The organism is Streptomyces justiciae (assembly GCF_015163075.1).
Classification (GTDB): Bacteria; Actinomycetota; Actinomycetes; order Streptomycetales; family Streptomycetaceae; genus Streptomyces; species Streptomyces justiciae.
The window spans coordinates 111,537-153,875 of record NZ_JADDXU010000020.1; the positions used below are offsets into that span (position 1 = coordinate 111,537).

The following is a 42,339-nucleotide window of genomic DNA, read 5'->3' on the forward strand; positions in this document are numbered from 1 at the left end:
GACTTGAACCAGGTGAGCTGCTCGCCGTTCATAGCTCCTCCAGCTTCTGCTCGATCAACTTCCGGGTCTCCGCAGGGGAGAGTGCCATCGCTCGCATGATCCCATAGCGGTCTGCGATCGTCCGCACCCCTTCCGGGTCGGTGACCAGTCGGGGGTGCCCGTGGGCCTCCATGTACGCCACCTGCCCATGCCCCTTGGGGGTCAGTAGGTTGAACGCGCTGTCCAGGTTGGGGTGTTCCTCCACCCGCGTCGGCATCACCTGGATCTCGACGTTCTGCATCCGCCCGACCTGCAGAATGCGCCGAAGCTGGTCCTTGTGCACGCGTTGCCCAGCGATCGGCCGGTCCAGCACGACCTCTTCGAGTACGTAACTCACGATGGGCGACGGCCTACGCTCGAAGAGCTGCTGTCGGGAGAGCCGGTCCGCCACCCGCCGCTCGATGGTCTCTTCGTCAAGGAACGGCCGTCGCTTGGCGAACACGGCCCGTGCATGGTCCTCGGTCTGGAGCAGCCCAGGCACCGCATGGTTGGCGTAAAAATGCAGCTCAACCGCCTCCGCCTCCAACCCCGCATAATCCCGATACCACTCCGGATGCCGAGTCCGTGCCTTCGTCATCGCCGCCTCGACCTCCGGGACCACCTCCAGCAACAACCCACCGGCGTCGAGTACTTCATTCGCCTTGATGAGCACCTCGGGCCGAAGTGTCCGCACCCCGCGCTCCATCGCCGAGATCGCGTCCGGCCCGTACCCCACCAGTTCCCCGAACTCCTTCTGCGTCAGCCCTTTCCGATCCCGCAGGAACTTCAGCATCTTGCCCAGCGCGACGAAGAGCCCAGCCGTCCCTTCCGCCTCCGCAGGCGTCTCAGGTCGCCGCTCGCTCACCTACCTCACCCCTCCCACCCGACAACCCGTACGCACGACCCACCGCACCCGTACAACTACCCAGCGTCGCCGAGCCGCACCTGGCCAGCGTAAAGACAACCCACCACGCTCAGTCACGTGAACACCGAAATCTCCACCCGCCTCAGCGCAACGCCCCGCGGTGCCCGCCTCGCCCGGCGGCTCACCGCACATCAGCTGGACACCTGGGGCCACCCCTACGACAGCGAGGTCAACCACACCGCCCAGCAGGTCGTCGCCGAGCTCGCCGCCAATGCCGTCACCCACGGCAGAGTCCCCGGCCGCGACTTCGAACTCCGGCTCAGACTGACCTCGGAGGACACGGTCCGTATCGAGGTGAGCGACGCCCGTCACGACCGTCGACTCCGTTACGTCACCGACCCGGACGCCGCCAACGGCCGTGGGCTCATCCTCGTATCGCTGCTCGCACAGGCATGGGGCGTCACCGAGCGGACCGTCGGCAAGACCGTGTGGGCCGAAATCCCCCTCAAGGAACCCAGGCCCTCAGCCGTCAACGCCCGGGGGTTCGGCGGAACCTCTCCACCGTGTCCGCGAACGCCCGCGCCGGCGGACTGAGCGCCTCCCACCGCCGTACCGCCCACCCCACCGGCAACGGCCGCAACTCCGGCACCGGGATCAGCCGAAGATCGCCCCCCGTCGCCGCCAGCCCGGACAGCTCCGGTACGACCGCCCGCCCCACCCCCAACTCGGCGAGCAGCAAAGCCGTGTCCCAGTCGGCCACGTTGGTGTCGTGCGTCAGCTCCACACCCAACTCGACGCAAGAAGACTCCAGTTGCGCGGCCGACGCCGAGTTGGGCGGCAGTCGGATCAGCCGTACGTCCGCCAACTCGGCGGCCCCGATTCGGTCCCGCTCCGCCAGCGGATCGTCCGCCCGTACCGCCAGCACCCACGGCAGCTCCGCCACCGCCCGCTGCTCGATCCCCCGCACCGGGCGGCCGAGTGTGATCCACGCCAGGTCCAGCGAACCGTCCGCGAGTGCCTCGAAGCTGCCCCGCCCCGAACTCACCGTCCGGAACTCCAGGTTCACGCGCGGATGGCGGCGCCGGAACTCCACCACCGCGTCCCCCATGAAGTGCCGTACCGTCGTCGCGCCGGTCGCGACGCGCACGTACCCGCTCGACCCGTCGATCAACTCCCGCAACTGCCGTACGGCCAGGTCGAGTCCGGCGATTCCCTCGGACGCCGCCGCTTCCAGTAGCCGGCCCGCCTGCGTCGGCACTACACCCCGCGGCTGCCGCTCCACCAGTGCGACGCCCGTCTCCCGCTCCAGCCGCTTCACGTGCTGGCTCACCGCGGACTGCGTGCACCCGAGCTCCCGCGCCACCGCACTCAGGCTCCCGGCCCGGCACACCGCCACGAACACCCGCAGGTCATCGAGGGTCATACACCCAAGCTAACACTTGGGTTCCTCCCATAAATCCCAAGGATTGACTGTGCTGTTCGTCCGTACGACGATCTCCTCAGGGCCCCACGGGCGGCAACCCGCTCCACCCGGGAACGAGCGGGTGCCGACCCACCCCGTACCCGGAAGGGAATCCCCATGGCGTACGACCCCTTCGGTCAAGCGGACTCCCTACTAAGGGAGTTGGGCGCCGAGCACATCCCCCACCCCGGCGGCACCCTCCTCACCCACCTCCACCGCGTACGCGACCGCCTCGCCACCTGGAACGCCCGGCCCGCCCTCCAACTCGCCGGCCTCTGCCACGCCTTCTACGGGACTGACGGGTTCCCTCAGCCCCTGCTTCCGCTCGACCGTCGCGCCGAACTCAGGGCAGCGATAGGCGTAGAGGCGGAGGCGATCGTCCACCTCTACGCGAGCTGCGACCGCGCGGCGACCTATCCGGCCCTCACCACCCCCACCGGCCCGTTCCACGACCGCTTCACCGGCCGCACCCACACCCCAGCCCCGGCCCTCCGCCAGGACTTCGCCGAGCTCACCGCCGCCAACGAGCTCGACCTCGCTGCCGAGGACCCTGCCTTTCGCGACCGCCACGGTCCCGCCCTCCTCGCGCTCTTCACCCGCTTCCGTCCGCTGCTGAGCCGACCGGCATGGGAGGACTGCACGGCCCTCCTCCCCGGCCCTTGACTTCACAAGGTCCCCGCGTCACATTCCCCTTTCCGGCACAGAATCTGACGCTGTATCAGACAGGGGGGCGGACCCATGACGGGCAGCCCGGACGCCGCAAGACCGACCCGTAGACAGGTACTCGGCACCTCCGTGGCCGCCGGGCTCGCCGTCGCCACCGTCGCTCCACAGACCGCCCGGGCCGCCGACCTCCCCCTCCTCGGCACCTACGACGTCGTCGTCATCGGCTCCGGTGCGGCCGGGATGACCGCCGCGCTCACCGCCGCCAAGCAGGGGCTGACTGTTGTTGTGCTGGAGAAGGCGCCCACCTTCGGTGGGTCCGCCGCCCGTTCCGGTGCCGGGATCTGGATTCCCAACAACCCGGTGATTCTTGCCGCCGGGGTGCCGGACACGCCCGCCAAGGCCGCCGCCTACCTCGCCGCCGTCGTCGGGGCCGATGTCCCGGTCGCGCGGCAGCAGGCCTTCCTCGCCCACGGCCCCGCCATGCTCTCCTTCGTCATGGCCAACAGCCCGCTGCGATTCCGGTGGATGGAGGGGTACAGCGACTACTACCCCGAGCTGCCGGGCGGCCTCCCCAACGGACGTTCCATCGAGCCCGACTACCTCGACGGCCACATCCTCGGCGCCGAACTCGCCCATCTGAACCCGTCGTACATGGAAGTCCCGGACGGAATGGTGGTGTTCTCCGCCGACTACAAGTGGCTCACCCTCGCCGCCGTGAGCGCCAAGGGGCTCGCCGTCGCCACCGAGTGTCTGGCGCGGGGCACGAAGGCCCTCACCCTCGGGCAGGCCCCGCTCACCATGGGGCAGTCCCTCGCGGGCGGGCTCCGGAAGGGGCTGATGGACGCCGGGGTGCCCGTCCGGCTCAACACCCCCCTCACCGACCTCCTCGTCGAGAGCGGAACCGTCACCGGCGCCGTCACCCCCGCCGGTCTCTACCGCGCCCGGCGCGCCGTCGTCGTCGGCTCCGGCGGCTTCGAGCACAACCTCGCCATGCGGACGCAGTACCAGCGGCAGCCCATCGGGACCGACTGGACCGTGGGCGCGAAGGAGAACACCGGGGACGGCATCCGCGCCGGGCAGCGGGTCGGGGCCGCGCTCGGGCTGATGGACGACGCCTGGTGGGGGCCCGCGATCCCGCTCCCCGACCAGCCCTACTTCTGCCTCGCCGAACGCACCCTCCCGGGCGGGCTCATGGTCAACGCGGCCGGCGGACGGTTCGTGAACGAGGCCGCCCCCTACAGCGACGTCGTCCACGTCATGTACGACCGGAATCCGACCGACCCGGACATCCCGGCCTGGCTGATCGTCGACCAGAACTACCGCAACCGGTACCTCTTCAAGGACGTCAGCCCGACGTTCACCTTCCCCGACGACTGGTACAGCTCGGGGGCCGCCCACAAGGCCTGGACCGTCGACGCCCTCGCCACCGCCATCGGCGTCGCGCCGGCCGCTCTCCGCGCCACCGTCTCGCGCTTCAACTCCCTTGCCCTGCAAGGCAAGGACCCCGACTTCCACCGCGGCGACAGCGCCTACGACCACTACTACACGGACCCCTCGGTCCTCCCCAACTCCTGCCTCGCTCCCCTCTGGCTGCCCCCGTACTACGCCTTCCGTATCGTCCCCGGCGACCTCGGCACCAAGGGCGGCCTCGTCACCGACGCCCGTGCGCGCGTCCTGCGCGACGACGGCACGGTCATCCCCGGTCTGTACGCGGCCGGGAACGCCAGCGCCGCCGTCATGGGGCACAGTTACGCGGGCGCGGGCTCGACGATCGGGCCGGCGATGACGTTCGGGTACATCGCCGCCAAGGACATCGCGGGCACCCTCTGAGCCTCAGGCGCGGGCGATCAGGAACGCCTGCGGGCTCAACTCGCCTCCCTCTGCGGCCCGTACGGTCCGGGACAGCAGCTCGAAACCGGCGGCCTCCAGCAGGCCGCCGATGAACTCCGGCTGCCGGCGCTGGAAGTCGAGGATCACGTCATGCCCGAAGGGCTTGTCGTGGCGCTTCGGCTCGTCACCGACCTGGAAGCCGATGAGCAGATGACCGCCTGGGGCCAGGACCCGCCGGAACTCCCGGAACAGCGACGGCAGTTCCTCCACAGGGGTGTGGATGGAGGAGTACCAGGACACCGCCCCCGCGAGCGAGCCGTCCGCCACGTCCAGCTCCAGCATCGACCCCTGCACGAAGAGCAGGTCCGGGTTCTCCCGGCGGGCGATGGCCAGCATCCCCTCCGAGAGGTCGAGGCCGAACACGTCCAGGCCCAGCGACCGCAGGTACGCCGTAGCCCGGCCGGGCCCGCAGCCGAGATCGGCCACCGCCCCACCGGGGCCCACGAGTTCGGCGAACACCCCGAACACCGCCCGCTCCATCGGCGCCTTCGCGAACGGCTCACGGAACCGCTCGGCGTAGTCCTCGGCGACGGTGTCGTAGAACACCCGGGTACGGGTCAGGAAGTCAGCAGGGGCGGAGGCCGGGGAGTCGGCGGAGGCAGAGGCCAGGAAGTCAGCGGGGGCGTCGGGGTTCAGGAAATCGGAGTCGGTCATGGCGCGCGACCCTACAAGCCCCCACTGACACTCCCTCTCCCGTCCGTGCCCTACGCCACCCCGGCCGCCCGCAGCACCGCCGCCGTCCCCGCCGCCCCGAGCACCACGACCACGAACGGCGCCCTGCGCCACGCCAGTACCGCCCCCACCAGCACCCCCGTCGGCCGCGCCCACCCCGCGAAGCCGCCGCCCTCCGTCAGCGCCCCGGTCGCGAGCAGCGCGGTCAGCAGGACGATCGCACCCGCCGACAGCAACTCCTGGACCCGGGCGGGGAGTTCGACGCGGCCGTGCAGTGCGGGGCCGACCAGCCGGAAGGCGTACGTCCCCACCGCCAGCGCCAGGATCATGGCCACGGTCGCGCTCATGCCGTACGCCCCTTTCCGAAGGCCAGGAGACCGGCCAGCGCCAGCAGGACCGGCACGCCCGCCGGGGCGACCGGCGTGAGGGCGAGGGCCAGGCAGGCGCCGAGCAGTGCTGATCGTCGTACGGGAGCGTCCTGTCGTAGCGCCGGAAGGACCAGCGCCACCAGTACGGCCGGGAAAGCCGCGTCCAGGCCGTAGCGGGCCGTGTCGCCGATCGCGTCTCCGGCGAGGGCGCCGATCAGGACGCCGGTGTTCCAGACGGCGTACAGGCCGAGCCCGGAGACCCAGAACGCCGTACGGCGTCGTACCGGATCGGGCTGGGCCAGGGCGAAGGCGACCGTCTCGTCGGTGACGAGGTGGGCTCCCAGGAGCCGGGCCCAGCGGCCCCGGCCGAGGGTCTCGGCGACGGCGAGGCTGTACGCGGCCGTGCGGGTGTTGAGGAGCAGGCCGGTCGTCGCGGCGGCGAGCGGGCCGCCTCCGGCCAGCAGGACACCGACCGCGCTGAACTGCGCGGAGCCCGCGTAGACGACCAGGGACATCACCACCGGCACCCAGACCGGCAGGCCTCCGGCGACGGCGATCGCGCCGAAGGAGACGCCGACGACGCCGCTGGCCAGCCAGACGAGGGAGGCGTCCCGTATCAGCTCCAGATGGGGTGTTCGCTCTGCCGTACGCATGTTCTCTACAATGAACAAGAAGTGTTGTGTTCGTCAAGGCGAACAGTCGTACCGATGGAGCGAACGAACATGGCCGACAGCCGTCTTCCGTTGGAGTGGATCGCCGCTTCGCTGCGGCGCGAGCGCGCGCGTACCGGGCTGTCGCTCTCGGAGCTCGCCAAGCGGGCCGGGATCGCGAAGTCCACGCTGTCCCAGCTGGAGGCCGGTGGCGGGAATCCGAGCGTCGAGACGCTGTGGGCGCTGGGGGTGGCGCTGGGCGTGCCGTTCAGCGCGCTGGTGGAGCCGCCAATGCCGTCCGTGCAGGTGATCAGGGCGGGGCAGGGGCCCACGGTGGCGTCCGAGAAGGCCGAGTACGCGGCCACGCTGCTGTCCGCCAGCCCGCCCGGGGCGCGGCGGGACATCTACCACCTGCGGGCCGAGCCGGGGGCCGTACGGGAGTCGGAGCCGCACATTCCGGGGAGTGTGGAGCATCTGATCGTGAGCACGGGGCGGCTCAAGGCCGGCCCGGCGGGGGAGACGGTGGAGCTGGGGGCCGGGGACTACATGACGTATCGCGGGGATGTGCCGCACTCGTACGAGGCGCTCGCTCCGGGGACGACGTTCGTGCTGGTCATGCAGCACATGTAGATGCTCAAGGGCATAAAGGCAGGAGCCCCGTCGCCTTGCGGCGCGGGGCTCCTTGGGTACTGCTCTCAGGTCCGGATCAGAGACTCGAAAAGTCTCAGACGGGGGTGACGTTCTCCGCCTGCGGGCCCTTCGGGCCCTGGGTCACGTCGAAGGAGACCTGCTGGTTCTCCTCCAGCGAACGGAAGCCGCTCGCGTTGATGGCGGAGTAGTGGACGAAGACGTCCGGGCCGCCGCCCTCCTGGGCAATGAAGCCAAAGCCCTTTTCGGCGTTGAACCACTTCACGGTTCCGGTAGCCATAAGCCCTCCTTGGGCCCAAAGGGTTGCCCTGCTCCAGAACCTGCGATTGTGAAAACAGTGCTGCACAACTGCATACGTCTGAAAACGACTAGAGCCCGCGGTTACATGCTCCGCAGGCTCTGTACTGCAAGGGAAACCAAACTGCAACTTGCGGCGAGCCTAGCATGTGGGCAGCCGAAAGCAATAGAGGCCAAGATCACGTCACCCGGAAGTTTGATCTCGCTCGTGTCGGGTTGACGGCGGGGGTGGCCATCGTACGTCAGGCCCCAGGGTCTAGCCTCACGATGTGGACAATTACCGCACCCGGCCGCGCGTCGGCCACATCCAGTTCCTGAACTGTCTGCCCCTGTACTGGGGGCTGGCGAGAACAGGCACGCTCCTCGACTTCGAGCTCACGAAGGACACCCCGGAGAAGCTCAGCGAGAAGCTGGTGCAGGGTGATCTCGACATCGGTCCCATCACCCTCGTCGAGTTCCTGCGCAACGCCGACGACCTGGTCGCCTTCCCCGACATCGCGGTCGGGTGCGACGGCCCGGTGATGTCCTGCGTGATCGTCTCGCAGGTCCCCCTGGACGAGCTCGACGGCGCCCGCGTGGCCCTCGGCTCGACCTCCCGTACGTCCGTCCGTCTCGCGCAGCTCCTGCTGTCCGAGCGGTACGGCGTCCAGCCCGACTACTACACGTGCCCGCCCGACCTCAGCCTGATGATGCAGGAGGCTGAGGCCGCCGTCCTCATCGGCGACGCGGCGCTGCGGGCCAACCTGCTTGACGGGCCGAAGTTCGGCCTGGAGGTCCATGACCTCGGCTCCCTGTGGAAGGAGTGGACGGGGCTGCCGTTCGTCTTCGCCGTGTGGGCGGCCCGCCGGGACTACCTGGAGCGCGAGCCCGTCATCACCCGCCGCGTCCACGAGGCCTTTCTCGCCTCCCGGAACCTGTCCCTCGACGAGGTCGGCAAGGTCGCCGAACAGGCCGCCCGCTGGGAGGAGTTCGACGAGCGGGTCCTGGAGCAGTACTTCACCACCCTCGACTTCCGCTTCGGCGGCCCGCAGCTGGAGGCGGTCGCGGAGTTCGCCCGCCGGGTGGGGCCGACGACGGGATTCGCGGCGGACGTGAAGGTGGAACTGCTTCAGCCGTAAGAAGGGGAACTGCTTCAGTCGTAGTCTGCATCTGAGTCTTACGGGGTCTCGACGGCCCCACGGGGGAGGGTGGGCGAGATGCAGCCACTCGGAGTCGACGAGCCGACCGCCGTCGGGCCCTACCGGCTGCTCGGCCGGCTCGGCTCCGGCGGCATGGGCCGGGTCTATCTGGGGCGCAGCGCCGGGGGCCGCACGGTCGCCGTCAAGATCGTGCACCCGCACTTCGCGCTCGACGAGGAGTTCCGCGCCCGCTTCCGGCGCGAGGTCGAGGCGGCGCGGCGGGTGGGCGGCGCCTGGACCGCCCCGGTGCTGGACGCCGACCCGGACGCGGCGGTGCCGTGGGTGGCCACGGCGTACGCGGCCGGCCCGTCCCTGACGGCGGCGGTGGCCGACGACGGTCCGCTGCCCGCGCATTCGGTACGGGTGCTGGGGGCGGGGCTGGCGGAGGCGCTGGCGGCGGTGCACGAACTCGGGCTCGTCCACCGGGACGTGAAGCCGTCCAACGTGCTGCTGACCCTCGACGGCCCGCTCCTCATCGACTTCGGCATCGCGCGGGCGACGGACGGCACGGCGTCCCTGACGTCGACCGGCGTCTCGATCGGCTCACCCGGATACATGTCGCCCGAGCAGATCCTCGGCAAGGGCGTCTCGGGGGCGGCGGACGTCTTCTCGCTCGGCGCGGTGCTGGCGTACGCGGCGAACGGGGCGTCGCCGTTCCCCGGGGACTCCTCGGCCGCCCTCCTCTACAAGGTCGTCCACGAGGAGCCCGAACTCGGGGCGCTGGACGGCGAGTTGCGGGACGTGGTGGCGGCCTGTCTGGCCAAGTCGCCCGAGGAGCGCCCGGCTCCGGCGGAGCTGTCCCGCCGGCTCGCCCCGGAAGGAGCGGCACGGCTGGTCGCGGGCGGGTGGCTGCCGGGGGCGCTGGTCGAGAGGGTGAGCCGGAGTGCCGTACAGCTGCTGAACCTGGAAGCGGCGGGGGAGGTCCCTTCGGGGGTGGTGGGGTTCAGCAGTCCCTCGGTGGGGGTGCCGGCGGGGCTGCCGACCGTGGGGGAGTTCGGGCCGCCGCCGGTGATGCCGGCGAAGCCGGTGGGGGCGCCTGTCGTGCCGGTGGTGCCTGAGCCGCGGGACGCGGTGCCGGGGGTCTCCGACGCGCGTGACACGCCCGGAAAGCTGTCCGTCTCCGTGGCGGCCACCTCCGTGCCGGGGGCGGGCGGGCGCGGGCGGCGGCTCAGCTGCACGGTGGCGCTCGCGGTCGCCGGGGCGTTGGCTGCGGTGACGGTGGGCTCGGTGTTCGTGTTCGATCTGCTGCCCGACGACGACAAGGACACCAGCGCGGGGAGTTCCGGTGCGTACTCGCCGCAGCCGACGGCGAGTTCGGCGCCGACGGAGAGTGCCGGTGCGGACGGCACGGCCCCTGGCGTCGTTCCCGATCGCTACCTCGGCACCTGGGAGGGCCAGGCCACCGGCTCCGGCATCCCGATGGGGACCTTCCGGCTGACGGTCAAGGAGGTGGCCGTGGGGGAGGAGTTGGGCAAGCTCAAGCAGACCGACATCCTCGGCGGTGTCTGCAACGACGTACTGACCCTGAAGCAGGTGACGAGGACGCAGCTGGTGGCGACCTCGGTGGGCGCGAAGTCCAACCACGAGGGCTGCAACCCGGCCGCCCACACGGTCCGGTTGACGCCGACCGGCGACGACCTGACGTACGTCTCGGAGAGCGAGGCGGAGGGGAATCCCGAGGCGCGGTTGTCGAAGGTCAAGTAGCGGTAGGAGCGGGGGCCTTGGTCCGTTGGTCGGCACGGATGCCGATCGTGAAGAGCAGGGCGAGGCCTACGGCGGCGAACGCGACGAGGCCGACGAGCCAGGCGTACGGATAGTGCTCGTGCACCCAGCAGGGGTGCCCCTCAAGATGGCAACCGCCGCTTCTGTGACGTTTCTTGGGGCGCATGCCCGCGAGCGCCACAGCCGCGACCAGCCCGAACGCGACCGCGCCCGGCAGGGCGGCGGCGCCCCAGGCCGCCGAGCGCAGCTTGTTCCCCTTGCGCCTCGCGCGGGCGAGCGGGGCGATGCACGCGCCCGCGGCGAGCGCCTCCAGGACGCCGAGGGTGAGGCTGAACCCGTACCCCTGGCCAGGCCATTCGGGTGCCAGGTCACCCCAGGCGGCAGGCCCCCACGCCTTGCCGACGAGAGCCATGACGGCGACGACGCCGGTGGCCACCGGCAACACCACCAGGGCCACCAGCCAAGGGCGTTCCCGCTGTTCCCGCTGCCGTCGGGAAGCGGGCCGCTCCCTGTTGTGCTCGTACCGGAGCGAGGGCCGGGCCGCCTTGCGGCTCACCCGGGCACCACGACCGTCCGCAGCTCCCCGTCCCCGAGGTGCAGCATGCCCTTGCCCGGGGTGATCTGGCCGCCGACCAGGCCGCGGTTGAGGCGGACGCCGATGAGGTCGCCGGAGGAGGTCTCCTGGGGGGAGAGGAGGATGCCGCGGCGGGCCTTCTTGGCGTCGACCTGCCAGCCGGAGAAGCCGGAGCAGACGTCCTCCTCGTCACCGGCGATGACCATGGCGAGACCGCGCTCGGCACCGCGCGAGACGAGCTTCTTGAACTGGCTCGCGGCGTCGCAGTCCTCGAGGATCTCGCCGTCGTCGACGAGGACGACGATCGGCTCCTCCGGGCTCGCCTCGTCCATCAGCTCCTCGAACTCGTCCTCGTCGATGTCGTCACCGGTGAAGACCTTCAACACGCCGTCCGTGCCGTCCAGTTGACGGAGCGGGGACTGGCGCGGGGCGGCGATGACCAGTCGTACGCCCTGAGTCAGGTACGACTGCGCGAAGTTCATCAGGACCGTCGAGCGGCCGGACTTGGCCGGGCCCGCGACCACGAACGTCGGGACACCCTGCGACAGGTCCGGGCCGAAGCCCACGATCTCGTCGCCGCCGATGCCGACCAGACCCCACAGCCGGGCGCGGGACGCGTCCGGGTCGCGCATCTCCCAGGCCTCCGGGAAGGAGACCCGGCTCGGCAGGCTGTCCACGCGGAAGGGGCGGTGCGTGCGGGGGACGGCGGCGTCGCGCGCTGCTGCGGCCTCGCCGATCGCCGCCAGCGCGGCGGCCTGGCCCTGGCCCGTGGTGTCCTCGGAGAGCAGCGCGAACTGCGTCTCCGTACCGAACTCGTTGCGGAAACCACGGCCCGGCGGAATCTCCTCCGGCACCTTGCGGGCCGGGATGCCGAGCGCCGAGAAGTCGCTGCGGTCGGCGAGCCGCAGACCGTACTTGTCCTCGGTGAGCGTCGCGATCCGGCCGACCAGCAGGGTGCGGTCACCGGTGAGGACGAGGTGGATACCGACCGAGGCGCCCTCGCGCATCATCGTCTGCAACTCGTCCGTCAGCGAACCGTGGTCGACCTCGCCGAGCGTGGGCACCCAGCCCTCCCAGCGGTCCAGGAGCACCACGATGTGCGGCAGCCGCTCGTCCTCGGCGACCGAGGCCCGCTGCTCGCCGATGTCCGCGAACCCCTTGTCGGCCAGGAGGTTCTGCCGGCGGTCCATCTCGGCCTTGAGGCGGTTGATGAGCCGTACGACCCGCTCGGTCTGGTTACGGCCGACGACCGCGCCGACGTGCGGCAGCCGGGTCAGCGCGTTGAGCGCGCCGTTGCCGCAGTCGATGCCGTACATGTGCACGTCCGCGACGGAGTGCGTGCGGGCGATCGAGCCCGCGAGCGTGCGCAGCACCTGCGAACGACCGCTGCGCGGCGCACCGCCGATCATCAGATGCCCGAAGGACGCGAAGTCGACCGCGACCGGGCGGCGGGCCTGCTGCGCGGGCAGGTCCTCGACACCGTACGGCGCGGGCGCCAGCTTGCCGGGCCCGCCGGCGAACGCGGGCAGCTGGATGTCGTCGAGCAGCAGCTGCTCGTCGAGCGCCGGCAGCCACGGGCTGTGCTGCGGCGGGATGCCGAGCGAGCGGTTGGCGTCCCGGATGGTGTCGACGAGGACCTTGAGGTCGGTGATCTCCTCGTCCTCACGGGACTCGGCCTTCGGCTTGACCAGCGCGGCCCGCCCGAGGTCCTCCCAGGCCAGCGGCCCCACCCACGGCATGAGTACGGCGGGATCGGCGGCACCCGGCCGCCGGCCACCCACACGCCCCGACTGGAACGGCACCAGCGAGGCGTGCCCGAGCCGGACGTACGCCCGACCCGGCGTGCTCTTGCTGATGTGACCGGCCTCGGGGGAGTCGATGACGTCGGACGACTCACCGCCGTCGGTCACGCGCAGCGCGATACGGAGGTTGGTGTTGGCGCGGATCTCGGGGGACACGACACCGGAGGGCCGCTGGGTGGCGAGGAGGAGGTGAATCCCGAGGGAACGTCCTCGCTGGGCGATGTTGACGAGTCCGGTGACGAAGTCCGGCAGGTCACGCACCATCGACGCGAACTCGTCGATGACGATGAGGAGTCGGGGCACGGGCGCGTGCGACGGATCACGCCGGACGAGATCCTGGTAGTCCTCGATGTCCTTGGCGTCGGCGGCGGCGAGGATGTGCTCGCGGCGGTGCAGCTCGGCGCCGAGGGACTCCAGGGCCCGCTCGACGAGATGGGCGTCGAGGTCGGTCACCATGCCGACGGTGTGCGGGAGATGGACACAGTCCTTGAACGCCGCGCCACCCTTGTAGTCGACGAGGACGAACGTCATGTTCTCGGGCGTGTTCGCGACGGCGAGCGCGGCCACGATGGTCTGGAGCAGCTCGGACTTACCGGAACCGGTGGTACCGGCGATGAGGCCGTGCGGACCGTCCTTGCGGATGTCGATGCCGAAGGGCCCGTCGTACGACTCACCGATCACGGCCATCGTGGACTGCCCGCCCATCCGCCAACGGGCCACGATGGCATCGCTGGTCGGCGGTTCGAGCTGAAGGACGTCAAGGAGGCGGGAGGCGGAGGGCAGCGCCGAGTCCTCGGTCTCCCCGCTGATGTCCCGCAGCGGCGAGAGCGCGCGGGCGAGCCGCAGACACCACGCCGGCGACACGAAGTCGGGCCGCACGTCCTTGATCCGCTCGGCCCCGGCCTCCTCGACGCGCAGCCGCAGTTTGTCGGCGGCTTGGGTGTGGGCCGGGTCCTCGGTGGTCTGATGCCAGGCCTGGAAGGAGGGGAAACCGGGGAAACCGCCGCCGGTGGCCTGCTGCTGCGCCTGGGCCTGCTGAAGGTGGTCGTACTCCTGCGCGGGCGGCTCGGCGACGACGTACGCCTGGCACTCCCCGGGCAGGAACCGCTCCTCGGCGTCGAGGCAGAGGGCGTAGATGGAGACGGCAGGCCCCTCGCGGAGGATTCTGACGACTCCCGGGAGGGAGCGCAGCCGGCGAGACCCGTCCCATACGACGACGATGTCGGGGTCGCTGAAGTTTGTGCCCTGGCCCTTGTTCTGTTCGGCGGCCTTCTTGCGGGCGTCGAGGATCTGGGTCAGCTCACCGATGCGGGCGCCGACGGTCTCGGCGTCGGTGCCGATGAGGACGTTGACGTCCTGCCCGGAGCCGGGCTTGGCGTGCGGCAGCCACCGGGTCCAGTCCCAGGACTCCTGCGCGGTGTTCTCACTCAGCACGTAGAACTGCACGTCCATCGGACTGTGCAGGGCCGCGGTCTGCGCGACGGCCCAACGCCCCATGGAACGAGCGGAGTCACCGGGCCCGGCCATGCCGATGACGCCGAGGGACCGGAGCGAGAGGGCGACGGGAGCGTCCTCGATCTTCCAGGTGACCTGCCGCTTGTGGTCGAGCTGTTCGGGATCGTCGAGGACGACCTCCGAATCCATCTGCCCGGTCCCGACGCGGATGAGGAGATGGTCACGGTCCGTCCGCCGCCGCTCCCAGAGGCGGGTACGCGGACCCGTGCCGAGGGAGAGGACGGTGGCAGGGTCGGGAATGGCGTGCCGCCGATCCGTCCGCTCGGCGACAAGGGCGTCCTGGGCGTCCTTCTCGACCTTCTCCTTCTGCTCCTCGTACTCCTTGACCTGCTTGGCGTGGGACTTGCGGCCGTGCTTCTTGTCGTTGAAGTAGTTGGCGAAGAGGAGGAGGGGGCTGAGGGCCGCCATGATCAGGTAGTACCAGCGCTGGAAGATCAGCACGGAGACGATGGCGCCGACGAGGGGCGTGAGCGCCATCAGCCAGGGAAGCGGCCGGGCTTCGTACTCGCGGGGAGGCGACGGCAGCCGGAACTTGGTCTGCCGGTCCGGGGGCCGGAGCCGCGGGGGCCGGTTGTAGTCGAGGCCGATGCCGTCGTCGGACCACTTGAGGGCGGCGTTGGGCGGCGAGTAACGGGCCAGCTCGAGAAGGGTGTTGCCGACGGCGATCTGCCCGCCGAGGGGCCAGTCGGTCTTGTCGCCCTTTTCTTCTTTGATGGGTTCGCCGTCGAGGGTGACGGGTGCGGGGTCGTCGTCGCTCTCGGCCTTGGTGTGGACGGCGACCTGGCAGGTGCCGTCGGTGGCGACGGACAAGGTGAGGGCGCGGGCGTCGAGTTCGGGGTCATCGATGCGGATGTACGAGGCCGGCCCGCTGCCGATGTCGTACCGCCCGACACCGAGCCGGTGCACGAACCCGGCGACGGGCCCACCGACGACACGGAGCTCGACGAGACCGGTGGGCTCGCCGGGGAGACAGCCGGCGGGGTCCTGGAGGGAGACGACCGCGCCGTCTCGGAGCGGGGAGTTGACGACCGTGGACGAGGGGTCGACGCCGTATCCATCGACGTATACGAGTGGGGCATTGTTGGCGGGGACCTGATGCTGCTGGAGCCCGAGCGGAATGACCTGGGCGCCACCGGAGGCACCGACCTGCTTGGCCAGCTCTGCCGCGATGTCCCCGACGGTGGACTCGGGATCGGCATCGAGCACGACATCGGCGGTGCCGCCACCGAACGGGTCGACGACGGTCAGAGTCAGGCGCACGGTATGTCCTCCCCACGGCCACTGTGGCCCCCGTGGCTGCTTCTGCAACGCAGGCCACGGCAGGAATCGACGATATCGGGTGGGTGTGACAACTGGGGAGCGGGGAGGCGAGGGCAGGGTGCGGTGCTGTGGATAACTTCCGATAACTTCCCGATGGCAACGGCGGTGTGCACGAGTTCGTGACGCCTTCACGACGTCTTGTTCACAACCGGGGATGTGACACCTCAGGTCCCACCCGTAAGCTGCTGCACCAAGAGCGGACGATCACACCGGCTGCCCCGGGTGCCTCCGGGCCACCCAGGGCGGCCCGGCTGCCGATCGCTCTGCAAACAGGGAGCCACGGGGGTTGGCCCTGCGGCGTTTTGATGGGAGCGGCCACATGGCCAAGGACCTTGATGTCACATATCAGGACATGCGCGACGCTGCGAAGCACGTCGTCAAGGAGAAGGAAAAGCTCCAGGAGAAGCTCGACGGGCTGAAGAAGTACATCAACAACCTCGTCCAGTCCGGCTACGTGACGAAGAGCTCGTCCAAGGCCTTCGACGAGAACTTCGACGAGTTCGTCCGCGGCACGAAGGACACGCTGGACGGTCTGGACGGGATGGGGGACTACCTCACGACCGCGGCGGACAAGTTCGAGCAGATCGATGAGGAGCTGGCTAAGTCGGCTCGTAAGTGACGTCTGACTAGACGGCTACGGCTACGGTGCGGTGGGGCGCAGGGCGCTCTGCCGCACCGTGCTCATCGTCGGGGTGATCTTGCTGCTGACGGCGGCTGTGGCCGTGCTCCTTGCGTATTTCTTCGATAGCCCCACGGCCCGGAACGGTCAGAACGCCGCCGCAGAGCCCATCGCGGTGAGCACGGCACGGAAGGCGCGTGTCATGTGCGTACCGCCCGAAGGGCAGGGGCGAGAGCCGTGTGGCGGGCGTGCAGTAGGGCGTTCCCGCAGCGCCGAGGATTGGTCAATGAGCGTTTTCAGCGTTGCTTCTCCAGGGTGAGGACAGCCTTGGTGATGACGCTCATGCGGTTGGGGCTGATGCGGGATCTGCGGAAGATCTGCCAGGACTTCAGCCGTGCCATGCCTCGTTCGACAGGTGCCCGGGCCGCAGACAGGGCCCGGTTCTCGGTCCGCTCGGTGAGGGTGAGTTCACCGCCTGGCGGGCGACGTTTGGCGGTAGTGACCCAGCCGCCCGCACCGATGTAGGCCATGTCGGCGAGGATCGGGACACCTTGGCGCGCGCAGATCCGGAGGATCTGGTGGGTGCGGGCGGCCGTCAGATCGTGGGTCCGGCCAGGCAATGCCGGCGACAGCCAGAGAATCTCGCCGGCCGGGTCCGTGACGACCTGCACGTTCACCCCGTGCCGCTTATGTTTCGACGAGTAGTCGGCCCTGCCGTCGCCGACGCGGTCGCACTCGGCGAGCGTGCCGTCCAGGAGGACGAAGTCCGGGTCGTGCACGCGCAGCGTCTTGAGCAGGCCCGGCGCCTGCTCGGCGAGCAGACCGGTGACCGCGGTGACGTAGGCGTGGGCGGTACCGACGGATATCCCGAAGGCTCTGGCGATACGGGCGAGGGTGTCGTGGCGACGCAGGTACACGAGTGCGACCAGCGCACGGCGGTGCGGCGGGAGTTTGCACCGCCGGTCACCCTCGCGGGTGACGATGAGCATCGTGACCGACTCGACCAAGGCGTGAGGCAGGTCGAGTGCGGCAGGATACGGAACCAACAGGGCTCCTGTGCTGCTGAGTTGAGACGTCGAACACCTCCCTCAACGGCACGGGAGCCCTGTCCGTTGCGCGCCCCGACCTCACACCGCTCCGTCACCCGATCAGTGGCCACACTGAAAACGCTCAATGTCAGGCGCTGGCTGGCCCCTTCGCGCCAAGTGCACCGGATGGTGTTCCCGTCGTACGCCCGTGCCTGGATTAACCGCTCACACGGCTCGGTAACAGCGGAGTCGTTCGGGCCGGCCAAGACGATCGTGCTGGTGGGTGGTGGGTGGAGGGTGCGGCAGAGGCTGAGTGTGCGATCTCTTACAGATCGCCCGGATGCGGCTGTGCCGGTTCGCCTGCATCGTCCATCAGAATTCCGACCGCGTTGACGAGATCCTTGCCTGCCTTTGACGGAACGTAGGCCTCCACGAAGACGATTCCGCTGTTCAGTTTGATGTACACCGGACGTTGTGTCGCGTCGTGATGGCCCGAGATGAATTGGGTGACTCGTCGGCGCTGCCCTTCAGTAAGCATGCTTTCGGGCACGGCCTGCTCGCTGCCGGAGAGGATTCCTGTGATTCGTTCGGCGCAATTCGGGTTGCCAGTGAAGAGACGGATCCAGGATTGATCAAAGAAGGTGATACGTACGTCCGCTCCGGCCCTGCTGAATTTCATCTTCTGAGCCCCCGAGATCACCTCCCGGGAGAATGCGGCGAGTTCTTCTTCGGCGGGTTCTTCTTCGGCGAGGTTGCCGCCTCGGACGCCGAGGAACAGCAGTCGTCGAGTGGTCAGCACAAGATCAGTGCTGTAGCCGTCCGGCTGTCGCCCAGGATCCAACTGCCATGGGACGGTACGTGCGAGAGTGCTGGGAGGGGCCCACATCACCGGGAAATCGTGAACCTCGTTCTCGGGTTCTTCCGGCTTTTCACCACCGACAGCGCTGCCGAAGGGCGAACCAGCGGCACCGCCGACGTTGGCGACGAGGTTCGCGATCACCTGGACGGCGCCGAGAAGCCCGCGACCGGTGCGACGAGCGGCCTGATCACCCGTCGTATGCGGAGTGAACACTGGACCGGCGGGCCAGCCGTCCAACTCGTCCTGGATGTCGTTACGTTGCGGGTCGCGGAACCATCTGCTGCCCGCCACCGCGGGTGCCACGCCGGTGGCGAACTTGACGGTGATCCGGAAGAGGAGTTCCTCGTCGACCACGGGGCTCCATCCCATCAGCGCGTCACCCTTTCTGAGTCATCCCTCGGAAACTCCAACGAACCAACGATCCCGGCCATGGCATGTGTGAATTCCTCCCACTGCTCGACCGAGGCCGTGTCCAAGGTGATCACGGCTGTGTAGGGGCCCGTCGAGAAGGGGATGTGCACCTGCATCTGGCCCATCGACAGTTCCTCGTCCTTGCCGCTTTTCGTGTACTGGCCGTCGATCACGAGCTTACGGAAGGAGATCGCCGAAACCGCGGGACCACAAGGCAGGTCCAGCCATGTCACGTCACGCATGGGGTCGGGGCTGAGAAGGGCGAAGATGCCCTGGGCGACGATGTCCTGCTCTGCCTCACCGGACTCGAACACCGCCACAGTGAGTGAACAGTGTGCTACGCCGCCGCCGTCCTCGATGTCATACAGGCCGATGCCGAAGAAGGAGACGCCGGCCGACAGCATCTCCAGTGCACTTGCGCTGTACAAGGCGCTCATGGCTTGCCACAAGGGCACCTCGCCCCGTGGATAGATGTCCCGGACCAGTTGTTCCACGGCTGCGGTTCGTTCGACCTCGTCCAGCGAGACCTCGATCGCGTGGATGCCTCCAGGGAGACGGAGGGCCATGGGCGGCAGAGCCATGCCTTCCACACTGAGTACCTGAGGTTGTTCGGCACTGTCCATACTGTGACTCTTCTTCTTGAGACTCCGCGGCGATCACGTACGTACGGACGTGCTCAGTTCGCAGTGGCGATGGTGTTTGCTTTGTGTCCGACAAGGCCTGCCTTGATGGCGGCATCCAAGCCGCGACCCAGATTTCCCATGGGCGCGATTGCTTCGGCGCTCTTCACGAACGGCAGTTTGGAGGCGAGAAGGTTCATCCCCTGGGTGCCCATCCATTGGCCTTGGCGAAAGTTCTGCAGCCCGCTCTCGACAGCGAGCTTCATGCGACTGCCGCCTTGGGCAAGCTTGACGACCGGGACTTCCTTAGCCGGACCGAAAAGGATGAACAGCTTCTTCGATTCCATGGCTCCTTCGTAGCCTGCCCCGAGCTTTGCGGCGCGTGCTGCGGCGTTAGTACCTTTGGCGAGTTCGGCGGTGCCGAGGAGGCCTTTGACGCCGGGGAGGATGCCGAGTGCATCGAGTCCAATGTCGGCCCAACTGACGTCCGCGCCAGCCGCTTTGGCGACCACATGGGTCAGGAGGGCTGCGCCGCTTGCGATCATCGCCGCAGCAGCGAAGAAGGCGCCGATCGGTTCAAAGGGCGCGGTGATGATGGCGAGGAGCCCCAAGGCGCCACTCACCAGACTCAGCACATCACCGATCTCCTTGATCAGATCGGCGTGTTCCTTCAGCCAGTCGCCGGTGGCATCCCATGCGTCCGCGATGCCCTTGCCGAGTTTGTCCCAGAAGCCGGGCTCGTCCGGGGCGATGTCGGCGGCCTTGTCCAGCTCCTTGCCGATCTTGGCGGCTGCCAGCTTGTAGCGGTCCTCAAGGTCGTGGACCTTGTTGGTGACCTCGTTGACGTCGCCGGAAGCCTTGCCGTACTCCTCGGTGCCCTCTTTGGCTTTGCCCTTGGCTTCGAGCTTCTCTCCGGCGGACTTCTCCAGCCGGTCGGCCTCGTCCTGGAAGTCGTGGAGCTCGTTCGCCCAGCGGTGCAGGGCGCGCGAGGCCTTGTCGAAGGACTCGTGGCTCTTGCGGATGAGGGGCGTGACGTCCTCGCCGATGTACTCGGTGAAGGCGATGGCGGTCTTGCCCTTCCAGGCGCCGCACTCGATCCGCTCCAGCTCGCGCACCGCCGTGCCCAGCTCACCGGCCAACCTGCCGAGGCGCTTGGCCAGTTCGCGCGTCTCCTCCACATTCCCCGGAGTGGGGTCCCAACCTATGTGCGGGAAGGTCCGCTGGCCCGCCACGTCACTTGCCCTTCTTCTTGACCTTGAGAGACTCGGCCAGCTCCAGGTCGAGCTTGTCGAAGGTCTCGCTGATCTTGTTGATCATCTTCACCGCACCGTGGGTGTGCTTGCCGAGCTGCTTGATGCCGTAGCCCCAGTCGTCGGCGAAGTCCTGCACGTCCTCGACGAGTTTGCTCTCGCCCACGGCCGTGGCGTCCGTGCCCTTGAGATCGCGGCGGGCGTCCTCCATGCGATCGCTGATGGAGGAGAAGGTCTTCTTCAGGTGCTCGAAGATCGTGTCTTCGAGCCGCAGGTCACTCATGTCCTGTTCCGGATTCCTCGAACGGCCGATGCGCCGGAGCCAATCGGCCGCCCATGTGTGAGATCAGCGGTTGACGGCCTGGATTCCCTGGACTGTCACGGCCTGTTCGTTGTCGAGGGCGCCACCGAGTCGCTGGCACCTGGGCTCGGAGACGCCGACGTTTCCGTGTCGCCCGTATCGGCCCCAGCGGGCAAAGCGCGGCGCATCACAGTGAACTCCCCGTGTGACATCAGTTCAGTCAAGAGGTCTGACGGTATCGGTGACGTTCTCTGTTTCGCCAGAGCGAACTTTCCTGTGAACGGGGATAAGTCGGATGTATGGGGTTCTTGTGGGTGTGAGATCTGTCCTGATCGCCCTCGAACCCTGCATCTCCGGCATGAGAGGGGGATACGTCGGCATGGGGGCGGCGTTAGGAAAGCGCCCAGGATCTGCGAACGCCAGGGCCACCTCTCCTGTCGCAGCGGCGACGCCGAAAGACTTCAGTGGGCCGTCGCGGGAAGTCGGAGCGTCCGTGCGAAGTCGTCCAGTGCTTCCATCACGGCGGCGATCACTTCCGGATCGTCGTGGTGGCCGCGGAGCACGACGTCGGGGAGGCCGAGCGGGGTGTGCCAGTGGTACGTCACCGACGTCATCATGATGGTGCAGTCCGCAGGGTAGGAGCGGGTGGCCCGGACCCCGTCCGCGCCAAGGTGCGGGGAGGCGAAGGGCGCGATGCCGGTTCGCTGCTGCCACTCGGGGACTGCGGGGTTCGGCACCGTGAGCGCGGTGACTCCCTCGCAGGAGGCCACGTCAGGGCCTCGCAGTGGAAGCGGGTGGCGTGCATCACCAACGGCATGTAGGTCAGAGGAACGGGGCGGTAGATGAAGGCCTCGTCGGCCTGTAGCTTGTCCCGGAGCGTCACGATCGTCTGCTCGTAGAAACTCTTGTGGAATCGACGGAGTGCCCCAAAGGCCCTTATTGGCATCCGTGTCCATGTGAAGCGCACCGAGGTCGGCGCTCCACAGGGTGCCTTCGGACAAGGGGGTCTCTTTCTTTTCTTTTTGGGTGTATGTGCAAGTCAGCCGTCAGGAACGGTGAACTGGAGGTGCGCAGGCGGCGCGAACGGCCTTTCGTTGTTGGCATCGCCTGCGCTCGCTGAACCTTCTAGGCCGTAGTCACAGGGACACCATTGCCGACGAGGGCGTCCGTGATGGCTCGGGCTGCCGGTGACCGGAACTCGATGGCCTCTCCGGAACGAAGCAGCACGTCGACCGAGGCCGGAACCCAAGCCACGCCGCTTGAGAAGTACACCGCGCCCTGCACGTCGGTGATCGGCAGATCAAGCGTGGCGCCGTCCATCCCGCGCAGACGCAGGACTCCTGAGTCGACGGCTAGTACCCCAGTACGAGAGGGGCCGTGATCCCATGAGGATGCGGTCGAGGTGACTGCAGTCCGGCTGTCCGACTCGCCGAGTCCATAACGCACCGGGTGCGTCATCGTTCCGTTGGTGAACGCGGAAGCGAGAGAACTCGTGGCTGAGTCGAGTTCGGCTCGCTCACGGCGGCGCATGAGGAGGACCTTGGGCAGTCCGATCACCAGGATCGCCAGGGCCACCAGGCCCGCCAGGACGAGGCCGAGGGCGTTCTTCGGGCGGGCGACGACGAAGACGAGAGTGACGATGACGGCCGGGCCGAAAAGAGCCGCATAGAGCAGAATCGGGTGGATGCGAGTCCCGGCCAAGTACGTTGTCGGTGACCCGCTGGCCGTGGACTGTGCGAGGTGCGTGCGATGCAGTTCCCGCCTGCGAGCCCGGGCCCGGATTACCCGTTCGTGTTCGGACCAGCTATAGCGCTGCGCGTACTTCCTGACCGGGCCCCAGGAGAACAGCCCCGCGACAACCAGGGAGGGTAGCAATCCGAGTGCGGTGGGGTCGGACAAGTCCGAGAGGAGAGCCGCTCCGAGGATGAGAACGAGCGCCAGGACGACAGCACCGTAGAAGAAGCGGCCATGCGGGTATCCCCGGGTGCCGTAACGCGTGGGGAAATCGGAGTCGTGGCTGCGATCCACAGCTGCCCACTTCTTCAGCAGCTCGAAGCGCTTGGTGGACCGTTTGCGGAACGCCCGCAGGACGAACAACGCCGGTACGGCGAGGACGGCGAGCATCACCACGCCCAGTACCACCGCCACGGCAACGTCGGTTGAGTTGTCCGGTTCGGAATCGGCGGCGTCGATCACCATGGCGGGAACCAGACCAGCAACGAGGGTCACCAGCGCCGCGCACAGGAGGAAGACGAGCGCGCGGCCACGCGAGAGATCTTCGCGGATCAGCGTGTTCAGCGCGCTCGCCTGATCTTTCAGCCGCGAGGCTCGGTCTGGCCAACTGCTCGGTACATCAGGAGGCTCCGGTAGGGGCGCTGCCCTGAAGAGTGATGTGCGGGCGGGGGCCGGGGGGTGACCGTTGGTGGTGTTCGTCATGTCCGTTCCTGTGTCGTCCGCTTGGTCACTCGGTATTCGGGGGGATGAAAACCGAGCGGCTGGCGATGACCGCGATGAGGCCAGCCAGCTCTCGAACCTGATCCGGGTCAAGGCAGGTTCCGATGACCAGGAGACCCTTACCACCCTCGGGAGGGCAGGCGAGCACTCCGGCGAGACCGGTTCGCATATCCGTGCCAGCATTGTCGTCCCAGTCGCTGGGGACCAGGACAGGAGGCTGTGAGATGAAGCCGATACCCAGCCCCATGTCAGTGGTGAAGTGCTCGACATAGGCCGTCTTCTCAGCGAACTGCTCATCGAACACCTGGGTCAGCAGTACGCCGAGATCCATCTCCTCGGGGCGTTCAGGTACGGCGACGACGCCGCCATAGACCTGCCAGACCGCCTGCGCGCCGGTAGTCGGCAGAGGCGCTGTGATCACCCCGTACATCAGCACACCGTCGGCGAGGTACCGGTCGTAGCAGTAGAGCAGTCCGTCGGTGAACTCTTCCCTACGCTCCAACGGGGTGTCCGGGTAGGTGAGGCGGACAAGGTCAGCACACCGCGCCCGGGTGGCGGCCCTGTCTGTGCCATCAGCCATGAGATCGAACCAGTCCGGTGGAACGAAAAGCTTGACCTCGCCGGGCTCGATGTCCCTGGTACTCGTAGCGGTGCTCAATTGGTGACCTTTGGCTTCTGTGTCAGAGGACCGAAGTCCCAGGAGAAGATCTTGCCGAGTGTCTCGACGGAGTCACCGCCACCTTCGGCCGTCATGACGTTTCCGGTCCAGGTGGTGAAGTACTGCCCGGTTCGCCAGAGGAATTCGCTCTGCCCCATTGCGTAGCTACTCGACGCCAACTGGAAGTAGCCCATGGGAAGTTCCTTGGCTGAGCCGATCAACTGAGGAACCATTCGGGTGGGGGCCCCAGACGCCTTGGCCGCAGCGAGGATGCCGTCGCCGAGCATTGCGCCGGCCTTGCCCAGACCGAACCCGACGGCATCCATGATGACGTCCTTGGTCAGCAGCGCCTTGCCGAAGCTGCCGGTCGTCCCGACGGCAGACAGATAGTGGGCGCCCAGGGCGACACCTGCCAGGACGAGAGAGGCGGCACCGAGGAACTGCAGACCCGGGATGAGTGCGAGCAGGCCGGTGACTGCGCTGAGCAGTCCGGCGATGTCACCGATCAGGTCCAGGAGTGGGGCGAGCTTCCCCAGGAGTTCGATCGCCTGGTCGTGCAACCATGCCGCCGCGTCAGCGATGGCGTCGAAGGCATTGCTGATGGACTCACCAAGCTTCTCCCAGAAGCCTGGCTCGTTCGGGGCGATATCAATCGCCTTCTGCAGCCTCTTGGCGGAGTTCTTTCCCTCTTCCTCGTATTCGGCGTGGAGGGTTCGGGCACGCTTTCGTACATCCTCAACGGGATCTGAAGAATCGTCGCTCCCGCTCGTCGGCTTCTTCTTTTCTCCGTCTGATTCGGCCTGCTTGGCCTTATCTGCCGAATTCTTGGCCTCAGCGGCCTCTCGTTCGAGGCTGCGAGCCTTCTTCTGCTTGTCCTCCATATAGTCGGACCAGCCCTGGATTACTCGCTTGGCCTGATCAAATGAGTCGTATGCATCCTCGATCTTCGGACGGAAGTCGTCATCCAGGAGTTCCCGGAACGCGATAGCCGCCTTGCCTCGCCAATCGCCGTCAGCGGCTCCCTTGAGGACGCGATTGATTTCACCGAGAGCATCAGCGGTGTGACGGATAGATCCAGCCACCTTGTCCACCGCTACGTGGTCTCCGGGGCATGGAACGAACCCAAGCACCGGAAAATCATCGACAGTAGGCGCACTCACTTCTTCTTGGCCGCCTTCGAAAGCGCCGCTGCCAGGTCCAGGTCGAGCTGGTCGAACGTCTTCTCGATGGTGTCGAGAGTTTTCACAGCGCCCTTGGAGAACTTCCGCAACTGCTTGATTCCGTACGACCACTCGTCGCCGAATTCTTCCATCCGTCGTTCGAGTTGAGATGCACCCATGGCTTTGGCGTCGATTTCCGCCATTGCATGGATAGGCTTGGAGAAGAGTTCGTCGATGTGCCTCAAATTGTGGCGCACACGGTTCAGCATTTCACCATCGATGTACAAGTCGCTCATGGAGCCCCCGCTTGAGTGAGATCTTTGATGCAGTCGACGAGCTGAGCGTCAAGCTGAAGTTGAGGAGCCCGACAGTGCCGGTAACTCTTGTCGGCGATCCGCAGTGGGTTGCCGAACGCCGGAGCGACGGGTAAGGGCCGACATCTCACCGTCGTCTCCTGGTGGGATGAAGGGTCAGGCGAGAGTAAAGACAGTAGCCGTGTGCGGTCTTGTACCGCCACTGTGAACTTCGTTGCGGGATAGGCCATAGGGGAAGAAGGGGATGAATGGAAGGTGTTCCTGGCTTGATCATGCCGTGGTGCGCAACTGCCCCGAACGTGAAGTTCATGCTCGGGGCCATGAGTTGTAGCACTCCTGGGGGTATTGCTCGTTGGTCATGTGGCAGAGATGCAGATTTCGTGAAGTGGATCTCTGCTGGCTCTCGGAAATCAGTCAGGCTCACCAAGCGTTCGCCGGGGTCATCGGTTTACGGCTTGGATTTCCTGGACGGTCACCGCCTGTTCGTTGCCGAAGGTGCCGTCGGGGAGGTCGCCGCCGGCGCCGCCCGTGCCGGTCCAGGAGATTTGCCAGGTGATCGTGGCGCGGAGTTTGTACGTTCCGTCGCCCGAAGAGCGCAGGTACTTGAGGCCGCAGGGCGGGGTCTCGTCCGACTTGCCCTTGGCGTACGGTTCGCCGATCGAGCCGTCGGCGTTGATCGTGCACTCGCCCGAGGCCGGGTAGGTCTGGGCGTCGTCGGTGCCGGGCTCCAGCTTCAGGGATACCGGCTTGGCCGTTGTCGTTGCCTGGATGTTGAAGCCGGGGACGTTGATGGCTGCCGTCGCCTGGACCTCGTCGAAGACGGCCTTGTCGAGCCAGGCCCAGGTCGGGAGGTTCACCTTGGTCGTGGCCGCGGGGGCGAGGGTGACCTTGGTGTCCGGCAGGGTCATGTGCTGGTACGCCAGGGCCGCCAGCATCTCCGGCTTGATCGCCTCTTCGTGCTGGGGCGGCGGAGGCTCGCCGTTGTCGACCCAGAAGGGGATGTCGCTGCATGAGCCTCGCTTGAGTGGGTCGGGCTCGTTGGGGTTCTCGACCCCGGCCCAGAACATCCCCTCGCCGTCCTTGTCGACGTTGTAGTCCTTGTAGCCGGGGGTGTCGGTCCAGCCGTACTCGTCCTCGTAGTGGCGCTGCAATTCGCCGATCGCTGCGCCGGAAGTGCCGCCCATGCCGGGGGTGTTCTTGGCGTCCTCGATCGACTTGGACATCTTCTCCTTGAAGGCTTTGGCGCCGAGGTAGGGGGCGTACCAGCAAGGCGGGGGCGTCCAGTTGACGTCGGAGGACGTCACGTTGCCAGTGCTGCCGTCCTTGGTGACAGAGCCGGAGTACTGGATCTTTGCGGCGGCGTAGATGCCGGTGTCGTTGCTGCCGGCAGACTGTTCTGTGTCGGAGCCCTGGGTGTTGCCCGGCGCCTCTCCCGCGTAGGCCGGTTCCACGAGGGCGATCAGGCTCAAGGTCAGCGTCAGGACTGCCGCGCCGGCGCTGAGGGTCGTACGGCGTGGCCCGTTCACTGGCACTTCGCCGCCTTCGGCTCGACGTACACGTGGGATGCCTGCCACAGGTCGTCGCCGGTGGGGAGCTTCACCATGATGATCTTGAAGTAGTCGAAGTCCGAGATGCTGGGCGCGCCCTTCAGGACTTTTCCGGTCTTGACCTCTTTGGAGTAGAACTTGGTCGAGTCCACGCAGAATGCGACCTCGACGGTGTTTCCGTTCGACGCGGACCGGGTGGTGGCTTGGTAGTGACGCCGGGTACCCGTTGCCGTCCAGCCGCCGTCGAGCCTGACCTTGATCTGGGTCTGCCCGTACTTCAGCCCATTGCCCGTGGCGTAGGTGACCAGGGCGGCGTCCTTGGTCGTGCGCTTGTCGACGCCGTGGTAAATGGCGCGCATGAAGTTCGCCGCATCCGCCATCGCGGCCGCCTCGTTCTTGCCCTTCGGCTTGTCCCAGTCGAAGACGAGGTTCATGTCCTTCGGCAGCGACACGTCCACGCCGTCCGGCTTGTCCTCCGCCGGTGCTCCGGAGGCCGACGCCGACGCGCTCGGCGTCTCCGACCCCTGGTCCGCGCCGGCGATCTTGTCGTTGCCCTTCGAGCCGTCGTCCCCGCTGCCGCAGGCCGTCAACAGCAGTGAGGCCGTCGCCACCAGCGCGGCGGCAACGGGCAAAGTGCGGCGCTTCACAGTGAACTCCCCGTGAGAAATAAGTTCAGTCAAGAGGTCTGACGCTATCGGTGAGGTTCCCGCTTTCGCCAGAGCGAAGTTCCCTGCGAATAGGGGCAATCCCGTCTATATGGGGCGTCTATGGATGTGAGCTGTGTCCTGATCGTGCCCGAACGGGCGACAGCCCTGGACGCGTTGGCGAGCTGCGTCCGAGCCCTCGGCGTCAGGTCACCGGCACCTCGCCGATTCCGTCTCGACGTACACCTTGGATGCCTGCCACAGATCCGTTCCGGTGGGGAACTTGACCATGATGATCTTGTAGTCGTCGAAGTCCTTGATGCTGGGCTCGGTCTTGAGGACCTTCCCCGTCTTGGTCTCCTTGCCGTAGAACTTGGTCGAGTCCGAGCAGAACGCCACCTCCACCGACTCACCGTTCGAGCTGGATCGCGTGGTGGCGTCGTAGTGGCGCCGGGTGCCGGTGACGGTCCAGCCGCCGTCGATATAGGCGTTGATCTGCGTGGTCGCGTACTTCAGGCCGCCGCCAGTGGCGTACGTGGTGACAGCCGCGTCCTCAGGCGTTCCCTTGTCGACGCCCCGATAGATGGCTCGGAGGAAGTTCGCGGCGCCGTCCATCGCCGCCGCCTCGTTCCTGTCCTTCGGCCTGGTCCAGTCGAAGACCAGGTTGATGCCCTCAGGGAGAGAGATGTCCACGCCGTCTGGCCTGTCTTCAGAGGGTTCTACCGCACGCGTTGCCGACTTCTTAGGTGGCTCTGCTCCCTGGGCTGGTCCGGAGGTTTCGCTGTTCCCGTTGCCGCAGGCGGTGAGGAGCAGGGACGCAGCGGCCGCGAGCGCAGCGGCAATGGGCAAACGGTGGGGCTTCAAGGGTGCACTTCTCGTGAGACATGAATTCTGAGGAGAGGAGTCGGGAGCAAATGGGGCGGTGGGCGCCGGGGCCGGGCCTGCAGGTCGAGGTCAACGTGGGTCGAAGCGCCCGCCCTGGGTGCGCGTGAAGTCGCCCCGAGTCACCCTCTCCGTCAGTGAATCCCCGCCCCGCAGTAGCGACCCGTACCCCGTCGCCGCCCACACGCTTTGCTCGTGCGGCGCCTCGAAGTACGGCATCCCGTCCGCGTCCGTGAGGGTCTCCGGGGCGCGGTGATGGCGGAGGGCGGTGGTGCAGGTGGGGCATGTGGCGATCTGTGCGCGGGCTGTGCGGCCGAGAGGGCGCCAGGTTGTGCGGTTGGTTGCTCGGCCGTGTAGGGGGTTGAAGAAGCAGAGGGGGAGAGGGTGGGGGGTGTTGGTCAGGGCGTCTCTGCCCTCGGTCACCAATGCCAGTACGCCCGCCAGGTCCGGGATGTCCTGGGCCGCGTCCAGGACCTTCGCCGCGGCGGCGTAGGCGTCCAACGCCCGCCCCAGGGACGGGGTGTTAGCCGCGTTCGCTGCCTGGGCGCTTTCGCCCAGGGCGATGACCTCCTGCCCCGCCCGGCGTCGTAGCGCCGACTCGTCCGCCGTGCGGGCTGCGGCGAACACCGCCTGGGGGTACGAGAAGGGGGAGGGTGGCCGTGGGTTCGGTGTCCTGCTACTACCACTACGACTACTACGACTGCTACGCCTTCGTGCGAGGAGCAGGGCTCCCAGTGTCAGCAGCGCTAGCAGCGGGATCGTCAGCAGTGGCCATGTCCAAGTCGTGCTGTGGGCACCCTGCTTGGGGGCGGGCGAGGATGCCGGAGGTGGGTCTCCCAAGTCCTGCATCGCCTCCTCGTACACCCTCGTCCCGTTCCCCTCCGCCACCAGCGCCACCGCCTTCGACGTCAGGTCCGCCAAGCCCGCGTCCCGTGTCTCGTCCAGGAAGCCGGCCGCGGCTACGGCGTCGTGGGTCTGGTGGGTGTCGGAGGGCCATTCGTAGCCGTTGAGGGAGTTGGTGAAGTCGCCGTCCGTGGTGATGAGGATGAACTTGCGGAGGCCCAGGCGGTCGTGGACGACCGACGCCAGCGTGTTCGCCTCGCCGTCGAAGTCGTCGCCCTTCGTGAGGGGGGTCAGGACGACCTTGATGGGGAGGCCGGTTGCGGTGATCTGGTTCACCAACTGGCGTTGGCGAGTGGGGGGTACGGCGTCCTTGTAGGCGTCGGCCACGTAGACCGGTGAGTCGTGCAGGGCGTTCGCGATGTGTTCGCCGGGGGACTCGGCTGCCGCGGTGGGGGTGGTCGAGAGTAGCGCCGCCAGCAGGGCGGCTGCGGCTGCCAGGGTGCGGGCCGTGTTCCTACTGCGCATGTGCCGCCTCCCGTACCTTCCGGCCCAGCTTCGTGAAACCGTCCGGGACCGCCGACAACAACTCGTCCTCGTAGTACGGGCGTCCGTTGGGCGGCAGCTTCAGCAGGCGGGCCGGGATCTTGTGGGGGTCGTCGAGGCAGATCTCGCACACCGGGAGCATCCGCCTTCGGGTCTCCACGCTGGACGTGCGGACGTGGCGGCTGGTCTTCGCCGGGCCGTGCAACGGGTTCACGCCGCAGCACAGGGTGCTGTCGTCGCCGGCGAGGGCCGCGCGGGTCGCTCGGGCCAGGATGATCAGCGCGGTGAGGGTGGAGGGGGACAGGTCGTCGTCCACGCCTCCACTGTCCGCTGTCAGGAGCATTGTTGCTTCGTAGCGGTTTCGGGCGCGGGTGTCGGCCCCTTCGCCGGTGCCGTATTCGCGTGCCATCGCCTGGAGTTCGGTGCGGGCCGTGTCGCGCAGGTACGGCTTCGTCGGCATCGCCGGTGACGTGGTGGGGAGGGTCGAGGTCTGGAGTGGTTTCGGGTGGCGGCGCAGGAGTGGCTTGCGGGCGATGCCCAGCGCCGCCGCCACCAGCGCGAACAGCGCGCCCGCTGCGAGCGCGCCGATGGTCAGGCCCGGCCAGAAGTCGCCGTAGAAAAGGGGGTTGAGCTCGTCCTCGGTGATCGGGTCCGTGAACGGGTACGCCTCGTCGTCGTCGGACGTCGTCAGGTCCTCCGTGCGCTCCGTCTTGTCGAGGGCGGTCATGACCTTGGTGAGGCGCTCGCCCAGGAGGTGGTCGTCGGCGTCGTTCGACTTCTCGTCGCCGTAGACCACGGACTCGGGGAGGGCGTTGAGGAGGTCGTACGTGTCCAGGCCCAGGCCGTGGTCGAAGACGTTGATGTAGCCGTCCAGCGGGTCGGCGACGATGTACACGCCGTCCTTGCCCAGCTTGTCGTGGACGGCGTGCGCGAAGTACTCCTCGTCGCTGCCGGACTCGTCCTCGTACAGCTGCGGGACGAGGGCCATGAAGACCTGGCCGCCGGCCGCCGAGGACCGGAACTTCTCTATGAGGGTGTGGAGTTGGGCCAGTTGCGTCTTGTCCAGGGCTCGGGGGCTCTCCGGGTCCTGGTAGACCGGGTCCTGGGACAGGGCCTCGGCCACCCGGTCGATACGGGCGTTCAGGTCGATCGCCCGGGGGCGCGGGGACGCGCTCGACGTCGTCTGGTCGAAGACTTGGGGGGCGGTCGCTGCGATTACGGCAGCGGTGGCGACGGCTGCGGCCGGTAGCAGGTAGCGGCGCCAACGCCCTGGCTGGGACCGCTTGTTGAGGGACACGGGAGCTCCCGGCCTACGGCGCCACCAGCGTCGTACGTAGGGAATCAGGAGCAGCATCGCCAGCGGTACGCCCGTGATCGCCATGCCGGTGAGGAACGACTGGTTGTCGCGGTCGCTCGGGCCGATGTACATCTCGGCCGGTTCGCCTTCGGCGTCGTACTTGTCGCGAGCTGCCTGGGCTCGGGTGGCCGCCTTTGCCGCGCCTTCCGCGACGACGTCGACGAAGCGCTCGAAGTTGCGCAACGGGCCTGCGTCGAAGGGGAGTTCGTACTGGGCGGTCGTCAACGCGTCGTCGGCGGGGGCGGTCACGCCGTACGCCGTGGCGTCCGTGACCGACGAGTCGTCGATCAGGACGTACAGGCCGTCCTTGCCGAGGCGATCGTGGACCGTGCCGAGCAGGGCCTCGCCGTCGGCGGCCTCCACGGGGAGGACCAGGACGTAGGTCGGGACGCCGGTGCGCTTCGCGAGCTTGGTGAAGGCCGGGGTCGTGGACTTCGGGATCTCGCGGGGGAGTTGGTCGGTGACGTAGACCGGGTTCGTGCGGAGTTGCTCCGCCAGGTAGGCGGCCTGGGTGTTGGGGGAGGGGCTGGTTGCCTGTGCTGACGGCGTGCCGGTCGCGAAGAGCGTGATCAGGAAGGCGAGGATCGCCAGGAGTCTCGTTCCGGTGGTTCCGTCCGTCTTCTTCGTTGCCGCCCGCATCGCCGAGTTCCCCCGCTCCCCGCCTGTTTTCACGCGCGGCACTCTACTGGGGTGGTTCGCTAGTGCGAAACCTGCGGGGGCGGCAACGACGGTGAGGCAACGCCTGTGACTCAGCGGCAGAGTTGCTCCATGTCCTCGTCGAACGTCGGGAACTCGGCCCGAGCCGCGGCGAAGATCGCGTGGGCCGAGCGGCGCCGGGTCGTGGCGTGGCGGTGGGCGAGGGCCGTGAGATGGGTGTTCGAGCGAGGGGCGCGAGTGGGGAACAGCGTCGCCTCCAACGGGCCGAAGCCGTCGGCCAGTACCCACAGAAAGTCCGACAGGTTCCCGGCGACCACGCCGCTCTCGCCTTCCGAGCCCAGGAACACGACCGGCTGATCGGTGAGTCCATGTCCCTCGCGAACGCACCACAGCGCCGCCCTGCCGCCGGTGCCGTCCTGCCCGAAGAACCGGTACGCGGCGCAGTCGAGTTCGTGGTTGCCGGTCCACTGGCGGAGCCAGGCCGTGGTGTCGTCGGCGGTGAGGAAGGCGTCGTACGGCTCGAAGTCGATGCCGTCGCCGTCGTCGTAGTCGAACTCGGTCCGGGAAATGGAGGCCAGGGCGGGCGGGAAGGCGCGGTGAGTGTCGTCGGTCGAGGCGATCATGGAGGCAGAGTAGTGACGAGCACGGACATCGCCGGCCGGTGAGGAGCATTCGAGATGTGGCGGGAGATTCTCACGGAGTACCCGGAGGTGCAGGCGGCCTCCCCTGCCGACCCCGTCGCGCTCGACCGTGCCGAGGCCGGCCTCGGGCAGCGGTTGCCGCCCGATCTGCGGGCGCTGCTGCTGGAGTGCGACGGGGTAGTGGGGCAGACCGGTGAGGATGTCGTTTGGTCGGCGGCGCGCATCCTCGACGACAACCTCGCCTTTCGCCGTACGCCCGAATTCCGTTCGCTGTACATGCCGTTCGAGCCGTTGATGTTCTTCGGGGACGACGGCGGGGGTGACCAGTTCGCCTTCGTGCGGGTGCCGGAGCGGGACCACGACGTGTTCGTGTGGGACCACGAGACCGACTCCCGCAGCTTTGTGGCCGGAAACCTGGTGGCCTATCTGCGGCACGCCCTCGGCCGCGAGGAGTTCTAACCGAGTTTCGCGTTCTGCGCCTTGACCACATCCGCCGGGACCGTGGCCTCGGACGAGCGGCCGTTGATGAAGCCGCCGCTGTCGATCGAGAAGTAGTTGACGATCGTGTCGCCGAAGCGGAACGTCTGGGTGCGCATCGTCTGGGTGCCCTTGTACGGGACCGTCGAGACGGTGGCGATCGACTCGTCCGCGCCCGTGGCCGCCGGAGCCGCCTCCTTCTTCACCGAGGAGTAGGTGGTGGAGGCCTTGGCGGACTTCGCGGTGTAGCCCGACGTGCAGGCGGAAGCCGCCTCGGCCAGGCCCTTCATCGCCGCCTCGGCCTTGCCCGCCGAGTAGCTCGCGAGGGTGATGTAGGTGTAGACGGTCCTGCCGTTGTCGGCGATGCGGACCAGTGACGCCTCGGGGTCACCGAGGGGGAGGTAGTTCGTCGCATACGCCATCGGGGCGCAGACCTTCTTGTCGAGCGTCAACTGTTTCTGGCTCGTGGCCATGGCGTCGCCCGAGGCCGGTTCATGGACGCTGTAGTCGTTGTCGTCGGACTTGACCTTCGTGACGAGCAGCTTCGCCAGTTCCTTCGCCGGGTCCGCGGCGGGCTTCGTGGCGGAAGCGGATGCCGAGGCCGAGGACGAGGCCGTGGCCTTCGCCTGGTCGGTCGTCTTCGCGTCCGAGCCCTGTTCTGCTCCGCCGCACGCCGTCAGTGCGGCGAGGGACAGTACGGAGATGAGGGAGAGGGCGGCCGGTGCGGCGCGCTTCATGGGGGGACTCCTCGGTCTTCGGATGGGTCTTCCGTGTGCTTACGGGACGTATGTTCCGTGCAGCAACTTCTTCAGCTGCGGCGAGAGTTCGGGCACCTGCGCCCCCGCCGCCTGCGCCGCCGCGATCGCCTTGACGTACTCCGTCGCCTCCGCCCGCAGCCGGGCCTTCTTGCTGCCCTGGTTGCGGCCGGCGAGCCACACGATGATCGCGAGGGGGATCAGAGCGAGTGCGCCGTACCCGATCGGCTCGGTCTCCGACCAGGCCCACCCCGCACCGACCGCGCCCGCGATGATCAGCAGACAGCCCGCCTCGTCGTGCCAGCCGCCGGCGTCGGCGACGCGCTCGTACTCGTCGACGGCGGGGGGCTTCGGGGGGATTGGCACCGGCGAGTGGGGGGTCGGAGCTGACGGGGCGGCCGTATCCGCCTTCGGGTACGCGGCCGTATCCACCTTCGGGTACGACGGGATCGGCGTCGCGCCCTTCCTGCTCCCCGCCGCGTTCGTGGTGGTCGTGTCGTAGGACGGGCGCCCCTCCAACCACGGCGGCACATGTGCCAACGGCAGGCCGTGCGCCATGGCCACCCCCAGCAGCTCGCGGTAACCGGCGAGTGCGGGATGCATCAGCTCGCGCTTCCAGCCCTTGTGGACATGGACGTACATGGCGATGGCCACCACCAGGAGCGGGCCCGCCGCCAGCGCCGCTCTGCGATCCAGCGACGGTATCTGCAGGAACACCATGCCCCAGACCACGGCCGCCGCTATCAGCAGGCCGCTCACCCACGCCAACGGCCTGTGCTGGGCCTTGTGCGCCGCCCTACGCCGCTCCGCCAGCAGCGCCGTAACCACCGCGTCGTTCGTGTAGTCGACGCCGGTGCGGGCGCCGATCGCCCGGGCCGCCGCCAGGACCCGTGGGTCGGACGCGAGCGCCGTCCCGCCGATCGGAAGAAGATCCGGGCCTGCGTCCGTCATCGCCTCATCGCCCCCGTGTCCGTGAAACCGAGCAAAGATCATGGCATGGCGCCCCGTGGCCTTCGTGAGTGAATCGTGCAGGCCTCATGGGCGGGTGGTGACGAACGTCGCGTTACGGGCGGGACGGGGTAGGAGTCCACGGTTCGCTCGCGCACAGCTGACAAGCCCTTTCGGGCAGCCGGATAACTGGGCACCACGCGCCTGAAGTTGCAGATGGATAACAGGATGCGGGGTGAGATGCGTGACCTCGAACGCGCCTTGAGGGGCTTATGTGCGGCTGATACGGTGCCATGGCTTGACACTCACCCCAGCGATGGCTATTCGCACAAGTCGAGTGGACCTGGGTGAAGTGTCCTAATTTCCAGCTTATTTGGCAGACTTTTTCTTGGGTGTACGGGGAGCGGTTGCGTGAAGATCCAAGAGCGTACGGGGGCGGGTCAGGGTCGTTCCGCCGCTCCGGCTCAGCCGTCGGTCGGTGACCGGCTTCCCACGCCGCCTCGCGAGCGCAAACCGGCGTTGGCCGCGTTGGCGGTGCTGCTGATTCTGGTGGGGGCGCTCGGCGCGACCATGCTGGTGTTGCAGGCCGGTGACCGGGTCGAGGTCGTCAAGGTGACGAAGGAGATCCCGGCCGGCGAATCGGTCAACACCAGCAACGCGACGTCCGTGCTGGTCGCCAAGGACGACAGCATCAACTACGTCGAGTGGTCCCAGCTGGACGCCCTCAAGACGTACAAGGCCAAGTCGACGATCTACGCGGGCACCGTCGTCATCGGCGACATGTTCGCCAAGGGCGAGAGCCTCCCGGCCGGCAAGGCCGCCGTCGGCGTCGCCCTCAAGGAGGGCCAGTACCCGTCGGACATCAAGGCGGGTGACACCGTCGCCGTCTACAACGTGGACAGCGGCTCCTCCAGCTCCAACTCGAACTCGGACAACAACAGCTCGTCCTCGTCCGCGGCCTCGTCCGGCGGGCTCATCGTGGACAGCGCGAAGGTCAACACCGTGGCTGCGGACGACGACGCCACCGTGAGCACCGGCAACCTCTCGCTCACGCTCCTCGTCGACCAGTCCGACGCCGCCGCCGTGGCCAAGGCGGCCTCCGCCGGCGCGGTCGCCGTCGTGCACGTCTCCGGCAACTAGAAGGCGGCCCCACCCATGGCGCTCATCGCTCTCGCCGCCGACAAGGGTTCCCCCGGCGTCACCACCGCGGCCGTCGCCCTCGCGGCGGTCTGGCCGCGGCGTGTCCTGCTCGCCGAGACCGACCCGGCGGGCGGCGACCTCGTGTACCGCAGTGCCGCCGCGCACGGAGGCCCCCTCAACCCGAACACCGGCATGCTGTCCATCGCCGCCACCGCGCGCCGCGGCCTCGTGCCCGACCAACTCTGGGACCACGTCCAGCCGTTGAGCGGCGGGCTCGAAGTCCTCGTCGGGCTCGGCAACGCCGAGCAGGCCGCCGGTCTCGCCGGGCTCTGGCCGACCCTCGGCCACTCCTTCGCCTCCCTCGCCGAGTCCCCGCACGCCGCCGCCGACGTCATCGCCGACTGCGGCCGCATCGCCGGCGACACTCCCGTCGTAGACCTCTTCCCGCACGCCTCCCTCGTGCTGCTCATCTCCCGTACCGAGCCGGAGGCCATCGCGCGCGTCCGCGACCGTGCCGCCGCCCTCGGCAACAAGCTGCACGGCGGTCAGCGTGGCGTCGCGACCATGGGCAACCCGATGATCGGGGTCGTCCTCGTCGCGGACACCAACAACGCGGCGAAGATCGCGGGCCAGGTCAACGACATGCTCGTGCACGCCCAGACCGGCGCCCGGGTCGTCGGCACCATCGCCGACGACCCCGCCGGCGCCGACCAGTTGGCCGGCCGCAAGCGCGGGCGCCTCGACAAGTCGCTGCTCATCCGCTCCGCCCGCAAGGTCACCGCCGACCTGTACCAGCAGTACGGCGCCGCCTGGTCCGTACCCACCCAGGCCCAGCACGGTCAGCCGCTCGGCCAGATGAACGGCCATGCGGAGGCCGGGCGATGACCGCTGTCGACCATCAACTGGTCAAGCGGTTCCGGCAGGACGCCGGTGACCGGATCGCCGAGCAGCGGCGTCAGGACCAGGTCGCCGGTGTCACGCCGATGTCGGGCGAGGACGAACGGCACTACGCCCGCGCGGTCATAGCCCAGATCCTCGAGGACTACGCCCGCGCCGAGATCAACGCCGGGCGCACCCCGCTCGACGCGGAGACCGAGGAGCAGTACGCCGCCGCAGTGCACGCCGCGCTGTTCGGCGTCGGGCGGCTCCAGCCCCTCCTCGACAACCCGGATGTCGAGAACATCGACATCAACGGGTACGACCAGGTCTTCGTCGGCTACTCCGACGGCCGCGAGGTCAAGGGCGACCCGGTCGCCGAGTCCGACGAGGAGCTCATCGAGCTGATCCAGGTGCTCGGCGCGTACTCGGGTCTGTCGTCCCGTCCCTTCGACTCCGCCAACCCGCAGCTCGACCTCCGCCTCCCGGACGGTTCGCGTCTGTCGGCGGTCATGGACGTCACCCGGCGCCCGGCCCTCTCCATCCGTCGTGCGCGTATGGGCAAGGTCTTCATCTCCGACCTCGTCGGGAACGGCACGCTCAGCCCCGAGGTCGCCCACTTCCTTGCCTGCGCCGTCCGCGCCCGCAAGAACATCATGATCGCGGGCGCGACCAACGCCGGCAAGACGACGCTACTGCGTGCGCTCGCCAACGAGATCCCGCCGCACGAGCGCCTCATCACCGTCGAGCGCGCGCTGGAGCTCGGCCTCGACACCTTCCCCGACCTGCACCCCAACGTCGTCGCCTTCGAGGAACGCCTGCCCAACTCCGAGGGCCAGGGCATGATTTCGATGGCCGAGCTGGTCCGCCGTTCGCTCCGTATGAACCCCTCCCGTGTCATCGTCGGTGAGGTGCTCGGCGACGAGATCGTGACCATGCTCAACGCGATGTCGCAGGGCAACGACGGCTCGCTCTCCACGATCCACGCCAACAGCTCGCACGAGGTCTTCAACCGTATTTCCACGTACGCGCTCCAGGCGTCCGAGCGACTGCCCATCGAGGCCAGCCAGATGCTCATCGCGGGCGCCGTGAACTTCGTCGTCTTCATCCAGCGGCGCAACAACTACCAGACGGGCGGCCGCCTCCAGCGCATGGTCACCTCGGTCCGCGAGGTCAACGGCGTGGACGGCCGGGTGCTGTCCAGCGAGGTGTTCGCCGAGGCGCACGACGGCCGGATCGTGCCGCACGCGCCCATCGCCTGCGTGGACGACCTGATCGCCCAGGGCTACCGGCCCACGGGGACGTGGGGGTAATCATGAATCTCGCAGTGAATGCAGCGAACGCGGCGGATGCAGGGCATGCAGCGAATGCAGGGAACGCGGTGAATCTCGCGGCGTTGGACTCGCTCGGCTCCATGGGCGGGCTCTTCTCCACCACCGTCCTCTACTCACTGGCCTGCGGTGTCGCCGTCGGCGGCGGGCTCGCGCTGTTCCTGGTCGCCGTACGCGGTCTGCCGGCCAAGCCCGAGCACGAGAAGCAGAAGGCCGCCGAGCGGGCGAGCGAGCTGATCCGGTTCGCCGGGCAGCGCGGCTCGCTCGCCGCCATCGTCGGACTCGTCGTCCTCCTGCTCACCCGCTGGGCCGTCGCGGGCATCGCGGCTGGTGTACTCGTCTTCTTCTGGGACCGGCTGTTCGGCGGCGCCGCGGAGGAGCGGGCCGCGATGCGCCGCGTGGAGGCGCTGGCCTCCTGGACGGAGTCCCTGCGCGACACCATCGCCGGCGCGGTCGGCCTGGAGCAGGCGATCCCGGCGTCCGCGCGAGCCGCGGCCCCGGTGCTGCGTCCGCACCTGGACGCCCTGGTCGACCGCCTGCGCGCCCGCACCCCGCTGCCCGACGCGCTCCAGCACCTCGCCGACGAGATCGACGACGCGTCCGCCGACATCATCGTCGCGGCCCTCATCCTCAACGCCCGCCTCCGCGGCCCCGGTCTGCGGCAGGTGCTCGGCGCGCTCGCCAAGTCGGCCCGTGAAGAGGTCGACATGCGGCAGCGCGTGATGGCCCAGCGCTCCTCGACGCGCCGCTCGGTGCAGATCGTCGTCGCCGTCTCGATCGCCTTCGTGCTGGGGCTGTCCATCTTCAACCGCGACTTCGTGGAGCCGTACGGCACGGCCGTCGGCCAGCTCGTACTCGCCTGTGTATGCGGCCTGTTCGCGCTCGGCTTCTGGTGGCTGCGCAAGCTGTCGACCATCGAGACTCCCGAACGCTTCCTGATCAAGGACGAGTCGTCGGTCCAGTTCGTCCGGCCGCGCAACCCGTCGTCCCAGTCGCCCCAGACGCTCCAGCAGGAAGAGGGGGTACGTCGATGAACCTGACCATGCCGGTAGTCGTCGGCGCCGTCATCGGCCTGGGCCTCTACGTCCTCGTCCGCGCCCTGATGCCGTCGAAGCGGAGCGCGATCGCGCAGGTGGCGCGGATCGACGCGATGCGGGCGCGCGGGGCGGCGTACGAGTCGTCCCGGACCTCCTCCGACCAGGGCAGGATCGGCAGCATCCGGGCCGATGTCGGCGCGCGCGTCGCCGAGTTCTATCTGCAGCAGGGCTGGGAGCAGCGGTCGCTGCGCGCGGACCTCGCCGTCCTGGACCGCAGCTGGGAGAAGTTCCTCGCCACGAAGGTGCTGCTGGGGGTCGCGGGCCTGTTCTTCGGCCCGTTCCTGTTCGCGGTGGCATGGACGCTGAGCCTGGGCAGCAGCCCGATCATCCCGATCTGGCTGGCGCTGACGTTCGGCGCCATCTTCTTCTTCCTGCCCGACCTGGAGGTACGACGGGACGCCGCCGAGAAGCGTCGTGACCTGCGGCGCGTCATCGGGGCGTACCTGGACCTGGTGTCGATGAGCCTCGCCGGCGGCCGCGGCCTCCCGGAGGCCCTGATGGCGGCCGCCGAGGTCTCCGACGGCTGGGCCACCCAGCGCATCCGCAACGCCCTCGCCGACGCCCGTATCACCGGCATCAGCCAGTGGCAGGCGTTGGGCGCGCTCGGTGAGGAGCTGGGCGTGGAGGAGCTCAAGGACCTGTCCGCCTCGCTCGCCCTGGTGGCGGACGACGGCGCGAAGGTCCGTGAGTCCCTCGCCTCCCGCGCCGAGACCATGCGGCACCGCGAACTCGCCGAGATCGAGGGCAGCGCGGGCGAGAAGTCGCAGTCGATGCTCGTGGCCCAGCTGCTGCTGTGCGCCGGATTCCTGGTGTTCCTGATCTTCCCGGCGGCCATGCGGGTCTTCCAGGTCTCCTGAAGCCCCTGAAGCCCCTTGGGCCGTCTCCACAACTGCTGCCAACCGCTGTACCGAGAGGACAACACATCATGAACGGACGGAACTTCAGCACCGGGATCCCGGCGGTGGACTTCCTGGTCACCTTCCTGACCGCGCGCGTCGAGCGCGCCCGCTCCGGCGAGCTGGACCGCGGTGCCTCCGCGGTCGAGTGGGTCATCATCTCCGCGGTCGTCGTGGCGATCGTCGGCGTCGTCGCCGCGATCATCAACGCCGCCCTGAGCGAGGGTGCCAACAAGGTCGGCGACTGCATCAAGGGTGCCGACGCGGGCAAGACCTGCTGATCTCACTGAAGACAGGGTCGAGTTGACGGGGTTGCGCGTGGGCTGGGGCGTGGGCGTGGGCAGATGGGTGCGCCGCAGGGTGCGGACGGCTCGGGAAGAGGCGTCCGCCCGCGGCGACTCCGGCATGACCGCGATCGAGTTCGTGCTGCTCACCCCGGTCCTGTTCTTCATGATCTTCGCGACGGTCCAGTTCGCGCTGTACTTCTTCGCCGACCACGTCGCCCAGGCGGCGGCCCAGGCGGGCGCCCGCAAGGCCCGCGCCACGGCCGACGCCCAGCCGGGCGGCTGGCGCGGGGAGGCGCAGGACGTCGTCGACAGCTACATCAGCCAACTCGGCCCGCAGCTGGTGCTGTCGCCGCGCGTGACGATGCTCCAGCCCGAGCAGAACACGGTGGGCGTGGAGATCACGGCGAAGGTGCCGACGGTCTTTCCGGGCCTGGACCTGACGGTGCACGCGCAGTCGCAGGGGCCGGTGGAGAGGTTCGTCCAGGAGGACGGGAACTAGAAGATGAAGTCCTCTCTGCGCGGGGTGGCCCGCCGGTTCCGCAGCGATGAACGCGACCGGGGTCTGTCCACGGTCGAGGTCGTGATCCTCGCCCCCGTGATGATCCTGTTCATCCTGGTGCTGGTCGCCTTCGGCCAACTCGTGGACGGTCGCGGCGCGATCGACAGTGCCGCGCGGGACGCGGCGCGTGCCGGGTCGATCCAGAAGGACCACGCGACGGCGATGTCCGAGGCCCGCAAGGCGGCGGAGGCGGACCTCGCGGATGTCTGCTCGGGCCCGGTGACGGTGAACCAGACGAGCGCCGGTTTCGAGGCGGCGACGTTCTTCACGGTCGAAGTGAGCTGCCAGGTACGCGGGTTGGCCATGCTCGGCCTCGACGTCCCGACCACCCTGACGGCGAGCTTCAGCTCCCCCCTCGACCCCTTCCGGAGAACGGTGTGAACGGCGTGCGGAACCGTGTCGCAGGCTGGCTGTCCGCCCGCCGGGCCGCGATGGACGACCGCGGCTCGGGCGCCGGCGCGGTCATCATCTTCGCGCTGGTCTTCCTCTCCCTCTCGGCCTTCGTGATCGACGGCGGCCTGTCCATCAGCAAACGCGAACGCGCCGCCGACATCGCCGAACAGGCCGCCCGTTACGCCGCCCAGGACATCGACCTCGAATCCCTCTACGACGACGAGAACGGCCCCGCCCCGATCAACTTCGGCAACTGCGACGCCCGCGTGAAGGCGTTCGCCCGCGAGATGAACATGTCCGGCGCGGACATCGCCGCGACGCACTGCGTGGCGGCGGACGCGGAACAGGTCGAGGTCGAGGTGCAGTTGACGTACTCGCCGGTGTTCACGGGGATGTTCTACGGCGGGGATGTGGTCGTGCATGGGCAGGCGGTGGCGGAGAACGAGGTCGGCTGAGGCGGGCGGGGGCCGGGGCTGGGCTTAGGCGCGGTACAGGTGCCGGCGCGGGTGTTGGTACCGGTGCGGGTACGCGTCCGGGGTCGGTGCTGTTGCAGGCGCTGGTAGGGGTACGGATACGGGCGCCGAGGCCAGGAACTCCAGGAACTCGGCGCCCGAGGTGTTGTGGTCTGCCTTTGACGCCGGGTCGCTCAGTCCTGGACGGGTGAGTCAGGGCCTTCTGGGGCCGAGCAGTTGTCTCCGGGGGTGGGCTCGGGGGCGTTCGGCGCGGGGTCGGGCGCCGGGTCTGCTGTGGCCGGGGGGGTGGTGGGCTCGGGCGTTGTCGTGGTGGGCGGTGGCGTGGCCGGGGTCGGGGTGGACGCCGGGGGGTTGACCGGGGCGGGGTCCTCAACGGGCGTGGGATTCACGGGAGTCGGGGGCGTGGGTGCGGGGTCCTCTGGGTTGGGCGTCGGGCTTGATGGGGGCGTGGGGTCCGGTGCGGGGCCGGGATCAGACGCGGGGTCGGGCGCCGGGGTGCTCGGTGAGGCGGGTGCCGGGGTGTCGTTGGCGGGTGGTGCCGGTTCAGCGGGGGTGTCCTTGGTTGGGGGCGCGGGCTTCTGCGGAGCGTCATCGGCGGGGGGTGGGCGGGGGATCCGGCTGTGCTCTGCTGCCGGCAGGTCAGGCCGCCGGAGGAGCTTCCGTGGGGTGGGC

The 42,339-nt window shown here is 68.3% G+C and carries 44 protein-coding genes (1 of these 44 cut by a window edge); 17 read left to right on the top strand and 27 right to left on the bottom strand.

Annotation, left to right across the window (positions count from 1 at the left end):
- Window positions 1-32, bottom strand: partial view of a DUF397 domain-containing protein gene (locus IQ210_RS39255; protein WP_194084044.1) — the start only. Its footprint begins 148 nt before the window's first position; the window shows 32 of its 180 coding nt (coding positions 1-32); its start codon is at window positions 30-32; the stop codon falls past the left edge of the window.
- Window positions 29-883, bottom strand: coding sequence for a helix-turn-helix domain-containing protein (locus IQ210_RS39260; RefSeq protein ID WP_194084045.1), 855 nt, complete (start codon window positions 881-883; stop codon window positions 29-31). Before IQ210_RS39260 ends, IQ210_RS39255 begins: the two co-directional genes overlap by 4 nt.
- 117 nt (window positions 884-1,000) lie before the next feature.
- Between IQ210_RS39260 and IQ210_RS39265 the strand changes: the two genes are divergently transcribed.
- Window positions 1,001-1,477 carry an ATP-binding protein gene (locus IQ210_RS39265; protein WP_322657835.1) on the top strand — a complete coding sequence of 159 codons (477 nt, stop codon included), beginning with the start codon at window positions 1,001-1,003 and terminating at the stop codon, window positions 1,475-1,477.
- On the opposite strand, the gene IQ210_RS39270 is transcribed toward IQ210_RS39265, so the two are convergent.
- Window positions 1,413-2,306 carry a LysR family transcriptional regulator gene (locus IQ210_RS39270; RefSeq protein ID WP_194084046.1) on the bottom strand — a complete coding sequence of 298 codons (894 nt, stop codon included), beginning with the start codon at window positions 2,304-2,306 and terminating at the stop codon, window positions 1,413-1,415. The genes IQ210_RS39265 and IQ210_RS39270 overlap by 65 nt on opposite strands.
- Before the next feature lie 156 nt (window positions 2,307-2,462).
- Between IQ210_RS39270 and IQ210_RS39275 the strand changes: the two genes are divergently transcribed.
- Window positions 2,463-3,008, top strand: coding sequence for a DUF6817 domain-containing protein (locus IQ210_RS39275; protein WP_194084047.1), 546 nt, complete (start codon window positions 2,463-2,465; stop codon window positions 3,006-3,008).
- Between the two features lie 75 nt (window positions 3,009-3,083).
- On the top strand, window positions 3,084-4,841 hold the full coding sequence (gene kstD, locus IQ210_RS39280; protein WP_194084048.1) for a 3-oxosteroid 1-dehydrogenase: 1,758 nt from the start codon (window positions 3,084-3,086) through the stop codon (window positions 4,839-4,841).
- A 3-nt stretch (window positions 4,842-4,844) separates the two neighbouring features.
- Here the strand turns inward: kstD and IQ210_RS39285 are convergent, their stop codons facing one another.
- Genes IQ210_RS39285 through IQ210_RS39295 form a run of 3 tightly spaced genes read right to left on the bottom strand, consistent with a single transcriptional unit; the run spans window position 4,845 to window position 6,594 of the window.
- A complete protein-coding gene (locus tag IQ210_RS39285) occupies window positions 4,845-5,555 on the bottom strand; it encodes a class I SAM-dependent methyltransferase (protein ID WP_194084049.1) in 711 nt (236 codons plus the stop codon).
- Between the two features lie 50 nt (window positions 5,556-5,605).
- Window positions 5,606-5,920 carry an AzlD domain-containing protein gene (locus IQ210_RS39290; RefSeq protein ID WP_194084050.1) on the bottom strand — a complete coding sequence of 105 codons (315 nt, stop codon included), beginning with the start codon at window positions 5,918-5,920 and terminating at the stop codon, window positions 5,606-5,608.
- Window positions 5,917-6,594: an AzlC family ABC transporter permease gene (locus IQ210_RS39295; RefSeq protein WP_194084051.1), complete on the bottom strand. Its 678-nt coding sequence runs from the start codon at window positions 6,592-6,594 to the stop codon at window positions 5,917-5,919. Before IQ210_RS39295 ends, IQ210_RS39290 begins: the two co-directional genes overlap by 4 nt.
- 54 nt (window positions 6,595-6,648) lie before the next feature.
- On the opposite strand from IQ210_RS39295, the gene IQ210_RS39300 reads away from it, so the two are divergent.
- On the top strand, window positions 6,649-7,221 hold the full coding sequence (locus IQ210_RS39300; protein ID WP_228049290.1) for a helix-turn-helix domain-containing protein: 573 nt from the start codon (window positions 6,649-6,651) through the stop codon (window positions 7,219-7,221).
- Window positions 7,222-7,315: 94 nt separating this feature from the next.
- Here IQ210_RS39300 and IQ210_RS39305 read toward each other — a convergent pair whose 3' ends face one another.
- Window positions 7,316-7,519, bottom strand: a complete 204-nt coding sequence (locus IQ210_RS39305) for a cold-shock protein (RefSeq protein WP_003992177.1) — start codon at window positions 7,517-7,519, stop codon at window positions 7,316-7,318.
- Between the two features lie 286 nt (window positions 7,520-7,805).
- Between IQ210_RS39305 and IQ210_RS39310 the strand changes: the two genes are divergently transcribed.
- Window positions 7,806-8,654 carry a menaquinone biosynthetic enzyme MqnA/MqnD family protein gene (locus tag IQ210_RS39310; protein WP_194084052.1) on the top strand — a complete coding sequence of 283 codons (849 nt, stop codon included), beginning with the start codon at window positions 7,806-7,808 and terminating at the stop codon, window positions 8,652-8,654.
- 78 nt (window positions 8,655-8,732) lie between these two features.
- Window positions 8,733-10,418: a serine/threonine-protein kinase gene (locus IQ210_RS39315; protein ID WP_194084053.1), complete on the top strand. Its 1,686-nt coding sequence runs from the start codon at window positions 8,733-8,735 to the stop codon at window positions 10,416-10,418.
- On the opposite strand, the gene IQ210_RS39320 is transcribed toward IQ210_RS39315, so the two are convergent.
- Together IQ210_RS39320 and IQ210_RS39325 are read right to left on the bottom strand one after the other, a co-directional pair.
- The gene (locus IQ210_RS39320) at window positions 10,411-10,992 is read right to left on the bottom strand and encodes a hypothetical protein (RefSeq protein ID WP_194084054.1); all 582 of its coding nucleotides are present in this window, start codon (window positions 10,990-10,992) and stop codon (window positions 10,411-10,413) included. The genes IQ210_RS39315 and IQ210_RS39320 overlap by 8 nt on opposite strands.
- On the bottom strand, window positions 10,989-15,587 hold the full coding sequence (locus IQ210_RS39325) for an FtsK/SpoIIIE domain-containing protein (RefSeq protein ID WP_194084055.1): 4,599 nt from the start codon (window positions 15,585-15,587) through the stop codon (window positions 10,989-10,991). The genes IQ210_RS39320 and IQ210_RS39325 overlap by 4 nt, the downstream gene beginning before the upstream one ends.
- 412 nt (window positions 15,588-15,999) lie before the next feature.
- Between IQ210_RS39325 and IQ210_RS39330 the strand changes: the two genes are divergently transcribed.
- A complete protein-coding gene (locus IQ210_RS39330) occupies window positions 16,000-16,266 on the top strand; it encodes a WXG100 family type VII secretion target (RefSeq protein ID WP_059193207.1) in 267 nt (88 codons plus the stop codon).
- A 296-nt stretch (window positions 16,267-16,562) separates the two neighbouring features.
- Here IQ210_RS39330 and IQ210_RS39335 read toward each other — a convergent pair whose 3' ends face one another.
- The 16 genes from IQ210_RS39335 to IQ210_RS39410 form a co-directional block, all read right to left on the bottom strand.
- Window positions 16,563-17,312 (bottom strand): transposase family protein, encoded by a 750-nt coding sequence (locus tag IQ210_RS39335; protein WP_194084056.1) that lies wholly within the window; start codon window positions 17,310-17,312, stop codon window positions 16,563-16,565.
- Window positions 17,313-17,619: 307 nt separating this feature from the next.
- Window positions 17,620-18,507, bottom strand: a complete 888-nt coding sequence (locus IQ210_RS39340; protein WP_322657853.1) for a hypothetical protein — start codon at window positions 18,505-18,507, stop codon at window positions 17,620-17,622.
- Between the two features lie 14 nt (window positions 18,508-18,521).
- Entirely contained in the window at window positions 18,522-19,187 is a 666-nt protein-coding gene (locus tag IQ210_RS39345; protein WP_194084058.1) for a hypothetical protein, read from the bottom strand.
- Window positions 19,188-19,240: 53 nt separating this feature from the next.
- A complete protein-coding gene (locus IQ210_RS39350; protein WP_322657855.1) occupies window positions 19,241-20,362 on the bottom strand; it encodes an enoyl-CoA hydratase/isomerase family protein in 1,122 nt (373 codons plus the stop codon).
- Between the two features lie 55 nt (window positions 20,363-20,417).
- On the bottom strand, window positions 20,418-20,717 hold the full coding sequence (locus IQ210_RS39355) for a hypothetical protein (RefSeq protein WP_059193036.1): 300 nt from the start codon (window positions 20,715-20,717) through the stop codon (window positions 20,418-20,420).
- Window positions 20,718-21,196: 479 nt separating this feature from the next.
- Entirely contained in the window at window positions 21,197-21,472 is a 276-nt protein-coding gene (locus IQ210_RS47605) for a hypothetical protein (protein ID WP_228049291.1), read from the bottom strand.
- Window positions 21,473-21,860: 388 nt separating this feature from the next.
- Window positions 21,861-23,171, bottom strand: coding sequence for a hypothetical protein (locus IQ210_RS39365; RefSeq protein WP_194084060.1), 1,311 nt, complete (start codon window positions 23,169-23,171; stop codon window positions 21,861-21,863).
- 25 nt (window positions 23,172-23,196) lie between these two features.
- On the bottom strand, window positions 23,197-23,847 hold the full coding sequence (locus IQ210_RS39370; protein ID WP_228049292.1) for a hypothetical protein: 651 nt from the start codon (window positions 23,845-23,847) through the stop codon (window positions 23,197-23,199).
- A complete protein-coding gene (locus IQ210_RS39375; protein WP_194084061.1) occupies window positions 23,844-25,007 on the bottom strand; it encodes a putative T7SS-secreted protein in 1,164 nt (387 codons plus the stop codon). Before IQ210_RS39375 ends, IQ210_RS39370 begins: the two co-directional genes overlap by 4 nt.
- A complete protein-coding gene (locus IQ210_RS39380) occupies window positions 25,004-25,303 on the bottom strand; it encodes a hypothetical protein (protein WP_194084062.1) in 300 nt (99 codons plus the stop codon). Before IQ210_RS39380 ends, IQ210_RS39375 begins: the two co-directional genes overlap by 4 nt.
- Before the next feature lie 458 nt (window positions 25,304-25,761).
- Entirely contained in the window at window positions 25,762-26,847 is a 1,086-nt protein-coding gene (locus IQ210_RS39385) for a hypothetical protein (protein WP_407699739.1), read from the bottom strand.
- Entirely contained in the window at window positions 26,844-27,515 is a 672-nt protein-coding gene (locus tag IQ210_RS39390) for a hypothetical protein (protein WP_194084064.1), read from the bottom strand. The genes IQ210_RS39385 and IQ210_RS39390 overlap by 4 nt, the downstream gene beginning before the upstream one ends.
- 207 nt (window positions 27,516-27,722) lie before the next feature.
- Complete coding sequence (locus IQ210_RS39395) at window positions 27,723-28,376, bottom strand: hypothetical protein (protein WP_194084065.1); 654 nt, start codon at window positions 28,374-28,376, stop codon at window positions 27,723-27,725.
- Between the two features lie 90 nt (window positions 28,377-28,466).
- On the bottom strand, window positions 28,467-29,762 hold the full coding sequence (locus IQ210_RS39400) for a hypothetical protein (RefSeq protein ID WP_194084066.1): 1,296 nt from the start codon (window positions 29,760-29,762) through the stop codon (window positions 28,467-28,469).
- On the bottom strand, window positions 29,752-31,776 hold the full coding sequence (locus IQ210_RS39405; RefSeq protein WP_228049294.1) for a hypothetical protein: 2,025 nt from the start codon (window positions 31,774-31,776) through the stop codon (window positions 29,752-29,754). Before IQ210_RS39405 ends, IQ210_RS39400 begins: the two co-directional genes overlap by 11 nt.
- 110 nt (window positions 31,777-31,886) lie before the next feature.
- A complete protein-coding gene (locus IQ210_RS39410; protein WP_194084068.1) occupies window positions 31,887-32,417 on the bottom strand; it encodes an SMI1/KNR4 family protein in 531 nt (176 codons plus the stop codon).
- 54 nt (window positions 32,418-32,471) lie between these two features.
- On the opposite strand from IQ210_RS39410, the gene IQ210_RS39415 reads away from it, so the two are divergent.
- Window positions 32,472-32,894: an SMI1/KNR4 family protein gene (locus IQ210_RS39415; protein WP_194084069.1), complete on the top strand. Its 423-nt coding sequence runs from the start codon at window positions 32,472-32,474 to the stop codon at window positions 32,892-32,894.
- Here IQ210_RS39415 and IQ210_RS39420 read toward each other — a convergent pair.
- Both IQ210_RS39420 and IQ210_RS39425 read right to left on the bottom strand, forming a co-directional pair.
- Window positions 32,891-33,649: a hypothetical protein gene (locus tag IQ210_RS39420; protein ID WP_194084070.1), complete on the bottom strand. Its 759-nt coding sequence runs from the start codon at window positions 33,647-33,649 to the stop codon at window positions 32,891-32,893. The two genes, IQ210_RS39415 and IQ210_RS39420, sit on opposite strands and share 4 nt — an antisense overlap.
- A 39-nt stretch (window positions 33,650-33,688) precedes the next feature.
- A complete protein-coding gene (locus tag IQ210_RS39425) occupies window positions 33,689-34,618 on the bottom strand; it encodes a hypothetical protein (RefSeq protein WP_194084071.1) in 930 nt (309 codons plus the stop codon).
- Window positions 34,619-35,026: 408 nt separating this feature from the next.
- On the opposite strand from IQ210_RS39425, the gene IQ210_RS39430 reads away from it, so the two are divergent.
- The 9 genes from IQ210_RS39430 (at window position 35,027) to IQ210_RS39470 (ending at window position 41,649) form a co-directional block, all read left to right on the top strand.
- Complete coding sequence (locus IQ210_RS39430; RefSeq protein WP_194084072.1) at window positions 35,027-35,755, top strand: hypothetical protein; 729 nt, start codon at window positions 35,027-35,029, stop codon at window positions 35,753-35,755.
- A gap of 15 nt (window positions 35,756-35,770) precedes the next feature.
- On the top strand, window positions 35,771-36,640 hold the full coding sequence (locus IQ210_RS39435; RefSeq protein WP_194084073.1) for a hypothetical protein: 870 nt from the start codon (window positions 35,771-35,773) through the stop codon (window positions 36,638-36,640).
- Complete coding sequence (locus IQ210_RS39440; protein ID WP_194084075.1) at window positions 36,637-37,944, top strand: CpaF family protein; 1,308 nt, start codon at window positions 36,637-36,639, stop codon at window positions 37,942-37,944. Before IQ210_RS39435 ends, IQ210_RS39440 begins: the two co-directional genes overlap by 4 nt.
- Window positions 37,945-38,045: 101 nt before the next feature.
- Complete coding sequence (locus IQ210_RS39445) at window positions 38,046-38,996, top strand: type II secretion system F family protein (RefSeq protein ID WP_194084095.1); 951 nt, start codon at window positions 38,046-38,048, stop codon at window positions 38,994-38,996.
- Window positions 38,993-39,916, top strand: coding sequence for a type II secretion system F family protein (locus IQ210_RS39450; protein WP_194084076.1), 924 nt, complete (start codon window positions 38,993-38,995; stop codon window positions 39,914-39,916). Before IQ210_RS39445 ends, IQ210_RS39450 begins: the two co-directional genes overlap by 4 nt.
- 68 nt (window positions 39,917-39,984) lie before the next feature.
- A complete protein-coding gene (locus IQ210_RS39455; protein ID WP_194084078.1) occupies window positions 39,985-40,236 on the top strand; it encodes a hypothetical protein in 252 nt (83 codons plus the stop codon).
- A 124-nt stretch (window positions 40,237-40,360) separates the two neighbouring features.
- Window positions 40,361-40,741: a TadE family protein gene (locus IQ210_RS39460; protein ID WP_228049326.1), complete on the top strand. Its 381-nt coding sequence runs from the start codon at window positions 40,361-40,363 to the stop codon at window positions 40,739-40,741.
- A 3-nt stretch (window positions 40,742-40,744) separates the two neighbouring features.
- The gene (locus IQ210_RS39465; RefSeq protein ID WP_194084079.1) at window positions 40,745-41,182 is read left to right on the top strand and encodes a TadE/TadG family type IV pilus assembly protein; all 438 of its coding nucleotides are present in this window, start codon (window positions 40,745-40,747) and stop codon (window positions 41,180-41,182) included.
- Between the two features lie 50 nt (window positions 41,183-41,232).
- Window positions 41,233-41,649, top strand: coding sequence for a pilus assembly protein TadG-related protein (locus IQ210_RS39470; protein ID WP_179851332.1), 417 nt, complete (start codon window positions 41,233-41,235; stop codon window positions 41,647-41,649).
- The last annotated feature ends 690 nt before the right edge of the window (window positions 41,650-42,339 follow it).

Bases quoted from the DNA above. Each gene is read 5' to 3' on its own strand.
- IQ210_RS39270 (WP_194084046.1), bottom strand. From the start codon at position 2,306: ATGACCCTCGATGACCTGCGGGTGTTCGTGGCGGTGTGCCGGGCCGGG.
- IQ210_RS39275 (WP_194084047.1), top strand. From the start codon at position 2,463: ATGGCGTACGACCCCTTCGGTCAAGCGGACTCCCTACTAAGGGAGTTG.
- kstD (WP_194084048.1), top strand. From the start codon at position 3,084: ATGACGGGCAGCCCGGACGCCGCAAGACCGACCCGTAGACAGGTACTC.
- IQ210_RS39285 (WP_194084049.1), bottom strand. From the start codon at position 5,555: ATGACCGACTCCGATTTCCTGAACCCCGACGCCCCCGCTGACTTCCTG.
- IQ210_RS39290 (WP_194084050.1), bottom strand. From the start codon at position 5,920: ATGAGCGCGACCGTGGCCATGATCCTGGCGCTGGCGGTGGGGACGTAC.
- IQ210_RS39295 (WP_194084051.1), bottom strand. From the start codon at position 6,594: ATGCGTACGGCAGAGCGAACACCCCATCTGGAGCTGATACGGGACGCC.
- IQ210_RS39300 (WP_228049290.1), top strand. From the start codon at position 6,649: ATGGAGCGAACGAACATGGCCGACAGCCGTCTTCCGTTGGAGTGGATC.
- IQ210_RS39305 (WP_003992177.1), bottom strand. From the start codon at position 7,519: ATGGCTACCGGAACCGTGAAGTGGTTCAACGCCGAAAAGGGCTTTGGC.
- IQ210_RS39315 (WP_194084053.1), top strand. From the start codon at position 8,733: ATGCAGCCACTCGGAGTCGACGAGCCGACCGCCGTCGGGCCCTACCGG.
- IQ210_RS39330 (WP_059193207.1), top strand. From the start codon at position 16,000: ATGCGCGACGCTGCGAAGCACGTCGTCAAGGAGAAGGAAAAGCTCCAG.
- IQ210_RS39345 (WP_194084058.1), bottom strand. From the start codon at position 19,187: ATGGACAGTGCCGAACAACCTCAGGTACTCAGTGTGGAAGGCATGGCT.
- IQ210_RS39355 (WP_059193036.1), bottom strand. From the start codon at position 20,717: ATGAGTGACCTGCGGCTCGAAGACACGATCTTCGAGCACCTGAAGAAG.
- IQ210_RS39365 (WP_194084060.1), bottom strand. From the start codon at position 23,171: ATGACGAACACCACCAACGGTCACCCCCCGGCCCCCGCCCGCACATCA.
- IQ210_RS39380 (WP_194084062.1), bottom strand. From the start codon at position 25,303: ATGAGCGACTTGTACATCGATGGTGAAATGCTGAACCGTGTGCGCCAC.
- IQ210_RS39400 (WP_194084066.1), bottom strand. From the start codon at position 29,762: ATGCGCAGTAGGAACACGGCCCGCACCCTGGCAGCCGCAGCCGCCCTG.
- IQ210_RS39405 (WP_228049294.1), bottom strand. From the start codon at position 31,776: ATGCGGGCGGCAACGAAGAAGACGGACGGAACCACCGGAACGAGACTC.
- IQ210_RS39410 (WP_194084068.1), bottom strand. From the start codon at position 32,417: ATGATCGCCTCGACCGACGACACTCACCGCGCCTTCCCGCCCGCCCTG.
- IQ210_RS39415 (WP_194084069.1), top strand. From the start codon at position 32,472: ATGTGGCGGGAGATTCTCACGGAGTACCCGGAGGTGCAGGCGGCCTCC.
- IQ210_RS39420 (WP_194084070.1), bottom strand. From the start codon at position 33,649: ATGAAGCGCGCCGCACCGGCCGCCCTCTCCCTCATCTCCGTACTGTCC.
- IQ210_RS39425 (WP_194084071.1), bottom strand. From the start codon at position 34,618: ATGACGGACGCAGGCCCGGATCTTCTTCCGATCGGCGGGACGGCGCTC.
- IQ210_RS39435 (WP_194084073.1), top strand. From the start codon at position 35,771: ATGGCGCTCATCGCTCTCGCCGCCGACAAGGGTTCCCCCGGCGTCACC.
- IQ210_RS39440 (WP_194084075.1), top strand. From the start codon at position 36,637: ATGACCGCTGTCGACCATCAACTGGTCAAGCGGTTCCGGCAGGACGCC.
- IQ210_RS39445 (WP_194084095.1), top strand. From the start codon at position 38,046: ATGGGCGGGCTCTTCTCCACCACCGTCCTCTACTCACTGGCCTGCGGT.
- IQ210_RS39450 (WP_194084076.1), top strand. From the start codon at position 38,993: ATGAACCTGACCATGCCGGTAGTCGTCGGCGCCGTCATCGGCCTGGGC.
- IQ210_RS39455 (WP_194084078.1), top strand. From the start codon at position 39,985: ATGAACGGACGGAACTTCAGCACCGGGATCCCGGCGGTGGACTTCCTG.
- IQ210_RS39460 (WP_228049326.1), top strand. From the start codon at position 40,361: ATGACCGCGATCGAGTTCGTGCTGCTCACCCCGGTCCTGTTCTTCATG.
- IQ210_RS39465 (WP_194084079.1), top strand. From the start codon at position 40,745: ATGAAGTCCTCTCTGCGCGGGGTGGCCCGCCGGTTCCGCAGCGATGAA.
- IQ210_RS39470 (WP_179851332.1), top strand. From the start codon at position 41,233: ATGGACGACCGCGGCTCGGGCGCCGGCGCGGTCATCATCTTCGCGCTG.